This window comes from Marinitoga sp. 38H-ov (genome assembly GCF_011057715.1).
Classification (GTDB): Bacteria; Thermotogota; Thermotogae; order Petrotogales; family Petrotogaceae; genus Marinitoga.
Genome location: NZ_LNGH01000023.1, coordinates 1 through 57,671, shown reverse-complemented (window position 1 = coordinate 57,671; position 57,671 = coordinate 1). Strand labels below are relative to the sequence as shown.

Below are 57,671 nucleotides of genomic sequence, written 5' to 3'. Positions count from 1 at the left end.
GGCAATAAGACTTGAAAAAATAGGTGTTGATGCAATTATAGGTGAAGGTATGGAATGTGGAGGTCATATTGGTGATGTATCGACAATGGTATTAATACCTAAGTTGGTTGATGTTTTAAAAGTTCCAGTAATTGCTGCAGGTGGAATAGCAGATATAAGAGGTATGAAAGCTGCTTTTGAATTGGGAGCTGAAGGAATTCAAATGGGAACGAGATTTATAGCAACATATGAGTGTGAAGCACATGAAAACTATAAAAATCTTATTTTAAAGGCGGGAATTAGAGATGCAATAGTCACTGGAGCTACAATTGGTCATCCTGCAAGAGTAATAAAAACAAAATTTGCTAAAAAAATAAAAAGTTTAGAATTAAACTCTCCAGAAGAAGCTGAAGAAATGTTAGTAGGGAGTTTAAAAAAAGCATTTTTATATGGAGATTTAGAAAATGGTTCTTTTATGGCAGGACAAAGCGCGGGCTTAATAAATGAAATTAAAAGTGTAAAAGAAATAATTGAAGAATTTGGAAAAGAGGTGTTAAAATGATATCTTTTGTTTTTCCTGGACAAGGTTCTCAAACTTTAGGAATGGGTAAAGAAATATTGGATAAATATCCTGAGTATAATGAATATTTAAATAAAGCATCTGATTCGATAAATGTTGATTTAAAATCAATTATTTATGGTGATGACGAAAAATTATTAACTTTAACAGAAAATGCTCAACCTGCATTATTAACTATTTCATATATAATGTATTTATATGCAACAGAAAAATTAAACATATACCCAGAAATAGTTGCAGGACATTCTTTAGGTGAATGGACTGCGTTAGTAGCATCTGATGTAATTAAATTTGAAGAAGGAGTAAAATTAGTTAGATTAAGAGGAAAATATATGAGCGAAGCATGTCCTCCAGGTTTAGGAGGCATGGGAGCTGTAATAGGTTTAGATATAGAAAAAGTAAGAGAAGTTATAGATAAATTTGAAAATATTAATATAGCTAATCATAATGCATTAGATCAAATAGTTATTAGTGGTGATAAGAAAGAAGTTGTTAAAGCATTAGAATTATTAAAAGAAAAGGGAGCAAAAAAAGTTGTTGAATTAAATGTAAGTGGTCCTTTTCATTCAAAATTAGTTAAACCCGCACAGGAAAAAATGGCAGAAGAATTAAAGGACATAAAATTTAAAAATCCAAAATACAAAATTATTCAAAATTATACAGGGGATATATGTGAAACTCCTGAAAAAATTAAAGAAAATATAATTAATCAAATAACAGGTACTGTAAAATGGGTAGATAGTGTTAATAAAATGAAAGAATTAGGAGTTACAGCGGTTTATGAAATAGGTCCTGGTAAAGTGTTGACTGGTTTAGTAAAAAGAATATATAAAGATTTAAATCCAAAAAGTATTTTAAATATATAAAAAAACACAAGACAGCCAAAAAAAGAAATCCAGCTTTGCGCTGGATTTCTAATTATATTAAACCTTCAAATAAGTTAACTTGATTTTTTTCTGGAAGACCTTTTAACATTCCTAATTTTCTAAATGTTTCAATTGTAGTTTTATTAATTCCAGTTCTATTTAATAAATCTTCGATTGATAAAAATTCTTTTTCTTTTCTAGCCTCAAGAATACTAATTGCAGCTTTTTCTCCTAAATTAGGAACTTTAATAAAAGGTATTCTTAGATTTTTTCCTTCAATAATAAAATTCTTAGCATCGGATTTATATATATCCGGAGGTAAAAAACCAAATCCTCGTAATATCATTTCATAGGCTATTTCTAAAACAGTAAGTTCATTTTTTTCTTTGACATCTAAAGATTTTAATGATTTTAATTCAAATATTCTAGATCTAATAGCATTTTTGCCTTTTAGAATAATTTCTGTATTAAATTCATCACCTTTTACAGAGAAATATGTAGCATAAAAGGCTAAAGGATAATGAACTTTGAAATAAGCAATTCTAAATGCCATACTAACATAAGCTGCAGCATGTGCTTTTGGGAAAAGATATTTTATTTTTTTACAAGAATTAATAAACCAATTTGGAACGTTATTTTTTTTCATTTCTTCTTCATCTTCATCAGAAAGTCCTTTTCCTTTTCTTACTTTTTCCATGATAAAAAATGAGTGTTTTTTATCTAATCCTTTTTGAATTAAATAATTCATAATATCGTCACGACATGCAATTACTTCATCAACAGTTGCTTGTTTTGATACAATTAAATCTCTTGCATTGTTTAACCACACATCAGTACCATGTGATAATCCAGAAATTCTAACTAATGCAGCAAATGTTTTAGGTTTAGTTTCTTCAAGCATTCCCCTTACAAATTGTGTTCCGAATTCTGGGATTCCAAGTGTTCCAACTGTTGTTTTTAAATCAGAGGTTAAGTCAACTCCTAAAACTTTAGAAGATGAAAAAATAGACATAGTATCTTTATCATCCATTTTTATGTTTTTGTATTCAATTCCTGTTAAATCACTTAACATTTTTAAAAATGTAGGGTCATCGTGTCCAAGTGCGTCTAACTTAACTAAGTCGTCATGAATTACGTGATAATCAAAATGTGTAGTCATTGTATTTGCTTTTTTATCATTAGCAGGGAACTGAACAGGTGTGAAATCATACACATCCATTGTTTTAGGGACGATCATTAATCCTCCAGGATGTTGCCCTGTGGTTCTCCTTGAACCTTCTATCTTTTTTGCTAATCTAATAACCTCTGGAGTTTTTAATTCTTCTCCAATTTCTTCTGAGTATTTCCTTACATATCCATATGCTGTTTTTTCGGCAACTGTAGAAATAGTTCCAGCTCTAAAAACATGATCCGCACCAAAAAGTTCTTCAATAAATTTATGAGCTCTAGATTGATATTCACCAGAAAAATTCAAATCAATATCAGGAACTTTATCTCCTTCAAATCCCATAAATGTTTCAAAAGGTATATCTTGACCATTTTTATATAATTCTGTTCCACATTTGGGGCATTTTTTATCAGGTAAATCATATCCTGAATCAAATGAGCCATCTGTTATAAATTCGCTATATTTACAATCAGGGCATATATAATGTGGAGGTAGTGGATTTACCTCTGTTATTCCCATCATAGTGGCAACTAAAGAAGAACCAACAGAACCCCTTGAACCTACCAAATATCCATCATCATTAGATTTTTTAACAATTTTTTGAGCCATTAAATATAAAACTGCATATCCATGATTAATAATAGAGTTTAACTCTCTTTCTATTCTTGCTCTAACAATTTCAGGTAGTGGATCACCATATATTTCTTTTGCAGTTTTCCAGCTTAATTCTCTAACGGTTTCATCAGCACCGTCTATTATTGGAGGATGTAATTTTCCTTCTAAAGGTTGTATTTCTTCTATTAAATCAGCTATTTTATTTGTGTTTTCTATAACTATTTCTTTTGCTATATTCTTATCTTCAAAAATTTCATATGCAGCATCTAACATTTCATTTGTAGTTCTAAAGTATTTATTAGAATTATATACAGTTTTCTTTTGACCTTTAGTTGCAGAACCAATAATCAAAGCATCTCGTGCTTTTTTATCTTCAATATTTAAATAATGAGCATTACTAGTCATAACAATGGGTATATTGAATTTGCTTGCTGATTTATACAAATATTTAAAAAATTCTTTAATCTTATCCTTATCTACTCCAGGATGTTCTACACTGTCTAAAGGCTGTATTTCAATATAATCAAATAAACTAATTAATGTATCAATTTCATCATCAGATGCCCCTTTTGAGTATTCTTCAAATATAATATTTTTAGAGCACCCGCTACCAATTAATAATCCTTCCCTATTTTCGAGCAATTCACTTAATAATACTGTAGTATCTCTATAGAAATATTCGGTATGAGCTTTAGAAATTAGCTTATACAAATTTTTTAAACCAGTTCTATTTTTTACTAAAACAGTGGCATGATATTTTCTTAATTTTTTAAAGTCTATCATTTTTTCTAGATTTATTAAGCCATTAATGTTTTTAATTCCTCTTCCTTTAGCTTTGTCCAACAATTTTAAAAATGCATAAGCCGTTACTTTAGCGTCTTCATGGGCTCTATGATGTTCGAAATTCCCTAAACCAAGAGCTTTAACAACTTTATCAAGAGAATGGCCGCCTCTTAGATTTAATAGGGCTCTAGCCATAGCTAATGTGTCAATATATGGTATTTTTATTTCTATATTCATTACATCTTTTGTCCATCTTCTTAAAAACCTGTAATCAAAATTAGCATTATGAGCAACTAAAACTGAATTTTCAATAAATTTTATGAATTCAGGTAAAACTTCATCAATTGAGGGGGCGTCAATAAGCATTTCATTAGTAATACCAGTTATTTCTTGTATTTTTTGTGGAACGTTTTTTTTAGGTTTAACTAGCTTATGAAATACATCGGTAATTTCTCCATTTTCGATTTTAACAGCACCAAATTCTATTATTTCCTCTATATTTGGATCAAAACCAGTTGTTTCAAAGTCAAAAACAACAAAATTTGAATTAAAATCTATATCTTCAGTAAAATTATTTATTATTGAAATCTTATTATTAACTATATTTATTTCACAACCAAAAATAGGTTTAATGTTATTTTTTTTGGCAGAGCTATAAAATGTAGGAATTGACTGAACTACTTCATGATCTGTAATAGCAATTGCTTTATGACCCCATTTTGAAGCAGTCTTTACTAATTCGTCAACATCTAATACAGAGTCTAAAGCACTGAATTTCGAATGAGCATGTAATTCAACTCTTTTTTCCGCAGCATCATCGATTCTGTCAACTTTGTCTATTTTCATAATATTATCAGGTATAATAACATATTCTCGTTGATATTCATCATAACTTACTTTACCTTCAATTTTTATATAATCTCCTTCTTTTATTTTGCTGTTAATCATTTCTGCATTATTTTTAAATATTTTAATTGTAATTGAATCATTATTATCAGTTATATACATTATTAAAATAATGGCTCTATCATTAAATTCTTTATAAAAAACTGTCCCTTCAACTACAACTTTTGGAGTTTGATACATAAATTCATTTAATTTATTTAAAGGGATGGAAACTTTGTTAATTGGATTCCCTAAAATAATTTTACTATCATTATTGTTTTTATCATTAGTTAAAGTATTATTATTATTATTATTATTATCTGGCTCATCGATAATATATGTTTCATTAATATATGTTTCATTCTCTGAAGAATTATCAGAGTAATCAATATTAAGAGTTTCATCAAAAATAAATTCATAATTAGGTATAAATCCTAAACTTCTTTCTAAAATATTTTCTATTACTTTTTTATTTTTTTTCATTCTTTCCAAAGCAAATTTATTTGAAACTCTAAAGATTAATTCATTATTTAAAATATCTGGCATTAAAAATCTTAGATAATTTTCTTCGTCGCTACCATTAATTAAATTTATCCAGTTATCCAATAAGTATTCAATATTGTTATGAGAAGATAATTCAATTTTAACAGGCATTTTCATTAATCTCGAAAAAAATTTCTTTATATCTCTTTCTTCTTTTTCATTAATTGGGTTATGTAGTCTTAAAATTAGAAAATTGTTTAATTCTATATCTCCTTGAAGATTAAAAGGGTCAAAACCTAATTTTGAAAGTAAAAAATCAGAAATTTTCATGTGAAGACCTCCTTTGACTACATAACTATATCACATTTATTTAAAATTATGTATAAGTTTAAATAAAAATAATGAGGTTCTTAAGAACCCCATTATAATTTTTTAATAGCTTGAGTAGCTGCTACTAAATCTATATCCCAAACTGGAGAAAATGGAGGAGAGTATGCTAAATCCATATTTCTCAACATTTCTACTGTTCCGTTGTTATATATCAAAGAAGTAATAGTATTTAATCTAGGGTGAATTTCACCGCCAATAAATTGGCCGCCCAAAATTCTACCAGTTTTTTTCTCAAATATTAATTTCATTTTTATTTTTTTTGACCCTTTATAATAATGAGCTCTGCTACCTGATTTTATATATACGGAATCTGCGTTAAATCCCTTTTCAATAGCTTCTTTTAAAGTTAAACCGGTTTTTGCATATTCAATATCTTCAAATTTTGTAATTAAAGATCCAACCACTCCAACAAAAGAATCGTTTTCTCCAGCAATATTTTTACCAGCTATTCTGCCTTGTTTATTAGCAGTAGTTCCAAGCGGTATATATACATTTTCTTTAGTAATATAATGATTTACAGTAGCACAATCTCCAGCTGAATAAACATCATTGATATTTGTTTCCATTTTGTCGTTAACAATAATAGCTCCATTTCTTGCCATATTTAATCCTTTATTCTTTAAAAATTCAGTATTAGGCCTTACGCCTATAGAAACAATAACCATATCAGCTTCAAAAGTATTATTATCTGTAATAACTTTAAATGAATTATTTTCTTTTGTTATATCTTTAGCGAAAGTATTAAATACAACATTTATACCTTTCTCTTTCAAAGCATTAATAAACTCTTCGTGTATTTCTGGTTCTATGTTTCCAAGTAAATGATCTGTTCCTTCTATTATAGTAATATCCATATTATGTTTTTTTAATGCTTCAGCGGTTTCTATACCAATAAATCCACCGCCTATTATAACAGCTTTTTTTGGGTTATGTGATTTAATAAAATTTAATATATTTTTTGCATCATCAGGATTTCTTAATTTAAATATACCGTTTTCTCCCCATGCTTTAAAGTTTGGAATTATAGGAGAAGCACCTGTAGAAATAACTAACTTATCATATTGTATCTTTTTTTCTTCTGAATTATTTTTTACATATACTATTTTATTTGAAAAATCAATATCATATACTTCGTTATTTACAAAAACATCAGCACCTTTTTTTTCTTTAAATAATTCAGGAGTTAGAGCAATAACTGACTCTGGGGATTCAACATCGCCACTAATTACATAAGGTAGACCACAACCTCCATATGAAATATAAGGTTCTTTTTGAAAAATAGCTATGTTTAAGCTATTATTTATTCTTTTTGCACTTGCAGCAGCACTTGTTCCAGCAGCTACTCCACCTATTATAACAATATTATATTTTTCCATCATTTCACCTCCAAATATATTATTAATATATAATTATAATTATTAACATTGTTATTAAAAATAATATGGAGCTTGGCTCCATTATTTTAATAAATCATAGTAAGATAATAAAGATAAGAAAATTGAATAAGTTAAGTAAATAATACTTGGGATATAAAAAAGTTGATTTTTTCCTAAAGAAGTATTTCCGAATAATGAAATTCCAAACCATTGAATACCACTTTTAAAGATAATGAATATTATTGTAAATATCATAATTAATGAAATAAACAATTTTAAAATAGCAGTATATTTAGTAATTTTATAATTTCCTTTAAGATAATAAATAGCATTTAATTGTTCTATTATACTATAAATAAAAAAAAGTGATGTGAGTATAATAATATTTAGTACATTAAAAGAAAATTGATCTCCAATCATACTTTGAATTAAAGTTTTTTGAAAGTTGATAATAAAGAAAAAAGATAATAATATTAATGATATTAAAAAATTAAAGCTAGAAAATACAATTTTTAACCAACCAATTCCTGCATTTCCTGATATTATGTGATTTATGTTCTCTTCATGAGAATGTTTTTCATCTTCCTTTTTTAAAATAATCTTCTTTCTTTTTTTTTCATTATTATGTATTTTCAACGTGGCCATATTATCCTCCTATAATTTCTTTAAACCTATTAGCTTTATTTTTATCTATTAAACAAAATCTTATTTCTTTTATGTTTTTAGATATTTTAGAGAAATCTTTTACGGCTTTAAAATATATTTTACAGGCGTTATCAAATGGATAACCAAATATACCCGAGCTAATAGCAGGGAAAGAAATTGAATTTAAATTTATATTATCGGCTTTTTTTAAAGAGTTAAAAATGGCATTGTACAATATATTTTCTTCATTTTCAAATCCGCCATGCCAAACAGGTCCAACAGCATGGATAATATATTTGGCTTTTAAATTTCCTCCAGTTGTTATAGCAACTTCTCCTGGTTTTATTATACCATTTTTTTTGATATAATCATCACTTTCTTTTTGTATATTATATCCACCAGCTTTTACAATAGCAGCAGCTACTCCGCCACCATGTGATAAATATGAATTAGCTGCGTTTACAATTGCATCAGTATCTTCTTGTGTAATATCTCCAACGACTATTTTAAAAGTTATATTATTAATTTTTTTCTCAAAAATAGTCATATTATCATCTCCATTAAATAAATAGAATATAGAATGAACCTAATATTAATGGAATTAAAACCATAATAAATGAATTTTTCATATATTCAGAAAATGTAATTGTTTTATTATAATTTTTTTCTAATAAAGAAACTCCAACAATATTTTGAACTGCGCCTAAAGGAGTTAAATTTGTTCCTATATTTGCCCCTATCGCATATGCGTACCATAATTCAAATGGTGCACCGTTCATAATCAATAATTTAACAACTGGAGCTAAAATTAAAGTTCCAGGAACTGCACTTAAAAATGGGATAATAAAAGCAGATAACCACATTATTACTAACATTAAGATCATTGGAGTTCCTAGTAATGGATTAAATAAGTTGGCAATAACCTGAGTAACACCAATTTCTTCTAATGAAAAAGCTATTGTAAATAATCCTCCATAGAAAAACATTGTATCCCAATCAAGATCTTTAGACATACTTTCAAAATCCTTTTGAGTTAATAGCATTAATATTAATGCACCAGCCAAAGCAATTAATGCTAAATCGATATTTATTATTGAATGTAACATAAATCCAGCAAGGACAAATGCAAATACAATAACTCCTTTATACATAAGAGATTTATTTTCAATAGCTTTTTCAGGATCTATATCTGATAATGTTTTTAATTTTTCATTAAAGTCTTTAATATCGAATTTGTTAGAGAATTTGAATATTAATAATACGGATATAAATGATAACGCTGTAATAGGAAACATTACATTAAGAAATTTTGCAAAATCCAGATTTCCAATGGATCCTAAAACTATATTTAAAGGACTACCAATTAACGTACTCATACCACCAATATTATCTATAGCAATTGTTAATAACATTAAAGGGGCAGGATTTATTTCTAATGTATCAGCTAATAGGAATATTATAGGAGCCATTAACATTATAGTTATTAAATTATCTAAAAAGGCGGAGAATAATGTAACTAGAAGCATTAGCAGTATTAATACTATCCAAAATTTATAACGACTAATTTTTATAGCGTTTATCGCTGCAAATGTAAAGAACCCACTTTCTTTTAGTATTTCTACAATGATCATCATGCCAAGTAGGATACCTAAAGTTTCAAAACTAACTATTCTTCCAATATTATCAAATTCAAGTCCTTCTACAGGTTTTAATATGAATAATAAAATTCCAAAAAAGAAAGTTATAATGGATTTTTTAACCCTTCTGGCAAAAATAATAAAATAGTAAGCAATAATGGTAATTAATAATACAATAAATTCTGACATAAGACCGCCTCCAATTAGATAGTTTCCTCCTAATTAAACTCCTTTTCTTTAAAGTTCTCTTGAAAAGTATTTTAATTTTTTAAAAATATTTTTTTAGTTGGCTTTATTCTGTGATAAATTTCGAGTTTATTTTTAAAAAAAATCTTCTTAATTTAATGAAAATGTGTTAAAATAATTATGTACATGGAGGTGATAATATGTTTGATAACTTTACAGATAGAGCAGCTAAGGTATTTATAGAAGCGCAAAATGAAGCGAGATATATGGGTCATCCATATGTTGGAACTGAGCATTTATTATTAGGTCTTTTAAAGGTAAACGGTAGATACTTATCCCAAATTTTTTCTTATTATAACCTAACATATGGGAAAATAAAAACTGAAATTACTAATATAGTTGGAGTAAATGCTTCTCATAATATTGTTGGAGCATCACCACAACCAACACCAAGAGCTAAAAGAATTATTGAATTAGCATACGATGAATCAGAAATTTTAGGAACATCACAAATAGATGCCGAACATCTATTGCTTGGTATTTGTAGAGAAGGTGAAGGTATAGCGGCTCACGTTTTAAGAAGATTGGGAATAAATCTTGTTGAAATGAGAAAAAAACTTTCAGATTTAATGTTAAATAAAGGAGAATCTTCTTCTGAAATTGAAACTTTTAAAGAAGAAGATGAAGAAAGAGTAAGACAAAAACAAAATGCGCTAAAACAATTAGAGGGTTATGGAGTAGATTTGACAGAAAAAGCAGCTAAAAATGAATTAGATCTAGTTATAGGAAGAGATGTTGAAATAAGAAGAGTTATGGAAATATTATCCAGAAGAAAGAAAAATAATCCTGTATTAATAGGAGAAGCTGGAGTTGGAAAAAGTGCTATTGTAGAAGGTCTAGCAGAAAGAATTATTAAAGGTGATGTGCCTGAGGTGTTAAAGGATAAATGTATATTTTCCCTGGATTTAACTTCATTAGTAGCGGGTACTAAATATCGTGGTGAATTTGAAAAAAGAATGAAAAAATTAATGCAAGTATTGGAGAAAAATAAAGACATTATATTATTTATAGATGAGATGCATATGATAGTAGAAGCTGGAGCAGCTGAAGGTTCATCAATGGATGCGGCTAATGTTTTAAAACCGGCATTAGCTAGTGGTGATATTACAATAATTGGAGCTACAACTCCATCTGAATATAGAAAATTTATTGAAAAAGATCCTGCTTTAGAAAGAAGATTTCAAAAAATATATGTAAATGAACCATCATATGAAGAAGCTATAGCTATATTAAAAGGTATAAAAAATAAATATGAAGAACATCATAACGTTAAATATACAAATGAAGCTATAGAAGCTTCTGTTAACCTATCATTAAGATATATAACAGATAGATTCTTACCTGATAAAGCAGTTGACTTAATAGATGAATCTGGAGCTAGAGCAAGATTAAAAGCTTTGACTTTACCAGATAATTTAAAAAAATTATTGAATAAAATAGAAGGATTGGAAAAACAAAAGGACAATATGATAAAAAATAATGATTATACCAAAGTAGAAGAATTAAAATCTGAAATAAATAAATTGAAAGAAAAATATTCAAAAAAATATTTTGAATGGAGAGAAAATGCAGAAAAAGAGATAATTGAAATTACTGAAGAACATATATCAGAGGTTGTATCAGATTGGACAGGGGTTCCATTGAAAAAATTAGAAATGTCAGAAATGGAAAGATTGCTTAATCTTGAAGCGGTTTTACATGAAAGAGTTATTGGTCAAGATGATGCAATTAATGCTGTAGCCAAAGCAATAAGGCGCGCTAGAAGTGGAATAAAAGATCCAAGAAGGCCAACAGGTGTATTTTTGTTTTTAGGTCCAACAGGTGTAGGAAAAACAGAACTTGCAAAAACCATAGCCGAATACTTATTTGGAGATGAAAAAGCCTTAGTTAGAATTGATATGTCAGAATATATGGAAAAATTCAATGTTTCTAGATTAGTTGGAGCTCCTCCAGGATATGTGGGATATGATGAAGGAGGACAATTAACTGAGGCTGTAAGAAGAAGGCCATATTCTGTAATATTGCTTGATGAAATTGAAAAAGCACATCCTGATGTATATAATATTTTACTTCAAATAATGGATGATGGCAGATTGACAGATTCACAGGGAAGAGTAGTTGATTTTAGAAATTCTATTATTATTATGACAAGTAATTTGGGTAGTGAAGTTATTAATAAGACAAAGAGATTTATGGGATTTGTAGATGAGGAGACGGAAGAAAGTAAATATAAAGAGATAAAACAATCGGTTATGGAAGAAGTAAAAAAAGCATTTAAACCTGAATTTTTAAATAGACTTGATGAAACAGTTGTTTTCCATCCGTTAACTAAAAAAGATATGAAAGAGATTATAAAAATACAATTAACTGATTTAGAAAAAAGATTGAAAGAAAAAGATTTACATATAAAAATTAAGAATGAAGCAGTAGATTTCCTTATAGAAAAAGGATTTGATCCGATCTTTGGCGCAAGACCTTTGAAAAGAGCTATTCAAAAATATTTGGAAGATCCTTTAGCTGAAGAGATATTAAAAGGAAGATTTAAAGAGGGAGATAAGGTTATTATAGAAGTTAAAAATAACAAAATACACTTTAAAAAAGGAAGAAGTGCGTCTAAGCAGAAGGTGTTATAATGGCTAAAAAGAATCAAAATTATTTTGTTTGTTCAGATTGTGGATATGAAAGTACAAAGTGGTTTGCAAAATGTCCTTCATGTAATGAATGGAATACCGCGGTGGAATACACCGCGGATATTTCTGATAATAATATAAATGTGAAACCATCTGAAATCTTATTTTTAAATGATGAAATAAAAGAACCTGTTAGAATTGATACAGGATTTAAAGAATTAAATGAAATATTAAATGGTGGTTTAGTAGAAAGCGCTGTGTACTTGCTTGCTGGAGAACCAGGTATTGGTAAAAGTACATTTTTAACTCAATTATCTTCTAATATTGCTGAGAAAAAAAGTGTGATTTATGTCTCAGGCGAAGAATCAGCTGAACAAGTGTTTCAAAGATTTAATAGAATAGGATTAAAAAGTAATAAGAAAAATATTGGTTTAGTTTTTGAGAATTCTTTGGACAAATTGATAGCTTTAATGGAAAATTTAGAAAATAAACCAGATATATTATTGATTGATTCTATCCAAACATTAAAATCCGATAATTTTTCATCGTATGCTGGTAGTATTTTGCAAGTAAAAGAGGTAACTAGATTTTTATCGGAATATTGTAAAAAGAGAGGAATTACTTTAATAATAGTAGGGCATGTAACTAAAGGTGGATTGATAGCTGGGCCAAAAATTTTAGAACATATGGTAGACGCAGTTTTGCAATTTGAACTTGAAAAAACATCTGGTCTTAGAATGTTAAGAATATTAAAAAACAGATATGGACCTACAGATGAAATATTGATGTTTGAAATGACGCAAAAAGGGTTAAATCCTATAACTGAATATACGCAGTATTTTTTAAAAGATTATAAGAATGCATCAGGTAATGTATTGACTATTGTAAAAGAAGGAAGTAAATTAATTCCAATAGAAATTCAAGCATTGGTTAGTAAGCCAGTTTATGGTAATCCAAGAAGGGTAACTTCAGGTGCTCCATTAGATAGATTGCTTATGATAATAGCAGTATTAAGTAAAAGATTGAGATTGCCTATAGAATCTAAAGACATATTTTTAAGTACTTCAGGAGGATTTAAAATATCAGATACTTCAAGTGATTTAGCGATTGCATATGCTTTACTTTCTTCTCTTTTTGACATATCTACTAGCAACTCAATAGTTGTTTTTGGTGAAATTGGTCTTGATGGTAATATTAGAAATATTAGAGATTTAGAAAAAAGGATAGAATTTTCAAATAAATTAGGAATAGAAAAAGTTGTAATTCCTGATTATAAGGTGAAATATAAAAATATTATTTCTATATCAAATTTAAATGATTTATTGAATAAATTTTTTGCATAATGGAGTGATTTGTATGAAAGATATTTTTTCTGATATACTGAGCTTATTAGCTCCAGGGAAAAAACTTAGAAATGGTATAGATTTAATAATTTCTGCAAACTTAGGAGCATTAATTTTTTTAACAGATAAAGCAGAAGAACATTTAAATAATGGATTAATACAGCTGGGGTTTATTATTGATATAGATTTTGAACCAGAAAGATTATATGAATTAGCTAAAATGGATGGCGCTATTGTTTTGAATAAAGACGCTACAAAAATATTGTATGCGAATACTCAATTAAACCCTTCAAGTAGCATACCAAGTTTTCAAACTGGTATGCGTCATAGAACAGGTGAAAGGATGGCAAAACAAACAAATGAAGTGCTTATCGCTGTATCGAAAAGAAGGAATCAAGTTTCTATATATCAAGGAAATTATAGCAGAGTATTATATCCCGAAACAATAATTTTCCCAAGGTTAAACCAAGAAATTTCTGTAGCTCAAAGATATAGACAAACATTTTTTGATTTATTATCAGAAATCAATATTGCAGAAATGGAAAATAGGGTTATATTATATAATGTAGTAGACGCTATATCAAAAGGATTTATGACATTAAAGGTGGCAGAAAAGGCAGAAAAATATCTATTAGAATTAGGAGAAGCTGCAGAGAGTTCAAGATTAGAGATAAATGAAATTAATAGAGTAACTCCTAAATATTTAGGAGCATTAATAATGGATTATTCAAAAAACTTATTGGATTTTCAATATCCGCAAGACGCTTTAAGTTTATTTGATGGATTAAAAACAGAAGATTTTTTAAATATGAAATTAATATCAGAGAAATTAGGATATGATATAGAAACAGAAAATGATTTAGAAGAATATTTTGTTTCCCCAAGAGGGTTTAGATTACTATATTCAACTAGAATTCCTTCAATAATTGTACGAAATGTTGTAGAGACATTTAAAAATTTAGATACTCTTATGAAAGCTAATATTGAAGAATTAATAAATGTCCCCGGGATAGGTAAAAAACGTGCTGAAAGAATTAACAGAGCTATAAGAAGAAAAAATGAATTTTCAGAAAAAATATCTTTTGAAGCGGGTGAAGATAAATGAAAATAATTACTAATAATAAGCAAGCAACATATCAATATCATATTTTAGAAAAATATGAGGCAGGAATTGAATTAAAAGGTTCTGAAGTAAAATCTTTAAGAGAAGGAAGAGTTAATCTTAAAGATGCATTTTGTAAAATTGAAAAAGGAGAAATTTTTTTATATAATGCCCATATTAGTCAATATAAGAATGCTTCTTTATTTAATCATGATCCGGAAAGACCAAGAAGATTGCTAATGCACAAATATGAAATATTAAAATTAGATCAAAAGGTAAAAGAAAAAGGTTTAACAATTATTCCATTAAAAATGTATTTTAATGAAAAAGGATTGGTTAAAGTAGAAATTGCTTTAGTAAAAGGGAAAAAACTATATGATAAAAGGGAAGATATTGCTAAAAGAGATATGGAAAGAAGGTTAAGGAAAAGTATCAAGTACGATATGTGAGGTGTATTATGAAAGCAATTGAAATAAAAAACGTTACAAGAAAATTTGGTGATGTAGTAGCATTAGATAATGTTGATTTTGAAATAGAAGAAGGTAAAATAGTAGGGTTATTAGGGCCAAATGGAGCTGGAAAATCTACTTTAATGAAAATTGTATCAACCTTAATTTTACCTTCATCGGGAGAGGTAAAATCATTTGGGTTTGATGTAGTAAAAGAAAAAAATAAGGTAAGAAATTTTATTAGTTTGGTTTCTGATTATACTGTATTAGAGGATGAATTGACACCATATGAGAATCTTATTCTTTTTGGAAAGATTAGTAATGTTAAGACTGACTTAAAAAAAAGAGCGTTAAGCTTATTAGAAGATTTTGGATTATCTCAATATAAAAATAGGTTAACAAAAAATTTGTCCTCAGGGAATAAACAAAAATTAAATATAGCAAGATCTTTGATTAAAGATCCTAAATTATTGTTATTAGATGAACCAACAATAGCTATTGATGTTGAAACTTCTAGATTTATTAGAGAATATATATTGGAACAAAATTTAAAGAATAATAAGACTATTTTAATATCTTCGCATTATATGTGGGAAGTTGAACAAATTGCTTCTGAAATAGCAGTTTTAGTAAACGGAAAAATAATTATTCAAGATAAAATGATAAATATTATGAAAAAATTTGAAGATAAATTATCTATATTTGAATTAGAATTGGAAAGTTCAGAAGATCTTGAAAAAATAGACAATTTAAAAAATAATGAAAATATTAGTGGTGTAAAAATTATTTCTTCAAACACTGCTATAATTGAAACCCCGCTGTCAAGTAACGAATTTTCCAACATTTTATTATCAAATAATATTAAGTGTAAATATAGAATTATGAAGATATCTTTAGAAGATGTATATTCATATGTAATTAAAGGGAGATTTTAATGGATAGATTAGATAAATTTTTAGTAAATGCTAAAATTGGATCAAGAAGCGAAGTAAAAAAATTGATAAAAAAAGGACTGATTAAGGTTAATGGCAATATTATAAAAAAAGTTGATTATAAAGTATCTGATAATGATATTATAGAATATAATAATCAAAAAATAGAGGGTCATAAATTAGTATATATAATAATAAATAAACCAATAGGTTATTTATCATCTACATATGATTCAAGAGATAAATATGTATTGCAATTAATAGATCATAAATTTAAAGATGAATTATCTATAGCTGGGAGACTAGATAAGGATGCACATGGATTGTTATTTTTAACTAATGATGGAGAACTTATTCATAGGATAATTTCACCTAATAAAAATATATATAAAACATATGAAGTTATGGTGGAGGGAGATATAACAAAAGATAAAATAAAAAGATTAGAAGAAGGAATAGATTTAAAGGATTTTATTACAAAACCTGCCATTGTAGAAAAGGTTGAGAATAATATAATAACAATAAAAATATCCGAAGGTAAATATCATCAAATTAAAAGAATGATGAAAGCAGTCGGTTTAACTGTAAAGGATTTAAAAAGAATAGCTATAGGGAATATATTATTAGGAGATTTAAAAGAAGGAGAATGGCTTGAAATTGAAAAACCAAATATTTTCAATAACGACTCCCCAATATAAATAAAAGCCTAAAGGAATTTTTTCTTTTTTTGAAAATATTAAGGATAAAATTACAGAAAATATTATAATATAAAAGATATAATATCCATAATATAATGTTAGTCCAAATATTAATTTAATATCGCCGAATCCTAATTTGTCCTTTTTGGAATAGGGTAATAAAATAAAAAAAATAATTATACTAATAATCATATTAATAAAGTTTGAGTTTATAAGCCCAAAAATGATTAGTGAATAATTTAAAATATCTGGTATATATAATGTATTAAAATCAAAAAAGGCAATGAGACTTATTAAAAAAATTAAAATATTGAAATTTCCATATAATATAACAAATACTACTCCCATCATGATTGGGAGTAGTATTTTTTTATTTAGTTTAAAAGATTTCATTATAATATATATATCTTCATTAATCCATGAAAAAAGATTTTTCCTCATCATTTAAATATTCTTCAATTATATTTTTTATACCGAAATAATACCAGGAATATTTATCTTTTAATTCATTGATTATATTTTTTGCTTCTTCAACTTTGCCTGATTTAATAAGAGGTACAGTTAGTAATATTTTAAAATGTTCATAATTATTATTTTTGTTCAAGAATTTATTTATAAATTTTTCAACTTTATCGTATTTACCATTTTGGAACATTATTTTAGACCAAATTTCTAAATCGCTTATATATTCTGGCTGTGAATTCGAAATTTCTTCTTTTAATTCATCAGCTTCAATATTTCTTTCAAGTTTATAGTAAATATCCATTAATTCATATTTAGCTAAAACGCTTTTTGGATATTTATGCAAAAATTTTTCTAAAATTCTTGCTGCATTTTTGAAATTTCCACTTTGTCTAAATGCATCAGCAATCATGAAATAAGTAACTGTATTTTCCGGCATTAATTCAACTTCTTTTAACCATACTTCAGCTGCTTTTTCGTATTCTCCTAAATTAAAATATGTGTCTCCTAATTCTGACAATGCAGCAATATTCCATGGGTCTTGTTTAACAGCTAATTCTAAATATTTTTTACCTTCTAAAAAATTACCTTCTTCAATTAAAACCGATCCTAGTATTTCATATGCTGGAGTATAATTTGGGTCAATTTCAATCATGAATTTAACAATTTTCTTAAGTTCATCAAAATTGTGATGATCTGCATAATCTAATATAATATCATATAATTCATTTAATGTGGCGTGATTAAAGTCTGAAGGTTTTAGATCGAATTCGTTTAAATATGATATAAATTCAGAAAATATAAAAGGTTTAGTGACAAAGTTAGATAATATTCCAGGAAGAAATTCGGAAATTTTTTTAATTTTACTAGCTTCTGATATTAGTTTTTCTTTAGATTTTAAGTCAGCCATCATTAATTCTAAATCACCCTCATACATTATATCAGATAATATTACTGGAAAAACAGTATGGGTATTTATTTCTATTCTTTCTCCATTTAAATTTAATATAGCAATTGTTTCCATAATAATCCCCCTTTTTAATATTTGTGTAATTATATTTTATCATTTTTAACATAAAATAATAAATGTTATTTTTTATATTAAGTATTTATTTAAGTAGAATGTCAAAGATTATGTATAATTAATAAAAAATCTAAAGGTATAGGAAGGTTATATATGAGAAAAATTCGATATTTATTTTATGTATTAATATTTATTCTGATATATTCATTTTTTATAGAACCTTTTTCTGTAAAAAAAACGGATTTACATATAGATGTTCCGAATTTAGATTTAAAAATAAAAATTGTGCATATTACTGATTTGCATATGTATAAATATATATTTTTTCATGAAAAAATATTAGATAAAATAAAAGAAGAAAAACCTGATATTATATTGTATACAGGAGATTCAATAATTAAAAATACAGATAAAAATGATTTAAATAAATTTTTTAAAAAATTAAGTGAAATAGCACCAGTATATACGGTATATGGTAATTGGGATTATTATAATATAGAATTAGTAAATAATGTTTATAATAAAAATAATATTCATGTAATAAATGATAACACAATAAACGTATTTTTTGATAATTTTTCAATAAAATTAATAGGGCTTCCAATATATAAAAAAATAAGTTATGTTGACACAACTGAATCTAATTACACAATAGTTCTCGAACATATTCCAGATACAATATTTTATAATAAGGAAGTATTTGATCAAGCGAATTTGATTTTAGCGGGTCATACTCATGGTGGGCAAGTGTATATTCCGTTTATTACAAAATTTTTTATTAAAAAATATTCTTTTTATTTAAAAGGTAAAATTAATTTTAAGGATAATAAAATAATGTATATCAATAGAGGGTTAGGTGCTTGGTTTAATATAAGATTTCTTGCTCCGCCCGAAATCTTAATAATAACTTTAAATTAAAATTTAATATAATTGTTCATTAAAATATAAATTATTCCTTGACTATGAAAAGAGAATATGTTATAATTTTTCAGACAAAAAAATTATAATATAGAGGTGAAATGCATGAAAAAAGGAATACACCCTGAAATGAAACTTATCACTGTTAAATGTGCATGTGGTGCTGAACATCAAATGTATAGTACAGAAGATAACTTCCGTGTTGATGTATGTTCTAAATGTCATCCATTCTTCTTGGGAGAAACAAGTTCTCAAATTATTGATACAGAAGGAAGAGTTCAAAAGTTCAAAAACAAATACGCAAAATTTCTTAACTCATAAGTGGGAGGTTAACCTCCCATATTGTTATATATAAATTATTTTATGGAGGTAGTACTTGTGGCTAAAAGTATGGCATTTGGCGAAACTGTTAAGGTAACTGTTAAAGACATCAAAAAATTCGGAGCATTTGTTACACTTGAATCTGGAGAAGAGGGATTCATTCATATTTCTAAGATTTCAAATGACTATGTAAAAAACATTTCAGATTTTTTGAAAGTAGGTCAAGAACTCGAAGGTAAGATTATTGGGAAAACAAAGGATGGAAAAGTAGAACTTTCCTTAAAAACAGAAGACATGCAACAACAAGAAGAAAAGAAAGATGATGAATTCGAAAAGAAACTTACAAAATTTTTAAAGGACAGCGACAGAAAATTATCTGAATACTCAAGAAGACTCGATAAGAAAAGAGGTGGCAAGGGGAAAAGATAATATTTAATAATTAGTGGGGGATAAAGGCAGCGTATGAGCTGCCTTATTTTTTATTATCTGATGATTTTGAATCTGTTATATAATATCCACTACCCTTAAATGATATACCAATTTTTCCTATGCTTCTTTTTGCTTTTTCTCCGCATTTTTCGCATAAAATTTCGGGTTCTTCATTCATGCCGTGCATTACTGTGAATTCGTGATTGCAATTTTCGCAAGTATATCTATATATAGGCATATAAACACCTCCCTGTTCTTTTTTTAATATCATTCCAATTTTAACAATGATATGTTTAAAATCTATTTCACATAAATTAACTTCATAAAACAAATAGTATCTTATTTTTACTTGAATTATTATTTGATTTAGTGTATAATATTTTTTGAGATACAATATTATTGTAAAGGAGGAAGTCGAAGTGTCAATATTAACCATACTAGCTGTTTTAGTTCATTTGGTTTTATCTATTGCGTTAATTTATTTTGCATTACAAAGAATGCAAAAAAATGCTGAATTAGGTGGTGCTTTCGGTTCTGGAGCTTCTCATACAATGTTTGGGAGAGAAAAAGGTTTTGATCCTGCTGCAAAAATGGCATTATGGGCAGGTATATTATTTATGATTTCTTGTTTTGTAGTAGCAGCACTTCTTGCGAGGTGAATAAATAGTGGATTTTGAAAAACAATCTGATATTATTAAAAGAAATACAATAGATTTTATTACAGATGAGGATTTAAAAGAGCGATTGAAATCAAAAAAAATCTTAAGAGTTAAATTGGGAGTAGATCCTTCAAGGCCTGATTTGCATTTAGGGCATGCTGTTGTTTTAAAAAAGTTAAGAGAGTTTCAAGATTTAGGTCACCAAGTAGTGTTAATTATTGGAGATTTCACTGCGAGAATTGGTGATCCTTCTGGTCGTTCTAAAACGAGACCCATGCTTACTAAAGAAGAAGTTGAAAAAAATGCTGAGTCATATAAAAAACAAGCATTTAAGATTTTGGATCCAGAAAAAACTGAAATTAGATATAATAGTGAGTGGTTAGATAAATTAACATTTTATGATGTAATTAAATTATCCTCTAATTATACAGTCGCTAGGATGTTAGAAAGAGATGATTTTGCTAAAAGATTAGCAAATAATGAGCCTATTAGTATATCTGAATTTATGTATCCATTAGCTCAAGCATATGATTCTGTAATGATTGAAGCAGATGTGGAAATTGGAGGTACAGATCAATTATTCAATCTTTTAGTTGGTAGAAAAATGCAGGAAGCTTATGGTCAAAAACCACAAATAGTTTTAACTATGCCAATAATTGAAGGTACAGATGGTAATTTGAAAATGAGTAAATCATATGATAATTATATAGCTTTTGAAGATGAACCATTTGATATGTATGGAAAGGTTATGTCTATTCCTGATACTTTAATATTAAAGTATATGAGATTAGCAACCGATATACCTGAAGAAAGAATTTTAGAATACGAAGAAAAAATGAAAAACAATTCTATTAATCCAAGAGATATTAAAATGGTTTTAGCTTTTGAAATTGTGAGATTTTTTCATGGTGAAGAAAAAGCGAATTATGCTCAAAATGAATTTATTAAAGTATTCCAAAAAAAAGATATTCCAGATGAAATGGATGAAATTTTAGTAGAAAAAAGCATTTCAGCGGTTGATTTATTATTAAAAACAAATTCAGTTTCTAGTAAAAGTGAAGCAAAAAGACTTATTAATCAAGGAGCAGTTAAATTAAATGATGAGAAAATTAATGATCCTTTCCAATTATTAGTGATTAATGGTGATGAAATCTTAAGAATTGGAAAAAGAAGATTTTTTAAACTAAAAACTAATTAAAAATTCTTCAAATTTTATAGTATAATTAAATTAGTAAGTTTTAAAAACAAAAATTCAAAATTCAAAAGAGGGGGTAGAGTGTATGAAAAAAACGTTATTAGTATTGGTATTGGTTTTATTTGGAGCATTTACATTTGCTTTTAAAGATGTTCCAGCAGATCATTGGGCATATGATTATGTAATGGATTTAGCTAACAGAGGTATAATACCGATGGAAGATAATTTTAATCCTGATGTTGTTTTAACAAAAGCAGAAATTGCTGTATTATTATCTGACACATTAACATTTGTTGAAAATGATCCTGTATTAGCAAAATCAGAAGATATTATGAGAGTAGAAGAAGTAATGAAAATGTTAAATACAAAATTAGGAAATTTAGAAAATGATTTAATGATGTTAAAAGATGATGTTGCAGTTAATGTTGAAAATATTGATGGTTTATGGGAAGAATTAGATACTGTTAAAGCTGATTTAGATTATGTATCTGGTAAGAATGTTGAAGAACATGCTATGTTAAAAGATATGTTATCTAAAAAAGCAGATATGGAAACTGTTGATATGTTATCTAAAGATTTATCAAAAACAATGAATGAATTAGAAACTATTACTAAAGTTGCATATAGAGCATTTAATAATGCAGATATGATTTTAGAAGATACATTAGCTATGCAAGATGATATTTATGCATTACAAGAAGATTATTCAACATTTAAAACATCAATTTCTAAAAATTTCTTAGAATTAAAATATAACGTATTAGATTTAACTGATAAATTTGAAAAATTATCAACATTATCAGATTCAATTGAAAATTCAGAAATGAAATTAGGTGCTATTGAATCTGCAGTTACAGCTAATCAAAATGTTTTAATTACATTAACAAAATCAAATGAAGAATTAAAAGGAAAAGTTATGGCTAATGAAGAAAAAATAAACAGAGCTAATATTTTATCATTAGTAGGAATAGTATTAGCAGGAGTAGCTTTAGTTGTTCCATTTGTAGTTAAATAATTAATTTGTCGATGGATTAATTAATTTAAGGTTAAAATGTCTTGACTTTTATTTACAAATATGATAGAATAATTACAGTTTATTACAAATTAAATTATTATTAAGGAGGTTGTTTGCATGAAGAAAGTTCTAGCTTTAGTTATGGCTTTAGCTCTTATGGTATCTGCTTTTGCAGCTACAGAAGTTCCTGCAACATTATCAGTTACAAATCCAGTATTTGAAGGTTCTGTAAGTTTTGAAATTGGTTTTGATGAAAACGGATTAGATTTAAAATTTGATAATTCATTAAAAGTAACAACTGCTTTCTATCAAGGTTATTCAGCAACATTTGGTGGCGGTAATTCAGGTATGTTAACAGTTGTTTTAAGTGGAGATTTAGTTGGTGTAGCTAAAGATACAATCCCAGCATTTTCACTAAGTAGCATTACTTATGAAGATGATATGTTAAAAGCAGTTTTCAATAATTCAGGTATTTTAGATTATTCAAAATATATAGTTTACAACACTTATGATGATGATGGAAATGCACAATTACCAAAAGTTGGAGACAGACACGCATTAGTAACATTAAAAGATTTAGGATTAGATTTCTTATATGTTGATTTAACTTCAGATTATGATGTAACAGCACATGCAACAGGTGACACATTATTCTTAAATGGTGACTTATTAGCTGGTAAAAAAGATTTAACAGTTTCAATGTTTGATGTTAATATGACAGCAGCAGCATGGTCAGCAGATTCAACAAGATTAGCTGTAACTGGTCCAGCAACAAAAACAGGATTTGCAGTAGCATTTGAAACAACAGGAAAAGATGCAGTTGAAGGTTTAACAGCTGATTTAGTAGTAGCTTCACATGCTGGTTCATTAGCATATATGTTAGATGCTGGTTACAAAAAAGATTATGAAGCTGGTATGTTTACTGTAACACCTCATATGACATTTGATTATGCAAAATCAGCTATGTTACCTGAATTTGTTAAACCAATATCTGATGCAACAAAAGTTACTTTTGGTGCTGATTTATCAGCTGACTTTGGTGTAGCAGGTAATGTAAAATTAACAGATACAATTACATTACCATTACCAGGAGATATTTCATACACATATGCTGTTACTTATGCAAACAAAGTTCATGATTTATTTAACTTAGAATATTTAACAGTTACAAAAACAGATGGTACAGAATTAGCAACACCATTTACATTAAAAGCAAAAGTTTCAGGTTCAACAACAATGGATGCTATTTCAGCAGGTTATGATGTTACATTATTATCAGTAGCATTAGATAAAGTTGCTGATGAATATGTTGTAAATGCACATGCAAATGCTGGTTATGAAGCAGATATGGTATCAGTTATGTTTGATGCATGGTACATTTTAGATGCTGAAACAACAATGGATGCAACTGATTTAGGTTATAAGGCTACAGTTGAATTAAAACCAATGGATAAAGTTACAGCTACATTTGTTGTAAGAAACTTTAGCGGTAAAGATTCAGATTCAGATGGTTCATACTTTGATGAAGAATTTATGAAACCAGGAGAATTAGTATATACAGCTGATTTAACATATGCATATACAGATAATGTAACAGCAGGATTCCACTTTGGAACAGAAGATAATTATGGAATGACTTCAGCTATTCACTGGTACGGTTACGTAAAAGGTTCAGTAAGCTTCTAATAAAAAACAATTAACCCCGGCAATTGCCGGGGTTTTTTATATAATAAAAAATTAATATAATTGATATTAAGTAGATAAAACAAATATTAAGAGTTAGGAAGAATAATATAAATATATTGAAAAAAGTATAGATTTCTATATATATAAGTTAAAAAAAGAAATGAAAAATTATATCTGTAGAATTTGAAACTTTAAAAAGAAATAATCCTAGTTACTATTAAGATAGTTATTATAAGTAAATAAATAGAAAATATGCAGTTTAAATCAAAATTATAAAAATTGAATATGTTTTTTTTTTAATCAAGTAATATTTAAATAACTAAAAAAAATCCCGGATTAATCCGGGATTTCTCTGGCGGGGACGACGGGACTCGAACCCGCGGCCACCGGTGTGACAGACCGGCATGCTAACCAACTGCACCACGTCCCCAACCGACAAATATATTGTACCAAAAGAAATATTACAATTCCAGTCATGAGTGGTTTCTAAAAAGTGACATGATTTTTAGTATTTTTTTAAAGAAATTCAATATTATTATAGATTATAAAAAAAATAAAAGAAAAACCTCAAATAAAACTTCTTAAAATTTACATTACTGCTTGATTTTAATAAAAAAATGTGGTAAAATTCCTTTGAAATGCGTTTATATCAATACTTAGGGGGTGCATGTATGAATAAAAAAGAATTAGTTAGTGCATTAGCTGAAAAAGTTAATGTTACAAAGAAAGAAGCAGCTTTATTTGTTGATTCTTTTGTTGAAGTAGTTTCAGGTGCTTTAGAAAAAGGAGAAAGTGTTAAGATTGTTGGTTTTGGAACTTTTGAAGTAGTAGAAAGAAAACCAAGAAAAGGTGTTAATCCACAAACTAAAGAAGCTATTGAAATTCCTGGTGGAAAAGTACCTAAATTTAAAGCAGGTAAAGAATTAAAAGAAAAAGTAAAATAATTTAAACGGGGCCAAAGGCTCCGTTTAAATTTATGGAGGTATTTATGTCTTTAATATATATAGGTTTAGGAGGCTTTTGTGGAGCAATATTAAGATATTTATTATCTAAATATATAAATACATTATTTTCTATAGGGAATATGCCGTATGGGACATTATTCGTTAATATTTTAGGGGCATTTATTTTGAGTTTTTTAATGTCATTGAGTGTATATAAGTTAGAAATACCAAAAAGTTTTATGTTATTTTTTGCAACGGGTTTTATTGGCTCTTTTACAACATTTTCAACCTTTATGTATGAAACTATAATTTTAAGTGAAGAATCGTTTAGTTTATATTCTTTATTGTATTTATCTTTAAGTATAATACTTGGATTACTATTTTCGTTTTTGGGATACTCTTTAGGGAGGATGGGAACATGAATTTTTTAAGGATCTATTTAGGGGAAAATGATCACTGTGGCCATGAACCAGTTTATAAGTATATAATGAAATTATGTTATGATAAAGGAATTAAAGGAGTAACGGTATTAAAAGGAATAATGGGGTTTGGAGAAAAACATCATGTTCATAGGGTAGATTTTTTTACATTAAGTGAAGATTTACCTATTATTATTGAAGTTATTGATGAAAAGGAAAAAATTTTAAATTTAATTGAAGAAATAAAAAAATGTAATTTTGATGGTTTGGCTGTATATTGGGATATAAATGCAATAAGAATAACAAAAGAGCCCATTTAAGGGCTCTCTTATTATAAGTTAATGCTATTATTCATATATATTTCTAAAGCTTCTTCTTTGAAATTTTCAACTAACTTATCTATTTCATTTTCTGAAGACTTATTTTCCATATAGCCTAATTTTTTATTTAAAAATCTTGAAATGATTTTCATATTTCTCCCTCCCCGTATAATGATTTCATATTTATTATATATTTTATTTTATACAATTCGGTATCCGAACTATTATGTTATATAATATATATCTTTTCATTTATATTAATCAATACATTTTTAAAGCAGAAAGAAATATTAACTTAAATTTATTGAAATATTTAATTTTTAAAATCATTTTTTTCAAAAAATCTAATACATTCTTCAATAATATTTTTTATTTCTTTTTTTGTGTAAGAAAAATTTTTTTCTCCATATTCCTTAATGACGAAAAGATTTGTTAAAAGTTCAAATTCATTTGGATAGTTTATATTATTTAACAATTCATATGGGGTTAAATGTGGATAGGAGTTGAAAAATCTTTTTCGAATATATTTATATCCTTCATCTATTAAAAAGGGTATATTTTCGTTATTGTGATTATCCATACTAAAATCCTCTATATTATTTTCTTCTTTTTTTTGTTTGTTATGGAATTTATAAATATATATAATTAGAGCAACTACTAGTAAAATTGAAATAATAGCAAAAATTATTTCACTATGTATTTTTATAAAAACGTTTTTGGGGTTTTTAATACCTTCACTAAAAAAAGATATTATTTTGTTATTAGAAAAATCATTTTTACTATCAATATTTATATTTCCTAGTTTATGCTCTGAAATAGGATCTCTACCTCTGCTCAAATATGCAATGCTTGAACCCATTATACCCAAAGATAAGAAAAATATTATTATGGATACAATTATTTTCTTTTTTTCATTTTTTGTATATAAATTCCATGTATAAAAAGCAGATATAAAAGCTATTATGGCTCCAATAAAAATATAAAAAAATATAATAGTATCTATATTTTTTGTTATACTCTTATTTTTCATTATAGTTATATTTCCAACAAAGTTTCTTTTTGATTCTTTAGATAATTTTGATATAGTAATCTCATTATTAGAATCATTTATATAATTGCTTTCAATATTTTTTTCATTTTTACTATTAATTTCTGTAAAGGGATTATAATAGTAATTAAAATTCCATATACTAAATATTATAAAAAAAGAAAAAATAAAAATAATTATTTTTTTATTTTTTTGTTCAGAAAATATTTCTTTTAAAGAAATCATAAAAGTAATAATTGGAAATATTGGATTTGTTAGATTTTTTAACAAAGCAATAGAAATTAAAAAAAGAAAAGTATACTTGATAACATCTTTTGATTCAAAAGGCAAAAAGTATGAAAGAATAACTATAGCAATTAAATTGAAGCTATAAAATAAATTTTTTGATCCAAAAATATTTAATAGAAAAAACGTCAATATATATATGCCGGCTAAAGATAAAAAAGCAATATAATAAGGCATTCCAAATTTACGCATTCGTATAAACAAAAATGAGAATAAAATTCCTAAAATAAAAATAATTATCCCATCATGATTAAATGGAATAAAGGTTAAGAATAAAGAAATTATATACCCAAATCTTTCTTTTTTCATAATATCACCTATTTTTTATTATATAGTTTCAAAAATTTCAGTTAAAGAGTTATTAGGAGATACTAATCTAACGATAATATAATTTTCCTCTAGTAAAACTGCTTTTTTCTCTAAATCTATAGTTTCCATCCTAAACATATTATGCTCTTTTATGTCTAACTTTCCTTCATTTTCAATTCTAAAACCATATGGCATAATTAAAACAATAACTTTTGAAGTTTTAGATCTTAATTTTATTAAGTCAGATATAATATTATCTGTTAAATGAATGGAAATAATAATTACAGTATCTTCATATGTGAAATATGGTATATTATCAACAATGATATCTTCTAAACTATTATTAGGGTCATTAGTTCCTTCTACTTTTGATAGAATATCAAAATAATCAATCCAATCATTTGATGAATGGCTTATTATTTCCTTTCCGATAATGACTAAATTAACTTCTTCATGCTTTTCTATTTCATATTTAATAATACTAGCAGTTGCTTTTAAAGCATATTCTTCATATATTTTTCTTTCACTTTTCCAAAAAATATTATTTTTAGGGATTCCGGAAGGTAGATTTAAATCTACAAACATATAAATTTTTCCTGTAGAAGTATGAGAGTATTTTTTTACCATTAATTTATCATATTTAGCTGAAATTTTCCAATTAATTCTATTTATTGGTTCATTATTATATTCATCAATATTTTCAACATATGTAACATCCTCTAATACTCGTATATTAGATTTATCTCCTGGTAAAAGTTTTTTTAAGCTTTCCTTGTTAAATTCAGAATATATAAATTCTGGTAAAACTTCAATATTTTTATCTACCTTTATTGTTCTCCAAAATTCAAAACCAAGAGGAGTATTATATTTTATACTAATAAAACCTATTTTTTTTAATCCCCTTGTACCAAAAGAAGTAATAAATTTTATTTTCTTTTGTTCTTTTGCTTTTATTTTAACTTTTTGAAATTGTGGCTTTAATCTACTTAATAAATTAGATGGAGAAACAGTAATAATGATATCTTCATTAGAATTATTTTTTAAATAAATCCTATATTCAATTTCTTCTTCAATAAAACATTTTTCATATTCCAAATCATATAAAATCTCAAGGTTATTGAATACTTTTTTCTTTTTAAAGAATTCATACCATCCTAATCCGACAAAAACAATTAGCAATATTGTATAATTGCTAAAATAAAAAATATTTAATAATGTAGCAGTTAAAGTCATTAATAATAAACCTTTTATATTATATTTCATAATATCCTCTACTTTATAACTTTAATTTCATCTAAAATTTCATCAATTAATTTATAAGTAGATACTTTTTTTATTTTAGCTTCAGCTTTTAAAATTATCCTATGTGCTAAAACATATTTTGCAATATTTTTTATATCATCTGGAATTACAAAATCTCTATTTTCTATTGCTGCGATGCTTTTTGATAATTGCATTAAAGCAATAGAGCCTCTAGGACTTGCTCCAACTTTAATATCTTTATGATTTCTTGTTTTATTTACTATATCAACAATATATTTTTTTATTTCATCTGATACATGAATCTTTTTTATTTCATCTTTAATCTTTTTTATTTCATCATAATTAGAAACACTTTTTATGTTATTTATAGGATGTTCGTCCTCCTGTGAGTTAAGCATATTTATTTCATTTTCAATATCAGGATATCCTAAAGATAATTTAATCATAAATCTATCTAATTGAGCTTCAGGTAAAGGAAAAGTCCCTTCATATTCAATTGGATTTTGTGTTGCAATAACAAAGAAGTTAGTATCTAAACTATGGGTTATACCATCTATAGAAACTTGATTTTCTGCTAATGATTCTAATAACGCAGATTGTGTTCTTGGAGTTGCTCTGTTTATTTCATCTCCTAAAAGTATATTAGTGAATATAGGCCCCCTTTTTAAAACAAAATCATTCTTATTTTTATCAAAAATATATAAACCAATTAAATCATTAGGTAATAAATCAGGAGTGAATTGAACTCTCTTAAAATTTAAATTAAAGGATTTAGATAATGCTCTAGCAAGCATAGTTTTTCCTGTACCAGGAACATCTTCGAGCAAAACATGTCCATTAGAATAGAAAGTTGCTAAAACTAATTTAATTTCCTTTTCCTTTCCTTTAATAACAGTACTTACATTATTAATAATTTTTTTTGATAATTCTGATGTAATCATAATATTCTCCTTTCTATACAAATCTCTTTTTAATTATAACATAAAAAAATGCTCCCAATGGGAGCTGAATAATTTATTTATCTATATTAAGGGGTTGTGATATTATTATATAATTTGTAACTTAAAAAATACTTAGAAATATATTTCATTCCCATTTCAACATTCTATCTTTTACTTTATTAATTTCTTTAGATATCAAATATATTAAAAATATAATAAGTGATATAGGTAATACAGCACCTAAAAGATGATATATAATTTCAGAATCAAGTAGGAAATCAATAAATTTCATCTTTAAATCTTTATTTATTAAAGAAAACATATATAAATTTCCAGGTATAAATATACCGAAACTAAATCCTAGAATAATTCCTTCTAAGTACATAACTTCTTTACCTTTAATAATATTTTTTTGTGATAAATCTCTTTTAGGGTTTTTTAAATACATACTAACTCCTAAAATTGAAGAATAAATTATTAAAATAATAACGGGAATTATTGATATTAAATTAATCCAATTTCCTTTTTTTAATAAATAAATTAAAATATTTAATCCTATATATTCAGATGAAAAAATGATTATTGGTACAATTATTTTAGAAAATATCATATTTCCAATGGAAATAGGAAATAGTTTTGGAATAGGCCATATTTTCCCTTCGTATGAAATAGAAAAAATAGAAATCATAGCAGCGTATATAGATGCAATCATAACAAAAACAAAACTAATTAATTCAGCATCTGAATTTGTAAAAATAAAAATTAAAGGTAAAAAAACAGGATACAATATAAGGAAAAATGTTTGGGAATCTCTAAATAATAATTTAAAATCCTTTTTTATTGAAGGGAATTTTGATGATTTAATTTCAAAATTTTTCTTTTTTCCTTTTTTTCTAGATATACTTAATTCTAAAGAGTTTGAAATTTTATAAACAGTATATAATAATAATAAGTTGATTAATATCAAAATAAACAATGATAAAATATTACCTTTCATTGTTAAAATAACCCAAGTATGAGGCCAAATATAATTTAGTAATAATGAAGATAAATTTTTAAGAGAATCTATCAATTGGATTTGATTATCGCTTTCAAATAATCTGGGTATTATATTAGTTATTCCTACATATAAAAATATACTTATAAAATACGTCACCATTGTCATTCGCTTTGCTGAGGTTTTTGTTAAAAATTTAGAAAATAAAACTCCGCCTAAATTAGATATTAATAATAATAATAAAATAAAAAGAATCCCTGCAATGGATGTTAAAATTATGTTAGTTTTTGTAATTATTCCATATATTACAAAAATAGGGATCATCATTCCTAAAGGAAGACCTGCCATAACTAAGCTATCAATAGCACTAGAAATATAAATGTCAGAACGTTTTAAAGGCATTGATAATAATATTTGGGTTATATCACTTTCGTATAAATTTGCAACAATAGCTGGAGAATAATTAAGAAAAAATATAAATCCCATAATTAAAAACCACATTGAAAAAACAATATCTAATATAGACCATGGCAAATCAATACCTAATTGAGTGAAAGGTATATTTAAATCTTTAAATAAAAGGTATATAAATGGTGATATAGAAGCACCAAATATAATAGCTGGGATTAAATAAGCAGCTAGGGCATTAAGGGGATTTGATTTTTTATATGTGCCATCTTTTTTCTTAGTTGGTCTAACTTTATTTTGATAAGAGTATTTTAAAATTATCCAAATTTTATTTTTCATATAATCCCCCCTAAAGTTCTTTTATAATATCATCTAATTCTCCAGCATCGGTTAATTCTAAAAATAAATCTTCGAGAGATTTTTTTTCATTGGTTTTAGATAGCAATTTTAATTCTTCTAAAGTACCTTCAGCAATTAATTTTCCGTTAGAGATAATACCAATTCTATTACACATCTTTTCAGCGATTTCTAAAATATGTGTGGTTAGAAATATTGTAGCACCTTCATTAGAATATTTTTCCAACAACATTTTTAATATTTTTGCGGATTTTGCATCAAGCCCGACAGTTGGTTCATCCAAGAATATAACTTTTGGTTTTCTCATTAAAACAGATGCTACCATAAGTTTTTGTTTCATTCCATGGGAATAATCTCCTATGAATGAATCGAGATAATCTATTTCAAAAGCTTCGCATATCTCGTTAAGACGGATTTTTGTTTCATTTTTATCAACATTATATATATCCATAATAAATTCAATAAATTCTGATCCTTTCAAGTTTTCATATAATTTTGGTTCATCTGGAACAACACCAATATTTGCTTTGATTTTTAATTCATCAGTTTTCATATTTAGTCCTAATATTTCAATTTCTCCAGAAGTTGGTTTTAAAGTTCCAGTAAGCATTCTTATGGTGGTAGTTTTTCCAGCTCCGTTAGGTCCTAAAAAACCATAAATTTCTCCATTTTTAATATTTAAGTTTATATTACCTACTGCAGTAAAATCACCAAATTTTTTTACTAAATTGATAGCTTTAATCATAAAATTCCTCCTTTAAAATTTGAATTTTTCTTTTATAAAATGTAAATAATTTCTGCCGATTTTTAGTTCTATCCCATTATCTAATTCTAAAATATAATCGCGAGTAAAAATTTTTTTGAATTTTTTTATATGATCAACTGATACAATATATCCCCTATGAATTCTTATGAATTTTTCGGGATCTAATAATTTTTCTAAATTTTTTAAAGTATTGTCATAATAGTATTCCGCATCTTTCGTGCATAAAAAAACATATTTATCTTCTGCTTTAAAATAGTAAATATCTTTTTCTGAAATTATAGAAATAATATCACCATTTTTAACTGAAAATTTTCTCATATAAAATAATTCATCTAATAATTTTCTGTTAATTATATTTTTTCTTTCTAATGATCGTTCAATTGCTATTTTTAATCTTTTTAAATCATAGGGTTTTAGTAAATAATCAACGGCATTTTCTTCAAATGCTTTAATTGCATATTCTTGATATGCAGTGATAAAAATAACTAAAGGTTCATATGAAATTTCTTTTAATATTTCAAATCCATTTTTTTCTGGTAAATTAATATCAAGAAATATTAAATTTGGGCGCTTCTCTTCTATTATTTTTATGGCTAATTCTCCGTTATTAGCTTCTCCGACTATGTTAATATAGTCAAAATTATTTAATAGTTTTTTTAATCTATTTAAAGAATGCTCTTCATCCTCAATAATAACACAATTTATCATATAATCATCCCCTGATAATAATTTCGGCTTTTATTCCTGAAGGTATATTTTGTTTAAATATCAATTCGGAATTATTAAAAATTAAATCTAGTCTATTTTTTATACTAGAAAGTCCAAACCCGAAGTTCAGATCTTCAATTTTTCCTATTCCTTCATCGGAAATTTCAAAAATTATTTCATTATTTTTCTTATAAAAAGATATGGTTATTTTACCTCCATCTTTTTTCTTTGAAATACCATGTATTACGGAATTTTCAACTAATGGTTCTAAAATTAATGGAGGTATTCTATAATTCAATAAATTGTTATCTATATTAAATTCGTAATCAAGTCTTTTTCCTAATCTAATTTTTTCTATTTCAAGATATTTTTTTATAAGTTCTAATTCTTCTTCTAAGGATATCATATCATTAGAAGAAGTATATAAAATTTTTCTATATATATCAGAAAGATTAATTATTATTTTTTCAACACATTCAGGAGACTCTTGACTAATTTCTAATAAAGTATTTAAGGTGTTAAATAAAAAATGTGGATTTAATTTTGAACGCAATGCATTTAATTCTGCTTTAAGTTTTTCATTTTTTAATCTTTCGTTTTTTCTTATTTCATTATTTAATTTTATATAAATTATAATATTAAAAAATACAAAGAAAAAAAGAATAATAATGCTTATAACAAATAAATACTTATATGAGGGGAATAAATTAAAGGCTAAAATATTTGACATAAAATATTCTGAAATTATAATTCCGGAAAAAAAGCTAATAATAAAAATTATTATTTTAATTACTCTACTAAAGAATATAACTTCTATTTTAATAAATAGCTCTAATATTCTTATTAATAAGTAATATATAAAGCCAATGGAAATAGTAAAAACTTCAGCTATTAATATACCGTATACAAGATTAAAATACGGTGAAAAGATATATATAAATGCTAATATAATTAAAGCAAAAATTTGAGTAATAATAAATATTTTATTCATCATAAATCAACCCGTAATAAAATGAATTTTTATAGTTTTTTAATTCATTCAGCAAATTCTCCATTCTTTTTTTATTCTTTTTCTCATATACTTTTGCTAATTTAAATAGCACCTCACCAAAATCGAAATTGTCTTTAAAATCTTTATCTACCCTAATATAAATATATTCAAAATCATTAATAAATATTTCTTTTGATATATCATACTCAATTATATCAAAAACAGTTTTCCCTCTTATATATCGATATAAGAGGTTGTCAAAATCATTATTAACAACCTCTTTCATTTCTAACATTCCCGAATAAATATAGTAATATTTCAATGGTAGAAACCATTCATGAATTGATTTCTTTATTAAAAGACTACCATGAATTATTTTTAAATCATTATTTAAGTCAATATTTTTAAATGTATACAATAAATCATTTATTTCATTTATTGTATAGTTATTAAAATTATATATATATTCTTTTAATCTTTCATTATTCCCCAATAATAATACAGAAATAAAAAGAATAATTATTAAAAAATTTTTTTTCATTAGAACCCCCAAGCAATACCTGCCCCAAAAGAATAATAATAATTGTAATTTGGTATATTATCGGTTATTATATATTCTCCTTCAATTTTCCAATTTTCAGGAGAGTAATTATAGGTGAATCTACCTTCCGCAAAAAAGCTGATAAAATCTATTAAATTAAAATATAATCTAGCTCTAGGAGATATAGATAATTCCTCTCTTTTTAATTGTATCACATATGGAACTGAATTAATGTTATTTACAAAATCATTTATTGATTTACTATTTCTACCAGTTTCTACTTTTTTATTAATAATTGTTTCACCACCGCCTATACCAAGTCCAATATTAATACCTAGGATCTTAAATATATTAAAATGCTTTCCAATAGTAAAATATCCTTGGGATAATATTAGTTTATAATCTCCATTTATAATTTCGCCTGAATATCCCTCTCCGCCAATGTAAGAGTCATCTGGCATTACCACAATACCATTGCCCCCATGTAGTATTATCTCGTTGAAATTTATATATTCGTTTAATGGATTTATCATTTTAACCTGATCCTTTGGAATAAAGTTAAAAGAATATCCTCCACCTCCAAAATTAATTGAAAATATAGAAATTGTAAAAAATAAAAATGATATTACGAACATTTTTTTAAATAATTTCATATTATCCCTCCTAATATTTAATAATTTTTATAGTATTATTGCTTTTTATTATCCCGCTATTTTCTTTTTTTACTTTTATTATTATGTTTTTTGATATTCCATCAATACTAATATTTCTTATTCCATCCCATACATCTTCGTATATAATATCACCGTTTATGGATATACTTTCTAATTGAATATTTTCACATCTTTTTATATTAAAATCAATTGTTGTTGTGATTCCCGAAGAACTAAATTCAAATAAATCATACATACCTCTTATTAATAAATTAGTTCCATCAAATATTAAATAATCTCCTTGAAAATGAACGTTTTTTTTCATTATTATATTAACTCCAGAAATATAAAAATTCTTAGATTTTATATCACCTTCTATTTCTATATTTGTTCCTTTTATAATTATATTATTAAAATAATTTTTTGACCCAATAATAATTTCATTTTCTTTTTTATTTTCATTATTATATAAAATTAATTTGTCATTTATAGTTTTCATATTAATTTTATTAGAAAAAAATAATTTATCTGAATTTGGATCAAATTTAATTTTTATATTTATACCATTAATTTCAATTTTTGATATACCATTTAAATCTTCAATTTTATTTGGGATTATAACATTTTCTTTTATATTATAATTTAAAACACTAATAATAAGTATTACGCTTATTAAAGGAATTAGGTACCAATATTCTCTCATATAACTCCTCCTTTCTATATACTTTTATTATATGAATATATAATTTTTTTTGCAAATACTTTTTGATAAAATGACAATTAATATAGATAATAAGTCATATATTTGTATAATTAGTTATAAAATAAAATGGCCCCATAAGGAGCCATTTTATTTTATACTAAGTAATCTTTTTATAAAAGCTTCATTGCTTTCTTTTTCTAATGGATTTCCAGGGAATATAATTATATTTTTATTTATAATAAATCCTCTTTCTTTTCCTTTGTATAATACTTTAAAGCATTCATTATAGTATATTTTATTTAATGTTATGTTATTTGTTTTTTCTTTGGAAATTTCATAATTATTTGGAATTATACTTATTAAATTATCATTTATTTCATCAATAACAATACCAACTTTCATATTTTTTGATAACTCTATGATTTCATTATAATTTTCTCTTAAAAAACTAGATGTTACTATAGCAGCGTTTAAATCATTAGTTAATTTATCAGATATAATATATTTATCCTTTAAAAAACCAGGATTAATGTTTATAACGCCAATATTTATTTTTTCTTCTAAAGCAACATTAATGTTTTTCCATAACAAGTCATTTATATATATTTTTATATTTGAGTTAGAATTATTTTTAGTTTTAATAATAGCATTAACCATTTTTTTCTCATATTTTTGAAATTCTAGGTATTTTTCATAAGATAGATTATCATCAACATATACTTTTATATTTGATTTTTCTATTTTATCTGATAAGTTATATAAGTAAAAATTAAAGTTATTTTCTGAATTTTTATATAATTTTATTTCTGGTATTTCGTATAATCTAATTCTATTTTTTGGTTCATACCACATAGATGACGATACAATATTATTTCCGTCGTATTGATCAATTCTTACAAACACAAAGAAATAGGCAGAATCTACAGGTATTTCATATTCTTTTTCTAAATTACTGCTTAAATTATTATAGGTATAAACATTATTTGGTGTATAAATACTTAATGTTTTAATTTTTTCGTTATCTGGATCATTATAATATACTTTTAATTTAATTTTTTCTGGTAATGAATTATAATAATATATATCACCCATTGAAATGTCTTGAGTTTCAATCCATAATCTTGCATTTTTATCTTCTGTTCCATATGTTTTTCTATTTTTAAAACCATCTAAAATAGAATCCTTGCGATTTTCTTTAACCCATACAGCAGTTCTAGAATCATTACCTGTACCCCAATTTGCAACATGATTATCTTGACCAACAGTAGCTCCAACATGCCATCCTTTTTTTAATGCTAAGATATAATTAGAAAACATCTCATCATTTATAGTATCATTTTTACTCCAACTACCATTTCCAACTTCTATCATATTAATATAATTGTCAACTTCAGGATAATATTCAAAGTCTTTAAATGTTCCAAAAATTGAAATGGGATGATTAAATTGAGCGACTGGTTTTTCATCTATTAACCATTCATAGAACTCTTCAATTGTAGTTTTCACATTTCTACTAGTCCATTTTGATGCATCAAAAACATTTATATGTCCAACTCCAGCGGTCCATTCAAATCCAGCAATTGCAGAATATTTGTCTGTAGTTTCTTGATTTGCCATTTCTTTCATAACTACAAACTTATCTCTTCCGTTAAATTTTGCTTCAAAATAATATGCATGATCTGTTACAGCCATAAAATCAAGATTAGCTAAATCTCTTGCATGTTTATATGCATCTTGCGGAGTAGTTCCTGGTTCTCCGTCTGAGAAAGACGTATGCGAATGTGGATTTCCAAATAGTAAAATTAAATCATTTGGAAAAGAATAGGCTAATGTTGCAATTAAAATAAAAAGTAAATATATAAAACCTTTTTTCAAAATACTCACCCCTTTAAAAGATTTTAACATAACATTATAACACAAAATCTTCTGAAAATTCCTGATGATTTATAAGCAAACTCTATCACGAATCATGAGTATTTATAGAATTTAATAGTAATTTTGATATATTTTTTTGAATAAATAATTTATATTAACAAAGGGATCCAAATCTTCTCATATAAAACTAAATTATACTATATTAAAGTTAAAAAATGAGGCATATCGCCTCATTTTTTAAGTGATTTTTCTTCATTTTTCCTTGTGTTTTCTAGTGACTATATTGTTTTTCTATTTCACTTGCATCATGATTTGACAATATTATTGATTTTTCTTTTTTTAAAAATTCTTCTATTTTAGTCCGGCTTATGCTTCCAATATTTGATTTTATTGTTTCGTATAACCTTAACTCTTAATTTTTTCCGTTACTTAACATTTCAAAAAAGTTTTGATTTTTCTTTAAATTCAATTTGTAAATGATATCTGCGCTATTTGATTATCCATTTTTGGTTATTGTTATGAATCTTAATAACATTATTCTACTCAAACTTACATTTTATTATCGATATTGAAGCATTATATTCGTTTTTATTTCTACATTAAATGTGTATATTAAAAATATAAATACTATTCCTGTGTTTATTATTGTAAATATCATTTTTGAAAGTATTTTATATATTAACCTTCCTATAAATCTAAATTGTAATAAACAAAAATCCACTGAGTATTCCCAACACTGCCTGTGTTTTATAACTTTTCCATATTAATATATCTCTTACCAGAAAATATATGAATTTTTTTGTTTTCATAGTTTCACCTAAAAAGCAACATTATATGTTTTGACTCTTTTTATATTTGTATAAGAAAGTAGTGTGAATAATATAATCAAAAATATTGAAAATTTCCATCCATCATGAAAATTTTCTATCATTATCATTTTTAATAATTTTTCTAGTTCAGGATGATATATATAATAACCAAATGTTATTTTGAAATTTATAAAAATTAATCCTATTGTTATTATATTACCTATAAAAAGCTTTCCAGGTATGAATGTTGATACTAAAATTGAAAGAGAAATATATACTATTGTTCTTAATATTTGTATAACAAATTTTCTTTGTTACCTGTATTTAATATATGTGTGAGATATATCCCTTCCCTGTATTCTATATTAAAAGCTATATCTGAAAGTAATATTAATAAAATAGGTACTGCAAATTCATTTTTATCGTTTATATAATGTAATCCAATAATTTTTATTAATATTTATATTGTTTAATTAAATATCAATATTACAATCTAAACCTATACGCTAATCTAAAATACAAGTATATTCTTACTCCACAAGTTTTTGGTTCCATAATACCAGATATTATATTTGTTACTATTTAAATATAATACAACTCTAAAAAATCTTTATATTACAGATTTGTATTTTAATTCTTTATCATTTTTAAAATTTGAAAATCTTTTATTTTCTGATTATGAGCCTTTTCTGAATTATCGATATTCATTTTGAAGGTAAAATACTTAGAAAAAATATAAACAGTAATCTACATAACATCCATTTGCTATACAAATTCCTATGACAAAATATATTTCCATCACTGGATCTATATAACCACCTCTTTTTTCTTAAGATTAAAAAAAATTTCTGGTACCAGAAAAAGCTAATTGTTATAATTTTCACTTCGCAATAATTTTAGCAAAAAAAAAATCAATCAACAACATTAAAGTAAATAAATTGTAAATTTTTTTCTTAAATTTAATAAAATTATATAATTATTATACTATGTGATATATTTTATTATTTTTTTCTTAATTTTGATGACAATGAACATTAAGTTCTTTTATGAAATTAATAAAAAATGTTGTAAGATTATAATTCAGTTTAAATATATGGAAATATATTTTGTCAAAAGTTAACAATATGTATTTTGCAGCTCATCCTGAGACATATATACTGAATTTTCTCATCTTTAACAACTATATAATATATAAAAATCAAATGAGGCTTGCGCCTCATTTGATTAATTCCAGTATTTTTTTCAGTAAAATTAGACTAAAGAAATATTATAATAAAAGGAGTAATTTTTCATATGTTTTAAATCTCAATGTAAATCTTTTTATATTACATTTTGCACAAAAAGTGTTTGTTATACAACTAATTTTCCTGTTGCGACTAATACAATTACCACAATTGAAATTGCCCACATTATTCCATAAGTTATTTTGTTTGTATTTGTTAAAGATTCACCTTTTTCTTTTTTGGCTATAGGGTAGGCAAAAATTCCAAATGAATATATAACTAATGCTGTTATTATATAAATCCATCCAACTGCATATATAACCCACGCTGTATAAATCACAGATATCCATGCAAAAAACTTATATAATCCATTATTTTCATCATTTGCTACTCTAACTCCAAATACTGCTGAGAAAAAGTAAGGTAATAATATTGTTGTAGTAGCAATATAAAAAATAGTATTATAAACATTTTGTAAAGTATCAGATAATAATGATAATAAGAAAATTTGTGTAATAATATTTGTAATAGTTAAAGAAAATACTGGAGTTGCATGTTCATTTTGTTCTGAAAATCTTTTTGGGAAAACATTGTCTTTAGAAGCTGCAATATATGGTATTTCTGCAGTTAACAATAACCAACTTAATAATGCACCGAAAACTGAGAATAAAAATCCAAAATCTAATATATATTGGCCCGGTTTTCCAATTATTTTACTCAAAACTGTTCCAAGAGGTGATGTTGAACTTACTAATTCACTAGGTGGAACAACACCCATTGTAAGAACAGAAACCGCTATATATACTACTAAAGTAATTAAAAATCCAATAACTGTAGCTTTTCCAACATCTTTTTGAGATTTTGCCTTATTAGATAAAACAACAGCACCTTCAATACCAATAAATGCCCATAGCATTGTTCCAAAACTATTATTAATTTGATTAAATATAGATGATGTTTCTCCAGTTGCCGCTAATTTTGTTGAAAAGAATACATCTTTTATTAAATCTGGATTAAAAGCAAAAAGAGATAATATAGCAACTAAAAATAACGGAATTAATTTTAAAATAGTTAATATAGCATTTGTTACACCGGCTGTCCTAATACCGCTAACAATTAAAAAGTGATAAACCCATAATATGATACTGGAGAATATCAAAGCTATAATTTTATTTTCTTCTAAAACAGGGAAATATCCGCTTAATATCTTCATGATTACAGCAAAAAAAGCAATATTTCCAAGTAATGCTGACCACCAGTAACCCCAAGCAGAATTGAATCCTATGAACTCACCAAATTGTTCCTTCGCATATGAATAGATTCCGCCTTCAAGTTCTGGTTTTTTATTTGATAAAAATTGGAATACCATAGCTAGCGAGAAAACGCCAAAACCTGTTATTAACCAACCTATTAAGATAGGTCCGGGATTTGCAACGCTTCCTAAATCAGCTGGAGAATTAAATATTCCGGCTCCTATCATTGATCCGATAACAATAGTTGTTAAAGCAAAAAGACCTAAAACCTTGTTATTTCCCATAACTATCCCTCCCTTTTATATTATCCTCTATTCATAGGCATAGACATACATCTTGGTCCGCCACGACCTCTTGAAAGTTCACTTGAAGGTATTTCAATAACATTAATACCATTTTCTCTTAAAAGTTCATTTGTTACGTAATTTCTATCGTATGCAATAACAACTCCAGGTTTTATTGCTAATACGTTTGATCCATCATTCCATTGTTCCCTTTTTGCAGCAATTTCATCATCTCCGCCGCATTTTAAAATCTTAATATTTTCATTATTCAAGTATTTTCTTAATATATTTTCTAAAGAAGATTTTTCTTCAATAACTTCTAATTCATTATTACCTTTCTTTATTACATATACCAATAAACTTGATTCTAATTTTGAATGAGCTAAGAATTTATCTTCATCTACCATTGTAAATATAGTATCAAGATGCATATATGCTCTTTTTTTAGGTATATTAATTGCTAGTATTGTATCAAAACTTTCATTAGAATCGAAGAAAATCTTTTTAGCTAATTTTTCTACAGCCTCAGGTTCAGTTCTTTGAGAAATTCCTATAGCTAAAACTTTATTGGTTAATACTAAAATATCCCCACCTTCAATAGCAAAATGTTCTGTCATATCATAATATATAGGTGTATCTTTATAATCTCTATTATAATTAATTACATATTTCATGAATAATGATTCTCTTCTTCTTGCTTTTGTCATCATTTTATTTATTACTATACCATTACCAACAAATGCGACAGGATCTCTTTGGAAGTATAAATTAGGAAGTGGTAATAAATAGAATTGTTTATTTAATCTTACCTTTGTAGAGAAATTTTCTTTTTTTAGATTAAATTCATTTATTCTAACGCCGCCAACGATTTTGTTGATCATACCTTTTGTATCAAAACTTAATAAATAATCCTTTAATGCTTCTAAAATGTATTCATTTTTCACTTCGCTTAAGTTTAAATATTCATCAACAAAATGTTCTCTTACATTTTTTTCACTTAAAGCAGTAGCTAATAAGTCAGTTACATATTCTACGTGAACACCATTTGTTCTTAATACTTCTGCGAAATAATCGTGTTCTTGTTGAGCTTTTTTTAAGTAAGGTATATCTTCGAATAATAATTCTTCTAATAAATCTGGTTCCATATTTTCTAATTCTAAACCTGGTCTATGTAGTAAAACTCTTTTTAAATCCTTAACTTCTGAATATACATTAATACACATATCTTTTCCCTCCTTGTTTTAATTCCGTTATTATTATACTTAAAGTTACAAAAAAAGAAAAACATGATATTTTATTGTTTCTATTGAGTATGATAAATTTTTCACGGTTAAAAGTTATTATATGGAGTATGCGTGAGTATGCATAAGTATGCGTGAGTATGCGTCAGTATATTATGAAATTTTATTCATGAAAGAATTTGAAACTTTTATTTAAAGTGATTTTTAATATATATTTATGTATTTATTCAATAGTTATATATTGTTTCAAATGATTAATAACTTCTTAATCATAAGGTAATTGACAGAAAGGAATTTATCTGGTATAATAATCCCCGGATGAGTTGCCGACGTAGCTCAATTGGCAGAGCGGCTGACTTGTAATCAGCAGGTTGGGGGTTCAAGTCCCTTCGTCGGCTCCAGTAAATTATCGGTGGTGAGGTGCCCGAGTGGCCAAAGGGGGCGGACTGTAAATCCGCTGGCGGATTGCCTTCGAAGGTTCAAATCCTTCCCTCACCACCATTTTATTAATTATAATGTATGTGAGGTGAATATAATGGCAGCTAAAAGTCCTGTTTTAACAGTATCTTTAAAATGTTCTGAATGTAATAGAAGAAATTATTACAAAGAAAGAAAAAGAACAGCTAAAAACAAGTTAGAATTAAAAAAATATTGTCCACATTGTAATAAACATACATTACATGTTGAATCAAAAATATAATAGTAAATTTTCTAAAACGAAAACAACCCCCTTAATATAGGGGGTAGTGATTAAATTTTGGGGGTGTTTTTTTAATGTCAAAATTTTGGGTGTTTTTAAGTTCTGTAATACAAGAAGGAAAAAAAGTAAAATGGCCTAATAGGAAGGAAGCTGTAAATTCTACATTGATTGTATTAGCAATATTGATATTTGTTTCGTTATATTTATTTATCGCTGATTATGGATTATTAAACTTATTTTCAAAAGTTATATACCCTCTATTAGGTATTAAAAGTGGATTAGGTGCTGGAGCAAGTCAATGATTTATAAAGCAGGTGAATAAATATGCAAAAAAAATGGTATATTTTACAAACTTTTTCTGGTATGGAATATAAAGTAAAAGAATTGATAGAAGAAAAAGCTAGATTATATGAAAAAGAAAAGATGTTTGGGAAAATATTAATACCAGAAGAAAGTGAAATAGATTTGACAAATAAAAAATTAGAAAGAGTTGTAGTTTCTGAAGATGCTCATGTTTATATAAAAAATGGTGAAAATGTTAAAAAAGGTGATTTGTTAGCTGAAGAACCTGCAGTTTTGGTTAAAAATACAGGAACAATTGTCGAAGTTAAAAATTATAGAAAAATAATAGTTGAAACAAAGGATAAAAAGTTTACAAAAACTTTTTTAATTCCAGAAAGTGCTAAAATCATAGGGGGATTAAAGGTTAATTCCACAATACATGTTGGAATTCCTTTAGCAAAAGAACCTGGATATGAAGCTGATTTAGATGGTGTTATTATTTCTATAGAAAAATTAAAAAGAGTTGTTATACAACATAATGAAGGAAAAGATGTTTATCTTATATTTAGAGAGAATTTTGACTCTAATGCTTTTAGAAAAGGAACATATGTAGAAAAGGGTCAAATACTAGGTAATAAAAAACAATATAAAGCTAAATCTTCTGGCAAGGTTGAAATTAGAGATTTTGCTACTAGAAAAGAAATAATAATATTAAAAACGAAGATATCTAGATTATTTCCTGGCTATATGTTTATTGAAATGATATTAAATAAAGAGACCCAAGAAATGGTTAAAAATATACCGTATGTAATTAATTTTATAAACATAGGGGGTACTCCTGTTCGATTAAAAACTAAAGAAGTTAAAGCGTTACTAAGATTAACTGGTGAAGAAAGTTATGAAGTAAAAGAAAGTAAGATAAGAGCAGATTATGAATTGGGTGAACATGTAAGAATTGTAAGTGGTCCTTTTGAATACTTTACAGGTAAAATAACTTATATTGATTTGCATAAACAAACAGTTAAAGTTACAATAAATATGTTTGGAAGAGAAACTGAAGTTGAATTAGGTTTAACTGAAATTGAAAAAATAGATTAATTTTTTCATATAGTGGGAGGATAACTCCGCTAATACCACAAAGGAGGGAATAATATGGCAAAAAAAATCGCAAGAATTGTTAAATTGCAATTGCCAGCAGGTAAAGCGACACCAGCTCCACCAGTTGGTCCTGCATTGGGACAACATGGAGTTAATTTGATGGAATTCTGTAAAAAGTTTAATGCTGCAACAGCTGATAAAGCTGGAATGATTATCCCAGTTGAAATTACGGTTTTTGAAGACAGATCATTTACATTTGAATTAAAAACCCCCCCAGCTTCTTTCTTGATTTTACAAGCAGCTGGACTTAAAAAAGGTGCTACAAATCCTGGAAGAGAAATTGTTGGAAAGATTACATTGTCTCAAGTTAAAGAAATTGCAGAAATAAAAATGCCCGACCTTAATGCTAGAACAATTGAAGCAGCTATGGAGATTATAAAAGGTACAGCAAGAAACATGGGCATAGAAGTAGTAGAAGGTTAAGGGGGTGTATGTGAATGTCTAAACACGGTAAAAGATATATAGAAGCAAGAAAATTAATTGATAGAGAGAAATTCTATACTTTAGATGAAGCATTAGAATTGTTACCAAAAATAGCTAATGCTAAATTTGATGAAAGTGTTGAATTACATTTTGTTTTAGGAATAGATCCAAGAAAAAATGATCAACAAGTAAGAGGTAATATTACATTACCACATGGAACTGGTAAAACGGTAAGAGTTTTAGTTTTCGCTAAAGGCGAAAAAGTTAAAGAAGCTTTAGATGCTGGAGCAGATTACGCAGGTTCAGATGAATTAATTCAAAAAATTCAAGGTGGTTGGACAGATTTCGATATAGCTATAGCAACACCTGATATGATGAGAGAAATTGGAAGATTAGGTAAGGTTTTAGGTCCTAGAGGATTAATGCCTTCTCCAAAATCAGGAACAGTTACTAATGATGTAGCAGATGCTGTTAAAGAATTTAAAGCAGGTAAAATTGAGGTAAGAAATGACAAAACAGGTAACTTACATGTTGCTGTAGGTAAAAAATCTTTTGAAATCTCAAAATTAAAAGAAAATATCGTTGAAGCTTTACAACAAATTGAAAAATTAAGACCTTCAGGAGCAAAAGGTAAATTTATTAGAAAAGTAGCTTTAGCTCCAACTATGGGTCCTGGAATGAAATTAAACGTTTCTGAATTTTTAACTGAAAAGTAATAAATATTAGTTATAATAACCGAGAAAATAAATATGTACTGAAGACAGCAGGTAATAATTAATGTGGTGTATACCCGCCTGCCGAGGTACGCTGGAGATAAAACAATATCTTGTTTTAGGTCTTCTGCGGTCCTCGGGACCGCAGATTTTGTTAGAGGAGGTGTGAGTCGGTGTTAACGAGAGCTCAAAAAGCTGAGTTGTTAAAGGAATTGGAAAGTGTTTTTAAAGAATCTTCAATTATTATGTTTTTAGATTTCAAAGGTATGTCAGTTGCTCATTCAAATGCTTTAAGAAGTGAGTTGTACAAGAAGTTTGAAGATAAGGTTTATTTCAAGATTACAAGAAATGCTTTAATTAAAACAGCTATTAAAAATGCTGGATTAAACTTGGAAGATTATGAAAAGTATCTTGAAGGAAATACTGCATTATTTTATACAAAAGAAGCAGATCCTATTGAAGCATTAAAAGTATTAGTGGAATTCAAGAAAAAGAATAAGTTAGAATTCCCAGTTATTAAAGCAGGTATATTAGAAGGCAAAATCTTTACAGCTGAAGAAGCAGTAGAACTTTCAAAATTACCATCAAAAGAACAATTGCTTGCTATGTTGGTTGGTGGCTTAAATGCTCCAATTTCTGGTTTAGTAGGTGCATTAGGTGGAGTGTTAAGAAAATTCTTATACGCATTAAATGCTATAAGAGAAGAAAAAGAAAAACAATAAAACTTAAATATTTTCAGGAGGTGTATTAGAATGACAAGAGAAGAATTAATTCAAGCAATTAAAGAAATGACAGTAGCAGAATTAGCAGAGTTAGTAAAAGCTTTAGAAGAAGAATTTGGTGTATCAGCAGCAGCTCCAGTTGCAGTAGCAGCAGCTCCAGTTGCAGGTGCAGCAGCTCCAGCTGAAGAAGAAAAAGATTCATTCAATGTAGTATTAAAAAGCTTCGGAGATAAAAAAATCAATGTAATTAAAGTAGTTAGAGAAATTACAGGATTAGGTTTAAAAGAAGCTAAGGATTTAGTTGAAAAAGCAGGAACTCCAGAAGCAGTAATTAAAGAAGGCGCTTCAAAAGCTGAAGCAGAAGAATTAAAGAAAAAATTAGAAGAAGCTGGCGCAGCAGTAGAATTGAAGTAATTTCTTAAAGAAAATTAAACTTTTATATGATATAATTGATCCGCATCAGACTATAGTCTGGTGCGGTATTGTTTTGCTAATAAAAAATTAGGAAGACGAGGTGATTCTTTGTGAACACCCGAGTTTTGAAGGTGGGAAAAAGAGAAAGGCATTTTTTTGGTAAGGTTAAAGAAGATATGTCCCTTTTCCATGATTTGTTAGAAATTCAACTGGATTCGTTTGATTGGTTTGTAAAGTATGGAGTTAAAGAGGTATTGGATAAATACTCGCCAATAACAGTTGAATTAAAAGGGAAAAGGAAAAACAAAATATCTTTAGAGTTTATAGATGTATGGACAGAAGAACCAACATTTGAAGAAATGGAATGTAAAGAAAAGGGTTTATCCTACACAGTTCCTTTAAAATCAAGAATTAGAATAACAGATCACAGTACTGGGGAGATAATTGAACCCAGTGATTCGTTATTTTTTGGTAATATACCAAAAATAACAGATAGAAGTACTTTTATTATTAATGGTGCTGAGAGAGTTGTAGTAAATCAATTAGTTAGATCTCCAGGTGTTTATTTTGTTAGTGAAGAGCAAAAAAGTGTAAAGCAAACTAAACCATACTTTGTTGCTCATTTTTTACCTGTTAAAGGTGCATGGTTAGAAATTATTTACAATCCAAATCCTGGAAAAGATTTTTTACAAATTAGAATAGATAGAAAAAGAAAGTTTAATTATTTTTTATTTTTAAGGGCATTAGGGTTTGATAGTGATTTAGCTATTTTAGACTTATATCCGAAAAAAATTAATTTGAATTACAATATTACAGAATATTTGGAAAAAAATGTGACAATATTATCGGATATTAAAATTCCTGAATCTTCGGATTTGCATAAGGAATCAAAAACATATAGAGGATTAAGAATAACAGAAAAAATAGTTGATGAGCTATTAGAATTAGGAATTTCTGAAATAACCGTTGCTCATATAGTTGCGCAAAATACTTTAGACTTGTTTAAAAGAACATACGAATCAGAAGATTCGATTTTAACTCCAGAAGATGCATATAAAGAATTATTTAAAAAATTAAGACCTGGAGAAATTCCAAGGGTGAATATTGCAACGGATTATATAAATAATCTTTATTTTAATCCTAATACCTTTGATTTCTCAATGATTGGTAGAAAAAAGATTGTAAATAGAATGGAAGATGTATACAAAAAATACTTAAAAGAAGTAGAAGGAAGAGAAATAGAAAAAGGAGAAGATATAGAATATCCAAATAAAGATGAAAGGATATTAACAAAATTAGATTTAATATTAGCTTCTAGACATTTGCTAGAAATGAAAGAAAATCCTGAGTTACTTGATACAAGGGATCATTTGGGTAATAAAAGAGTAAGATCTGTTGGCGAATTGATGCAAATTGAATTTGAAAGATCTTTCTCGAAAATGTTACCTATTATGAGTGAAAAATTAAGTATTATTCCAAATATTCAAAAATTAAATCCTAACACATTAGTAAATTCTAGAGCTATAATGACAACAATAAATCAGTTTTTTGCAACTAGTCAATTATCCCAATTTATGGATCAAGTTAATCCGTTATCAGAGTTAACTCATAAAAGAAGATTATCAGCTATTGGACCTGGTGGTTTAAAAAGAGAGCACGCGAAATTCGAAGTTCGTGATGTTCACCATTCACATTATGGAAGAATGTGTCCAATTGAAACTCCGGAAGGAGCTAATATTGGTTTGATTACATCTTTAGCTATTTTAGCTAGAGTTGATGAATTTGGTTTCTTAGAAACTCCATATTATAAAGTAAAAGATGGAAAAGTATTGTATGATAAAGGGGTATATTGGTTAACTGCTGATCAGGAAGAAGAAAAAATAATAGCTCCTGCTTCAGTTGATGTAGATGAAAATGGTGAAATAAAATCAGAATATGTAGAAATTAGACATGGTGGAAAGGTTACATATGTTCATAAGAGAGATGTAGAGTTTATAGCTGTTACACCAAAACAAATTGTTAGTGTTTCTACGTCATTAATTCCATTCTTAGAACATGATGACGCTAACCGTGCTTTGATGGGATCAAACATGCAAAGACAAGCTGTTCCTTTGATGATAACAGAAGCACCTTTTGTAGGTACAGGAGTTGAATGGCTTGCGGCAAGAGATTCAGGATATGTTATAAAAGCGAAACATAAGGGAAGAGTTTCATATGTTGACGCAAAAACAATTATTATTAATAGAATTGATGAAAAAGGAAATGAAATTTTAGATAAATATGGAAAACCTGTTCAAGATAAATATACATTATGGAAATTTATTAGATCAAACCAAGATACAACTATTAATCAAAGACCAATAGTTGAAATGAATGAGATTGTTGAAAAAAATGCTCCAATTGCAGATGGTCCTGCTATTGATATGGGAGAATTGGCATTAGGAAAAAATATTCTTGTGGCATTCATGCCTTGGGAAGGATATAATTTTGAAGACGCTATTTTGGTTAATGAAGAATTATTAGAAAGAGACTCATTTACATCTTTACATATAGAAGTATATGAAACAAAAGCTATGGATACACAATTAGGTCCTGAAGAAATAACAGCGGACATACCAAATGTAAAAAAAGAATCATTAAGAAATCTTGATGAACATGGTATTGTAAGAGTTGGTGCCTATGTTACATCAGGAGATATTTTAGTTGGTAAAGTTACTCCTAGAGGTGAATCTGAAACTTCTCCAGAAGAAAAATTAATTAGATCTGTTTTTGGAGATAGAGGTAAAGATGTCAAAGACACATCATTAACATTACCACATGGTATTGAAGGTAGAGTAATTGATGTTAAAGTTTATACAAGAAAAGATATTCCTGATTTAGAAACAGGAGTTAATCAATATGTAAAGGTTTATATAGCATCTAAAAAGACATTGAATGTTGGAGATAAACTTGCCGGAAGACATGGTAATAAGGGTGTTGTATCAAATATTTTAAGAAAAGAAGATATGCCATTTTTACCTAACGGTAAACCTATTGAGATGATACTAAGTCCTTTGGGAGTTCCTTCACGTATGAACTTGGGGCAAGTTTTAGAAATGCATTTAGGTTGGTTAGCTAAATTAACGGGAAGACATTTTGCTACTCCTATATTTGATGGTGCTAAGGAAAAGGAAATAATGAAAGCATTATATGAAGCAAGAAAAAATAATAGAATGGATGAATTAGATAAAGTTCGTAAAGAATATGGATTAGATTTAGGAGATTCAGCTGAAGTTGAAAGCGGTAAAATAACTTTAAGAGATGGTAGAACTGGAGAACCTTTTGATTATCCAATAGCAATTGGGTATATGTATATGTTAAGATTGGTTCATATTGCTAAGGATAAAATGCATGCTCGTTCTACAGGTCCATATTCATTAATTCATCAACAACCACTTGGAGGTAAAGCACATTTCGGTGGTCAAAGATTTGGTGAAATGGAAGTATGGGCATTAGAAGCATATGGTGCGGCACATACATTAACAGAAATGTTGACATACAAATCAGATGACATTAAAGGAAGAAATGAAGTATATAAAGCTATATTAAATGGTAAAAATCTTCCTGATCCAGGTATTCCTGAAAGTTTCAAAGTTTTAGTTAAAGAATTACAAGGTTTAATGTTAGATGTTCGTTTGTTTGATGAGGACGGTAATGAATTAGATGTAGATAAATTATAAAATCCCCTCAAGGAGGGTAAAGTATGGGTAAAATGACATCATCTTTCAAAAGAAAAATTGCAAAAATTAAAGTTGGTATTGCTTCTCCAGAAAGAATAAGAGAATGGTCAAGTGGAGAAGTAAAAAAACCAGAAACTATTAATCACAGAACATTTAAACCAGAAAGAGATGGTTTGTTCTGTGAAAAAATCTTTGGGCCTGTTAAGGATTATGAATGTACTTGTGGAAGGTATAAAGGGAAAAAATATGAGGGTACAGTCTGTGAAAGATGCGGAGTTAAAGTAGAGTCTAAAGAATCACGAAGAAGAAAAATGGGGCACATTGAATTAGCAGCTCCTGTTGTTCATATTTGGTTCTTGAAGTCATCTCCATCTATTTTGTCTATATTATTAAATATACCAGTGAAAGAATTAGAAAACATAATTTACTACGGATCAAAAAGGGTTGTTGAAAAAATTTGGTTGATTACCGATCCGAAAGATTCTGATTTATTCGATTATGGAGATATGCTTCACAATACAGAATATGAAATTTTTAAAGAAAAAATGGATTTTGAAGTAGAACAAGCTGTAAAGGTTCTTCATGTAAAAGAAAAACCAACAGCTAAAAGAAGTGGTGTTGTAAGTATTGAGACTGAATATTCGAATGCAAAGCATGAAATTATATGGGTTAAGATTAAGGATGAAAGTGGAGTTGAAGAAAAGTGGCCTTTATTTGAAGGAGCTACTTTATTTGTTGAAAATGGTGATGAAGTAGAAGAGGGCACACAATTAGCAGATACTTTCTTATACGAAGATGAAATTTTAACAGCAAGTGAATATTTAATTTTTGAACAATTCTACCCATCTGCTATAGAAATTGAAAGAGATATAGAAAGAGATACTCCTATACTAGTAATTACAAATATAGATCCTGAAGTTGAGAAAGAAATTGGAAAAGGTGTAGGAAGCACATTGTTACAAGAAGAATATGAAGCATATAAGGAATTATATGATGATGAAATTACAGCTGATTATGGTGGAGAAGCAATAAAAAAATTATTAAAAGCAATCGATTTACATGATTTAAAAATTGAAATAGAAGCTGAATTAGCAAAACTGGATAAAAAAAGTGCTAAAGCATTAAAATTATTAAAGAGATTAAAGGTAGTAAAAGATTTCATAAAATCTGGAAATAAACCTGAATGGATGATTATTGAGGCATTACCAGTTGTTCCACCTGATATTAGACCTTTAATTCAAATTGATGGTGGTAGATTTGCTGCTACTGACTTAAATGATTTATATAGAAGAGTAATAAATAGGAATAATAGATTATTAAAATTATTTGAAATAGAGGCTCCTGAAATAATAATTAGAAATGAAAAAAGAATATTGCAACAAGCAGTAGACTCATTAATATATAATGGTCGTGTTGGAAAAGCAATGACTGATAGGAGCGGAAGACCTTTAAGATCATTAACTGATTTAATTAAAGGTAAAAAAGGTAGATTTAGAAGGAATCTACTTGGAAAACGTGTTGACTATTCAGGAAGGGCCGTTATTACAGTTGGTCCGGATTTAAAAATCCATGAATGTGGATTGCCAAAGAAAATGGCTATGGAATTATTTAAACCTTTTGTTCTAAATAAACTATTAAAAGATTCTAATGCGTCAAGTAAAAATGCAAGAAAATTAAAGAAAACAATTATTGAGAAAGAAATGCCAGAAGCTTGGGAAATGCTTGAAGAAGTTATTAAAGGACATCCTGTATTATTAAATAGGGCTCCTACATTACATAGAATTTCTATTCAAGCATTTATTCCAAGATTAATTGAAGGGCACTCTATTCAATTACATCCATTGGTATGTCCACCATTTAACGCTGATTTTGATGGTGACCAAATGGCTGTTCATGTTCCATTATCAAATATAGCTCAAGCTGAAGCAAAATTCTTAATGTTATCAAGATATAATATTATATCGCCTGCAAATGGAAAACCTATATCCATGCCAGGTAAAGATATGATAGCAGGTGTATATTATTTAACTACAGTTGATCAAGAGTATTTTAATTCAAAAGAATTACCATCTTCTCCAAAGGATTTATTAGAAAAAAATGATAAAATAAAATATGTTTTTTCTGATGAGTTTCAAGCATTTTATATTCATGAATATGAAAAAATAGTAAAACATGAAGTTATAGTTGAAGATGGAGAATTAAAGTGGTCAAAACCAGTATTAAATTTACATGAACCTATAGGATTATATTTAGATAATAAATTGATTAAAACAACAGTTGGTAGATTAATATTTAAGGAAATAATACCTGATCCAATTGGAAGATTTAATCCTGACTTTAATAAAATATATAAAAAGAAAGAAATTAAAAACTTAATATTTGATACATTTAAATATCATGGAATAGATAGAACAGCGGATTTATTAGATGATATAAAACATCTAGGATTCCACTATGCTACAATTTCTGGATTAACTATATCTGTAAGAGATATTGTTGAACCTAAAGAAAGATTAGAGATTATAAAGGCTTCAGAAGAAAAAGTAATGGAAATAGAAAAATATTATGAGGAAGGTTATTTAACAGATGATGAAAGATATAAAGAAGTAGTTAAAATATGGGAAAAAACAATAGATGCAGTTACAGAAGTTACAAGTAAAGAATTTAGAAAATATCCATTTAATCCAGTTTGGATGATGGTTGATTCTGGAGCTAGAGGTAATATTGACCAATTAAAGCAACTTGCTGGTATGAGAGGTCTTATGGCTGATCCATCTGGTAAAGTTATTGAGTTACCTATTAAATCTAACTTTAGAAATGGTTTATCAGAATTAGAATTCTTTATTTCTACACATGGTGCTAGAAAAGGTTCTGCAGATACAGCTCTAAGAACTTCTACAGCAGGTTATTTAACAAGAAGATTGGTAGATGTTGCTCAATCTATTACAGTAACAGAACCAGATTGTGGAACAGAAAAAGGTATTGAAGCTAGAGAATTAATTGCAGACGGTTTGAAAATAGAGAATCTTGAAGATTATTTATTTGGTAGAGTATTAGCAAAGGATGTATTAGATCCAAAAACTGAAGAAATAATTATACATCCGGAAACTGGTAAAAAATATATTAAAGATGTTATGTTAGATGAGGAAGATTCTGCATTTTTAGCAAATTATATGACAAAAATACCAGTAGTAGAAATTAAAAGTATAGATATTGATGATATTAATTTATACATATATAATGTATTAAATAAAGATGTTTATGTTGATGGAGAATTATTATTCTCAAAAGGTACAGAAATAGATAAAGATGTATTAATATCATTAAAACAACATAATATAAAGACAGTAGATATAAAAGAATATAAAGCAGTTAACTTTGTTTTTGTAGGAGATAATTTAAAGGTAGAAGATGAAAATGGAAAATTAATTACATTAGTAAATTATCAAGAAAAAATAGATGCTGATACAGCAAGAAAATTAGAAAGATATAATATTACTGAAATAGAAGTTAGACCATCTATATATGTTAGATCAATATTAACTTGTGAATCAGAACATGGAGTTTGTGCAAAATGTTATGGAATGGATTTATCAAGTCATAAAGTTGTAAATATAGGAGAATCTGTAGGTATAATTGCTGCACAATCAATTGGGGAACCAGGTACACAGCTAACAATGAGAACATTCCATACTGGTGGTATTGCAACAACTGGTGATATTACCCAAGGTCTTCCTAGAGCAGAAGAATTATTTGAAGCTAGAAAGAATTTAAAAGGTCCTGAAGCTGAATTTTCAACAGTAAAAGGTATTGTTAGAAAAATAGACAGAGACGAAAAGGGAAGATTAATAATTATAGTTGAAGATTTAAAAGGAGAATTACATACTTATACAGCAGATCCAAAAGTTAAACCAACAGTATCTGAAGGAGATAAAGTTATACCTGGATACAGGTTAACTTCCGGAAATATTAAACCTAGAAGATTATTAGAGGAATTAGGAGCTGAAGTAACTTTTGATTATTTATTAAAAGAAATTAAGAAAATTTATGCTGAACAAGGTGTTGAAATTCATGATAAACATTTCGAAATAATTATTAAACAAATGTTTAATAAGGTTGAAATAACATATGCTGGAGATACAGAATTTATGCCAAAAGATTTAGTAAGTTTAAAATCAGTAGAAAAGGCTAATAAGAAGATATATGAAGAAAATAAAATGATTGAACAAAATAGAGAAGATATAATTGGTAAAAAATTAGCTGAAAAAATAACGATAAAAACTGATGAAGGTAAAGAGTTGTTAGGTGAAATTGGTGATGAAGTAACAGAAGAACTATTAAATAAATTAATAAATGCAGGATTAAAAGAAATAGAAGTATTTAAAAATGAACCACAATTATTAGAAACTGAAGATGGTGAATTAAGATTAGCGGGAGAAAAGAAATTATATTTAATTAATCCAAAAGAACCTGCGAGATTTGAAAGAAAATTATTAAGAATTACTAAATCATCACTTGAAAGAGAAGGTTGGTTAGGTGCAGCTTCATTCCAACAAACCGTTCAAGTATTAACCGAAGCCTCATTAGAAGGTAAAGAAGATTTCTTGTTAGGTTTAAAAGAAAACGTTATTGTTGGGCAGCCAATACCAGCTGGAACAGGATTAAAACATTATTTAGAATCAGAAATATCCGTATTCGAATTACCAACATATCCAACAGAAGAATCACAATCAGAAGAAAGCGCTGCATCATAAAAAATAATATAAAAATAACAAGGGACCTGTTTTGCAGGTCCCTTATTTGTATTAGATTAGTAAAAAAATTCAAAATATTTATTATATAAAAACATTAACATCGAAGAAATTGATAATATAAAGCTTTCTATAAACTAAAATTTAATAATAAAAATATATCAGTTTAGATAATAAAGGAGTAATTTTATTAGATTTACGAAAAGAGAATTTTACTACAAATTTATGTTAATGGTTGAATTACTCTAAAAAGAGAAATTATGAAAAATTTTACAGGATACCATATGGTCTCAAAAGTTCATTTTATTAATTCCAGTAACCGCTCTTCATTCTTTCTTGTTGTTTTTTCCAGTAATTCTTCTGTTTTTCTATCTGTTGTTATTTCCCCTTTTTTTAATACCACTATTCTATCTGTTTTTTCTATTTCACTGACATCATGACTGGCTAATATTATCGTTTTTCCATTTTTGGATAATTCTTCCATTATTTCATATATCTTCATTTTCGTTTCTATATCCACCCCATTTGTCGGTTCATCTAATAAATATATTTCCGCTTCTTTTATTAATGCCCTTGCTAAATTTAATCTCCTTTTCATTCCTGTTGATGCTTCCATATATTTAATCTTTCTGTTTTCGTATAATCCCATCTCTTTTAATCCTTTTTCCACTTTCTTTTTTAATTCTTTTCCTGTTAGGTTATTTAACATTCCAAAGAAGTTTAGATTTTCTTCTAAACTCAATCTGTAGTAAAACGACCTTTCATTTGATGTTGCTATTGATATTAATTTTTTTATTTGTTTTACTTCTTTTTTTATGTCATATCCTTTTATTTTTATTTCTCCTTCATCAGGTATTATAAACATTCCTATTGTTTTTATTAATGTTGTTTTTCCTGCTCCGTTGGGTCCAAATATTGTTATTTTTTCTCCTCTGTTTATTGTAAGATTTATGTTTTTTAATGCTTTTATTCCATTTTTGTATATTTTTGTCAGATTTTTTATTTCTATTATTGTTTCCATTTTTTCACTTCCTAGTATTGCGATATTGTGCCATATTTCCTGGCTTTATCAAAACTGCTTTTAAACCAGTATATCCCTATTGGTAATATTATTATTGTCATTATTATTAATATTATTATATCCTCTTTTATTTGATATAAACTATATCCTTTTATGAGTGTTTTTCTTAATCCATCCATTGCATATGTTGTTGGTAGTATATAGGATATTCCTCTTAACCATTTTGGTAATATTTCTACAGGATAATATATTCCTGAAAACATTCCTGTTAGAAATGAATATACCCAGCTTACCGGATCCCCTTTTTTGGTTATTACTATAAACCCGGCACTTAATAACCCTATTCCGCTTAGACTTATCATTGTTATTATTAATAGTATTATTGAAGCTATTATATTCATTTTTATTTCCACATCAAATGTATATATTAAAAATATAAAGACTATTCCTGTGTTTAATATTGTAAACACCAATTTTGAAAATATGGTGTATATAAACACTTCCCATAATGGAGTTTCAGACAGAAGCAGATATTCTATTGTTCCCATTACCTGCTCCTGTCTTATTACACTCTTAAATGTTGTCAGGGAGAGAGTGGTATAACTCATGAATACACTTCCAGATATGAAATATGCAAGTATATTTCCACCATACTGTTCAATCATGGGAAAGTAATTGCCCTGAGCTATAAACCTTCCCATGAATCCAAATTGTAATAATCCCAGAAATCCACTCAGTATTCCCAACACTGCCTGTGTTTTATAGCTTTTCCATATTAATATGTCTCTTGCAAGAAAATACAAAAACTTTTTTATTATTTTCATTTATTTTCCTCACAAATATAAATTATATTATCCCTGATAACTGTTATTTTATTATCTCCTATATATTTTATATTGTCTATGTTATACTTT

50 protein-coding genes, 3 tRNA genes and 1 other annotated feature (1 of these 54 running past the window's edge) are annotated in these 57,671 nt (G+C 26.8%); of the genes, 29 read left to right on the top strand and 24 right to left on the bottom strand.

The window, feature by feature from the left end; translation table 11 throughout:
• Positions 1 to 541, top strand: the 3' portion of a protein-coding gene (locus tag AS160_RS07530; RefSeq protein ID WP_165147193.1) for a nitronate monooxygenase. The gene continues 362 nt to the left of window position 1, outside the view; 541 of the gene's 903 nt are visible here — the last part of the coding sequence; its start codon lies off the left edge, out of view; it ends in the stop codon at positions 539 to 541.
• On the top strand, positions 538 to 1,425 hold the full coding sequence (fabD, locus tag AS160_RS07525; RefSeq protein ID WP_165147190.1) for an ACP S-malonyltransferase: 888 nt from the start codon (positions 538 to 540) through the stop codon (positions 1,423 to 1,425). Before AS160_RS07530 ends, fabD begins: the two co-directional genes overlap by 4 nt.
• Before the next feature lie 52 nt (positions 1,426 to 1,477).
• Here the strand turns inward: fabD and AS160_RS07520 are convergent, their stop codons facing one another.
• The 5 genes from AS160_RS07520 to AS160_RS07500 all read right to left on the bottom strand — a co-directional run bounded on the left by AS160_RS07520 (position 1,478) and on the right by AS160_RS07500 (position 9,596).
• Positions 1,478 to 5,689 (bottom strand): PolC-type DNA polymerase III, encoded by a 4,212-nt coding sequence (locus AS160_RS07520; RefSeq protein ID WP_165147187.1) that lies wholly within the window; start codon positions 5,687 to 5,689, stop codon positions 1,478 to 1,480.
• A 92-nt stretch (positions 5,690 to 5,781) separates the two neighbouring features.
• The gene (locus AS160_RS07515) at positions 5,782 to 7,125 is read right to left on the bottom strand and encodes an FAD-dependent oxidoreductase (RefSeq protein ID WP_165147184.1); all 1,344 of its coding nucleotides are present in this window, start codon (positions 7,123 to 7,125) and stop codon (positions 5,782 to 5,784) included.
• A gap of 81 nt (positions 7,126 to 7,206) precedes the next feature.
• Positions 7,207 to 7,770 carry a hypothetical protein gene (locus AS160_RS07510; RefSeq protein WP_165147182.1) on the bottom strand — a complete coding sequence of 188 codons (564 nt, stop codon included), beginning with the start codon at positions 7,768 to 7,770 and terminating at the stop codon, positions 7,207 to 7,209.
• A 1-nt stretch (position 7,771) separates the two neighbouring features.
• On the bottom strand, positions 7,772 to 8,317 hold the full coding sequence (locus AS160_RS07505) for a macro domain-containing protein (protein ID WP_165147180.1): 546 nt from the start codon (positions 8,315 to 8,317) through the stop codon (positions 7,772 to 7,774).
• Between the two features lie 13 nt (positions 8,318 to 8,330).
• Entirely contained in the window at positions 8,331 to 9,596 is a 1,266-nt protein-coding gene (locus tag AS160_RS07500) for an SLC13 family permease (RefSeq protein WP_165147178.1), read from the bottom strand.
• Positions 9,597 to 9,793: 197 nt separating this feature from the next.
• On the opposite strand from AS160_RS07500, the gene AS160_RS07495 reads away from it, so the two are divergent.
• From AS160_RS07495 to AS160_RS07470, 6 genes are read left to right on the top strand one after another with little or no spacing between them, the layout of a single operon-like run.
• Complete coding sequence (locus AS160_RS07495) at positions 9,794 to 12,286, top strand: ATP-dependent Clp protease ATP-binding subunit (protein ID WP_165147176.1); 2,493 nt, start codon at positions 9,794 to 9,796, stop codon at positions 12,284 to 12,286.
• On the top strand, positions 12,286 to 13,626 hold the full coding sequence (gene radA, locus AS160_RS07490) for a DNA repair protein RadA (RefSeq protein WP_165147174.1): 1,341 nt from the start codon (positions 12,286 to 12,288) through the stop codon (positions 13,624 to 13,626). The genes AS160_RS07495 and radA overlap by 1 nt, the downstream gene beginning before the upstream one ends.
• A gap of 13 nt (positions 13,627 to 13,639) precedes the next feature.
• Positions 13,640 to 14,731, top strand: a complete 1,092-nt coding sequence (disA, locus tag AS160_RS07485) for a DNA integrity scanning diadenylate cyclase DisA (protein WP_165147172.1) — start codon at positions 13,640 to 13,642, stop codon at positions 14,729 to 14,731.
• Positions 14,728 to 15,177 carry an SsrA-binding protein SmpB gene (smpB, locus tag AS160_RS07480; RefSeq protein ID WP_165147170.1) on the top strand — a complete coding sequence of 150 codons (450 nt, stop codon included), beginning with the start codon at positions 14,728 to 14,730 and terminating at the stop codon, positions 15,175 to 15,177. The genes disA and smpB overlap by 4 nt, the downstream gene beginning before the upstream one ends.
• Before the next feature lie 8 nt (positions 15,178 to 15,185).
• Positions 15,186 to 16,112, top strand: a complete 927-nt coding sequence (locus AS160_RS07475) for an ABC transporter ATP-binding protein (RefSeq protein WP_241244240.1) — start codon at positions 15,186 to 15,188, stop codon at positions 16,110 to 16,112.
• Entirely contained in the window at positions 16,112 to 16,807 is a 696-nt protein-coding gene (locus AS160_RS07470; RefSeq protein WP_165147167.1) for a pseudouridine synthase, read from the top strand. Before AS160_RS07475 ends, AS160_RS07470 begins: the two co-directional genes overlap by 1 nt.
• A gap of 412 nt (positions 16,808 to 17,219) precedes the next feature.
• Here the strand turns inward: AS160_RS07470 and AS160_RS07460 are convergent, their stop codons facing one another.
• Entirely contained in the window at positions 17,220 to 18,293 is a 1,074-nt protein-coding gene (locus AS160_RS07460) for a tetratricopeptide repeat protein (RefSeq protein ID WP_165147161.1), read from the bottom strand.
• 153 nt (positions 18,294 to 18,446) lie between these two features.
• Here AS160_RS07460 and AS160_RS07455 point away from each other — a divergent pair, with 153 nt between their 5' ends.
• The 3 genes from AS160_RS07455 (at position 18,447) to AS160_RS07445 (ending at position 19,961) form a co-directional block, all read left to right on the top strand.
• The gene (locus AS160_RS07455; protein WP_165147158.1) at positions 18,447 to 19,211 is read left to right on the top strand and encodes a metallophosphoesterase; all 765 of its coding nucleotides are present in this window, start codon (positions 18,447 to 18,449) and stop codon (positions 19,209 to 19,211) included.
• Positions 19,212 to 19,316: 105 nt separating this feature from the next.
• A complete protein-coding gene (gene rpmE / locus AS160_RS07450; RefSeq protein ID WP_165147155.1) occupies positions 19,317 to 19,532 on the top strand; it encodes a 50S ribosomal protein L31 in 216 nt (71 codons plus the stop codon).
• A 69-nt stretch (positions 19,533 to 19,601) separates the two neighbouring features.
• Positions 19,602 to 19,961: a S1 RNA-binding domain-containing protein gene (locus tag AS160_RS07445; protein WP_165147427.1), complete on the top strand. Its 360-nt coding sequence runs from the start codon at positions 19,602 to 19,604 to the stop codon at positions 19,959 to 19,961.
• 43 nt (positions 19,962 to 20,004) lie between these two features.
• Here the strand turns inward: AS160_RS07445 and AS160_RS07440 are convergent, their stop codons facing one another.
• Positions 20,005 to 20,199: an FmdB family zinc ribbon protein gene (locus tag AS160_RS07440; protein WP_165147152.1), complete on the bottom strand. Its 195-nt coding sequence runs from the start codon at positions 20,197 to 20,199 to the stop codon at positions 20,005 to 20,007.
• A gap of 181 nt (positions 20,200 to 20,380) precedes the next feature.
• Between AS160_RS07440 and secG the strand changes: the two genes are divergently transcribed.
• From secG to AS160_RS07420, 4 genes are all read left to right on the top strand, one after another.
• On the top strand, positions 20,381 to 20,620 hold the full coding sequence (secG, locus tag AS160_RS07435) for a preprotein translocase subunit SecG (protein ID WP_165147149.1): 240 nt from the start codon (positions 20,381 to 20,383) through the stop codon (positions 20,618 to 20,620).
• A 7-nt stretch (positions 20,621 to 20,627) separates the two neighbouring features.
• Positions 20,628 to 21,818, top strand: a complete 1,191-nt coding sequence (gene tyrS, locus AS160_RS07430) for a tyrosine--tRNA ligase (protein WP_165147146.1) — start codon at positions 20,628 to 20,630, stop codon at positions 21,816 to 21,818.
• A gap of 82 nt (positions 21,819 to 21,900) precedes the next feature.
• Positions 21,901 to 22,830 (top strand): S-layer homology domain-containing protein, encoded by a 930-nt coding sequence (locus tag AS160_RS07425; protein WP_165147143.1) that lies wholly within the window; start codon positions 21,901 to 21,903, stop codon positions 22,828 to 22,830.
• A 117-nt stretch (positions 22,831 to 22,947) separates the two neighbouring features.
• Positions 22,948 to 24,516 (top strand): hypothetical protein, encoded by a 1,569-nt coding sequence (locus AS160_RS07420; RefSeq protein ID WP_165147140.1) that lies wholly within the window; start codon positions 22,948 to 22,950, stop codon positions 24,514 to 24,516.
• A 353-nt stretch (positions 24,517 to 24,869) separates the two neighbouring features.
• Here the strand turns inward: AS160_RS07420 and AS160_RS07415 are convergent.
• Positions 24,870 to 24,946 (bottom strand) — tRNA-Asp (locus AS160_RS07415).
• Positions 24,947 to 25,187: 241 nt separating this feature from the next.
• Here AS160_RS07415 and AS160_RS07410 point away from each other — a divergent pair.
• The 3 genes from AS160_RS07410 to AS160_RS07400 are packed head-to-tail and all read left to right on the top strand — an operon-like array spanning position 25,188 to position 26,199.
• The gene (locus tag AS160_RS07410; protein WP_165147137.1) at positions 25,188 to 25,460 is read left to right on the top strand and encodes an HU family DNA-binding protein; all 273 of its coding nucleotides are present in this window, start codon (positions 25,188 to 25,190) and stop codon (positions 25,458 to 25,460) included.
• A gap of 44 nt (positions 25,461 to 25,504) precedes the next feature.
• Positions 25,505 to 25,882 carry a fluoride efflux transporter CrcB gene (gene crcB, locus AS160_RS07405; RefSeq protein WP_165147134.1) on the top strand — a complete coding sequence of 126 codons (378 nt, stop codon included), beginning with the start codon at positions 25,505 to 25,507 and terminating at the stop codon, positions 25,880 to 25,882.
• Positions 25,879 to 26,199, top strand: coding sequence for a DUF190 domain-containing protein (locus AS160_RS07400; protein WP_165147131.1), 321 nt, complete (start codon positions 25,879 to 25,881; stop codon positions 26,197 to 26,199). The genes crcB and AS160_RS07400 overlap by 4 nt, the downstream gene beginning before the upstream one ends.
• A gap of 11 nt (positions 26,200 to 26,210) precedes the next feature.
• Here AS160_RS07400 and AS160_RS07395 read toward each other — a convergent pair whose 3' ends face one another.
• The 14 genes from AS160_RS07395 to arcA all read right to left on the bottom strand — a co-directional run bounded on the left by AS160_RS07395 (position 26,211) and on the right by arcA (position 42,836).
• Complete coding sequence (locus tag AS160_RS07395) at positions 26,211 to 26,351, bottom strand: hypothetical protein (protein WP_165147128.1); 141 nt, start codon at positions 26,349 to 26,351, stop codon at positions 26,211 to 26,213.
• Between the two features lie 161 nt (positions 26,352 to 26,512).
• A complete protein-coding gene (locus AS160_RS07390) occupies positions 26,513 to 27,841 on the bottom strand; it encodes a hypothetical protein (protein ID WP_165147125.1) in 1,329 nt (442 codons plus the stop codon).
• A gap of 18 nt (positions 27,842 to 27,859) precedes the next feature.
• The gene (locus AS160_RS07385; RefSeq protein ID WP_165147122.1) at positions 27,860 to 29,104 is read right to left on the bottom strand and encodes a DUF58 domain-containing protein; all 1,245 of its coding nucleotides are present in this window, start codon (positions 29,102 to 29,104) and stop codon (positions 27,860 to 27,862) included.
• An 8-nt stretch (positions 29,105 to 29,112) separates the two neighbouring features.
• Positions 29,113 to 30,045, bottom strand: coding sequence for a MoxR family ATPase (locus AS160_RS07380; RefSeq protein WP_165147119.1), 933 nt, complete (start codon positions 30,043 to 30,045; stop codon positions 29,113 to 29,115).
• Positions 30,046 to 30,190: 145 nt separating this feature from the next.
• Positions 30,191 to 31,789, bottom strand: a complete 1,599-nt coding sequence (locus AS160_RS07375) for a hypothetical protein (protein WP_165147116.1) — start codon at positions 31,787 to 31,789, stop codon at positions 30,191 to 30,193.
• Positions 31,790 to 31,799: 10 nt separating this feature from the next.
• Positions 31,800 to 32,552: an ABC transporter ATP-binding protein gene (locus tag AS160_RS07370; RefSeq protein WP_165147113.1), complete on the bottom strand. Its 753-nt coding sequence runs from the start codon at positions 32,550 to 32,552 to the stop codon at positions 31,800 to 31,802.
• Positions 32,553 to 32,564: 12 nt separating this feature from the next.
• The gene (locus AS160_RS07365; RefSeq protein ID WP_165147110.1) at positions 32,565 to 33,281 is read right to left on the bottom strand and encodes a LytTR family DNA-binding domain-containing protein; all 717 of its coding nucleotides are present in this window, start codon (positions 33,279 to 33,281) and stop codon (positions 32,565 to 32,567) included.
• A 4-nt stretch (positions 33,282 to 33,285) separates the two neighbouring features.
• Positions 33,286 to 34,275, bottom strand: a complete 990-nt coding sequence (locus tag AS160_RS07360) for a histidine kinase (RefSeq protein ID WP_165147107.1) — start codon at positions 34,273 to 34,275, stop codon at positions 33,286 to 33,288.
• Positions 34,265 to 34,813: a hypothetical protein gene (locus tag AS160_RS07355; RefSeq protein WP_165147104.1), complete on the bottom strand. Its 549-nt coding sequence runs from the start codon at positions 34,811 to 34,813 to the stop codon at positions 34,265 to 34,267. The genes AS160_RS07360 and AS160_RS07355 overlap by 11 nt, the downstream gene beginning before the upstream one ends.
• On the bottom strand, positions 34,813 to 35,466 hold the full coding sequence (locus tag AS160_RS07350; RefSeq protein ID WP_165147101.1) for a hypothetical protein: 654 nt from the start codon (positions 35,464 to 35,466) through the stop codon (positions 34,813 to 34,815). Before AS160_RS07350 ends, AS160_RS07355 begins: the two co-directional genes overlap by 1 nt.
• Before the next feature lie 10 nt (positions 35,467 to 35,476).
• Positions 35,477 to 36,169, bottom strand: a complete 693-nt coding sequence (locus AS160_RS07345; protein WP_165147098.1) for a hypothetical protein — start codon at positions 36,167 to 36,169, stop codon at positions 35,477 to 35,479.
• Positions 36,170 to 36,316: 147 nt separating this feature from the next.
• Complete coding sequence (locus tag AS160_RS07340; RefSeq protein ID WP_165147095.1) at positions 36,317 to 38,044, bottom strand: CehA/McbA family metallohydrolase; 1,728 nt, start codon at positions 38,042 to 38,044, stop codon at positions 36,317 to 36,319.
• A gap of 2,159 nt (positions 38,045 to 40,203) precedes the next feature.
• Positions 40,204 to 41,613, bottom strand: coding sequence for a basic amino acid/polyamine antiporter (locus AS160_RS07335; protein ID WP_165147092.1), 1,410 nt, complete (start codon positions 41,611 to 41,613; stop codon positions 40,204 to 40,206).
• A 20-nt stretch (positions 41,614 to 41,633) separates the two neighbouring features.
• Positions 41,634 to 42,836, bottom strand: a complete 1,203-nt coding sequence (arcA, locus tag AS160_RS07330; RefSeq protein ID WP_165147089.1) for an arginine deiminase — start codon at positions 42,834 to 42,836, stop codon at positions 41,634 to 41,636.
• A 343-nt stretch (positions 42,837 to 43,179) separates the two neighbouring features.
• Between arcA and AS160_RS07325 the strand changes: the two genes are divergently transcribed.
• The 11 genes from AS160_RS07325 to AS160_RS07275 all read left to right on the top strand — a co-directional run bounded on the left by AS160_RS07325 (position 43,180) and on the right by AS160_RS07275 (position 55,739).
• Positions 43,180 to 43,255 (top strand) — tRNA-Thr (locus AS160_RS07325).
• 13 nt (positions 43,256 to 43,268) lie between these two features.
• Positions 43,269 to 43,355: transfer RNA gene (locus AS160_RS07320), tRNA-Tyr, on the top strand.
• A 34-nt stretch (positions 43,356 to 43,389) separates the two neighbouring features.
• Positions 43,390 to 43,554 (top strand): 50S ribosomal protein L33, encoded by a 165-nt coding sequence (gene rpmG, locus AS160_RS07315; protein ID WP_165147086.1) that lies wholly within the window; start codon positions 43,390 to 43,392, stop codon positions 43,552 to 43,554.
• A gap of 74 nt (positions 43,555 to 43,628) precedes the next feature.
• The gene (secE, locus tag AS160_RS07310) at positions 43,629 to 43,856 is read left to right on the top strand and encodes a preprotein translocase subunit SecE (RefSeq protein WP_165147083.1); all 228 of its coding nucleotides are present in this window, start codon (positions 43,629 to 43,631) and stop codon (positions 43,854 to 43,856) included.
• 22 nt (positions 43,857 to 43,878) lie between these two features.
• Positions 43,879 to 44,934, top strand: coding sequence for a transcription termination/antitermination NusG family protein (locus AS160_RS07305; RefSeq protein ID WP_165147080.1), 1,056 nt, complete (start codon positions 43,879 to 43,881; stop codon positions 44,932 to 44,934).
• A gap of 54 nt (positions 44,935 to 44,988) precedes the next feature.
• Positions 44,989 to 45,417, top strand: a complete 429-nt coding sequence (gene rplK, locus AS160_RS07300) for a 50S ribosomal protein L11 (RefSeq protein WP_165147077.1) — start codon at positions 44,989 to 44,991, stop codon at positions 45,415 to 45,417.
• Positions 45,418 to 45,431: 14 nt separating this feature from the next.
• Entirely contained in the window at positions 45,432 to 46,133 is a 702-nt protein-coding gene (gene rplA, locus AS160_RS07295; protein WP_165147074.1) for a 50S ribosomal protein L1, read from the top strand.
• Positions 46,134 to 46,153: 20 nt separating this feature from the next.
• Positions 46,154 to 46,292: a sequence feature (ribosomal protein L10 leader region), on the top strand.
• 11 nt (positions 46,293 to 46,303) lie between these two features.
• Positions 46,304 to 46,852: a 50S ribosomal protein L10 gene (gene rplJ, locus AS160_RS07290; RefSeq protein ID WP_165147071.1), complete on the top strand. Its 549-nt coding sequence runs from the start codon at positions 46,304 to 46,306 to the stop codon at positions 46,850 to 46,852.
• A gap of 30 nt (positions 46,853 to 46,882) precedes the next feature.
• A complete protein-coding gene (rplL, locus tag AS160_RS07285) occupies positions 46,883 to 47,266 on the top strand; it encodes a 50S ribosomal protein L7/L12 (RefSeq protein WP_165147068.1) in 384 nt (127 codons plus the stop codon).
• Between the two features lie 110 nt (positions 47,267 to 47,376).
• Positions 47,377 to 50,985 carry a DNA-directed RNA polymerase subunit beta gene (locus tag AS160_RS07280; RefSeq protein ID WP_165147065.1) on the top strand — a complete coding sequence of 1,203 codons (3,609 nt, stop codon included), beginning with the start codon at positions 47,377 to 47,379 and terminating at the stop codon, positions 50,983 to 50,985.
• Positions 50,986 to 51,008: 23 nt separating this feature from the next.
• Positions 51,009 to 55,739, top strand: coding sequence for a DNA-directed RNA polymerase subunit beta' (locus tag AS160_RS07275; RefSeq protein ID WP_206528135.1), 4,731 nt, complete (start codon positions 51,009 to 51,011; stop codon positions 55,737 to 55,739).
• Between the two features lie 295 nt (positions 55,740 to 56,034).
• Here AS160_RS07275 and AS160_RS07270 read toward each other — a convergent pair whose 3' ends face one another.
• A complete protein-coding gene (locus AS160_RS07270; protein ID WP_165147062.1) occupies positions 56,035 to 56,757 on the bottom strand; it encodes an ABC transporter ATP-binding protein in 723 nt (240 codons plus the stop codon).
• Between the two features lie 11 nt (positions 56,758 to 56,768).
• Positions 56,769 to 57,581: an ABC transporter permease gene (locus AS160_RS07265; protein ID WP_165147059.1), complete on the bottom strand. Its 813-nt coding sequence runs from the start codon at positions 57,579 to 57,581 to the stop codon at positions 56,769 to 56,771.
• Between the last annotated feature and the right edge of the window lie 90 nt (positions 57,582 to 57,671).

Coding starts and splice junctions, on each gene's coding strand:
- fabD (WP_165147190.1), top strand. CDS start 538: ATGATATCTTTTGTTTTTCCTGGACAAGGTTCTCAAACTTTAGGAATG.
- AS160_RS07520 (WP_165147187.1), bottom strand. CDS start 5,689: ATGAAAATTTCTGATTTTTTACTTTCAAAATTAGGTTTTGACCCTTTT.
- AS160_RS07515 (WP_165147184.1), bottom strand. CDS start 7,125: ATGGAAAAATATAATATTGTTATAATAGGTGGAGTAGCTGCTGGAACA.
- AS160_RS07510 (WP_165147182.1), bottom strand. CDS start 7,770: ATGGCCACGTTGAAAATACATAATAATGAAAAAAAAAGAAAGAAGATT.
- AS160_RS07505 (WP_165147180.1), bottom strand. CDS start 8,317: ATGACTATTTTTGAGAAAAAAATTAATAATATAACTTTTAAAATAGTC.
- AS160_RS07500 (WP_165147178.1), bottom strand. CDS start 9,596: ATGTCAGAATTTATTGTATTATTAATTACCATTATTGCTTACTATTTT.
- AS160_RS07495 (WP_165147176.1), top strand. CDS start 9,794: ATGTTTGATAACTTTACAGATAGAGCAGCTAAGGTATTTATAGAAGCG.
- radA (WP_165147174.1), top strand. CDS start 12,286: ATGGCTAAAAAGAATCAAAATTATTTTGTTTGTTCAGATTGTGGATAT.
- disA (WP_165147172.1), top strand. CDS start 13,640: ATGAAAGATATTTTTTCTGATATACTGAGCTTATTAGCTCCAGGGAAA.
- smpB (WP_165147170.1), top strand. CDS start 14,728: ATGAAAATAATTACTAATAATAAGCAAGCAACATATCAATATCATATT.
- AS160_RS07475 (WP_241244240.1), top strand. CDS start 15,186: ATGAAAGCAATTGAAATAAAAAACGTTACAAGAAAATTTGGTGATGTA.
- AS160_RS07470 (WP_165147167.1), top strand. CDS start 16,112: ATGGATAGATTAGATAAATTTTTAGTAAATGCTAAAATTGGATCAAGA.
- AS160_RS07460 (WP_165147161.1), bottom strand. CDS start 18,293: ATGGAAACAATTGCTATATTAAATTTAAATGGAGAAAGAATAGAAATA.
- AS160_RS07455 (WP_165147158.1), top strand. CDS start 18,447: ATGAGAAAAATTCGATATTTATTTTATGTATTAATATTTATTCTGATA.
- rpmE (WP_165147155.1), top strand. CDS start 19,317: ATGAAAAAAGGAATACACCCTGAAATGAAACTTATCACTGTTAAATGT.
- AS160_RS07445 (WP_165147427.1), top strand. CDS start 19,602: ATGGCATTTGGCGAAACTGTTAAGGTAACTGTTAAAGACATCAAAAAA.
- AS160_RS07440 (WP_165147152.1), bottom strand. CDS start 20,199: ATGCCTATATATAGATATACTTGCGAAAATTGCAATCACGAATTCACA.
- AS160_RS07425 (WP_165147143.1), top strand. CDS start 21,901: ATGAAAAAAACGTTATTAGTATTGGTATTGGTTTTATTTGGAGCATTT.
- AS160_RS07420 (WP_165147140.1), top strand. CDS start 22,948: ATGAAGAAAGTTCTAGCTTTAGTTATGGCTTTAGCTCTTATGGTATCT.
- AS160_RS07410 (WP_165147137.1), top strand. CDS start 25,188: ATGAATAAAAAAGAATTAGTTAGTGCATTAGCTGAAAAAGTTAATGTT.
- crcB (WP_165147134.1), top strand. CDS start 25,505: ATGTCTTTAATATATATAGGTTTAGGAGGCTTTTGTGGAGCAATATTA.
- AS160_RS07400 (WP_165147131.1), top strand. CDS start 25,879: ATGAATTTTTTAAGGATCTATTTAGGGGAAAATGATCACTGTGGCCAT.
- AS160_RS07395 (WP_165147128.1), bottom strand. CDS start 26,351: ATGAAAATCATTTCAAGATTTTTAAATAAAAAATTAGGCTATATGGAA.
- AS160_RS07390 (WP_165147125.1), bottom strand. CDS start 27,841: ATGAAAAAAGAAAGATTTGGGTATATAATTTCTTTATTCTTAACCTTT.
- AS160_RS07385 (WP_165147122.1), bottom strand. CDS start 29,104: ATGAAATATAATATAAAAGGTTTATTATTAATGACTTTAACTGCTACA.
- AS160_RS07380 (WP_165147119.1), bottom strand. CDS start 30,045: ATGATTACATCAGAATTATCAAAAAAAATTATTAATAATGTAAGTACT.
- AS160_RS07375 (WP_165147116.1), bottom strand. CDS start 31,789: ATGAAAAATAAAATTTGGATAATTTTAAAATACTCTTATCAAAATAAA.
- AS160_RS07370 (WP_165147113.1), bottom strand. CDS start 32,552: ATGATTAAAGCTATCAATTTAGTAAAAAAATTTGGTGATTTTACTGCA.
- AS160_RS07365 (WP_165147110.1), bottom strand. CDS start 33,281: ATGATAAATTGTGTTATTATTGAGGATGAAGAGCATTCTTTAAATAGA.
- AS160_RS07360 (WP_165147107.1), bottom strand. CDS start 34,275: ATGATGAATAAAATATTTATTATTACTCAAATTTTTGCTTTAATTATA.
- AS160_RS07355 (WP_165147104.1), bottom strand. CDS start 34,813: ATGAAAAAAAATTTTTTAATAATTATTCTTTTTATTTCTGTATTATTA.
- AS160_RS07350 (WP_165147101.1), bottom strand. CDS start 35,466: ATGAAATTATTTAAAAAAATGTTCGTAATATCATTTTTATTTTTTACA.
- AS160_RS07345 (WP_165147098.1), bottom strand. CDS start 36,169: ATGAGAGAATATTGGTACCTAATTCCTTTAATAAGCGTAATACTTATT.
- AS160_RS07335 (WP_165147092.1), bottom strand. CDS start 41,613: ATGGGAAATAACAAGGTTTTAGGTCTTTTTGCTTTAACAACTATTGTT.
- arcA (WP_165147089.1), bottom strand. CDS start 42,836: ATGTGTATTAATGTATATTCAGAAGTTAAGGATTTAAAAAGAGTTTTA.
- rpmG (WP_165147086.1), top strand. CDS start 43,390: ATGGCAGCTAAAAGTCCTGTTTTAACAGTATCTTTAAAATGTTCTGAA.
- secE (WP_165147083.1), top strand. CDS start 43,629: ATGTCAAAATTTTGGGTGTTTTTAAGTTCTGTAATACAAGAAGGAAAA.
- AS160_RS07305 (WP_165147080.1), top strand. CDS start 43,879: ATGCAAAAAAAATGGTATATTTTACAAACTTTTTCTGGTATGGAATAT.
- rplK (WP_165147077.1), top strand. CDS start 44,989: ATGGCAAAAAAAATCGCAAGAATTGTTAAATTGCAATTGCCAGCAGGT.
- rplA (WP_165147074.1), top strand. CDS start 45,432: ATGTCTAAACACGGTAAAAGATATATAGAAGCAAGAAAATTAATTGAT.
- rplL (WP_165147068.1), top strand. CDS start 46,883: ATGACAAGAGAAGAATTAATTCAAGCAATTAAAGAAATGACAGTAGCA.
- AS160_RS07275 (WP_206528135.1), top strand. CDS start 51,009: ATGGGTAAAATGACATCATCTTTCAAAAGAAAAATTGCAAAAATTAAA.
- AS160_RS07270 (WP_165147062.1), bottom strand. CDS start 56,757: ATGGAAACAATAATAGAAATAAAAAATCTGACAAAAATATACAAAAAT.
- AS160_RS07265 (WP_165147059.1), bottom strand. CDS start 57,581: ATGAAAATAATAAAAAAGTTTTTGTATTTTCTTGCAAGAGACATATTA.